53 protein-coding genes (2 of these 53 only partly in view) are annotated in these 57,671 nt (G+C 40.9%); 47 read left to right on the forward strand and 6 right to left on the reverse strand.

The features are described 5' to 3' along the window. The 7 genes from QNH43_RS04025 to ltrA form a co-directional block, all read left to right on the forward strand. Window positions 1-301: the end of a manganese catalase gene (locus QNH43_RS04025; RefSeq protein WP_144528520.1), read on the forward strand. 545 nt of this gene lie to the left of the window's left edge; 301 of the gene's 846 nt are visible here — the last part of the coding sequence; its start codon lies beyond the left edge, outside the window; the stop codon is at window positions 299-301. A 698-nt stretch (window positions 302-999) separates the two neighbouring features. Then, window positions 1,000-1,767 carry an arylamine N-acetyltransferase family protein gene (locus tag QNH43_RS04030; RefSeq protein WP_283916876.1) on the forward strand — a complete coding sequence of 256 codons (768 nt, stop codon included), beginning with the start codon at window positions 1,000-1,002 and terminating at the stop codon, window positions 1,765-1,767. Between the two features lie 153 nt (window positions 1,768-1,920). Beyond that, window positions 1,921-2,538 (forward strand): hypothetical protein, encoded by a 618-nt coding sequence (locus tag QNH43_RS04035; RefSeq protein ID WP_283916877.1) that lies wholly within the window; start codon window positions 1,921-1,923, stop codon window positions 2,536-2,538. A gap of 358 nt (window positions 2,539-2,896) precedes the next feature. Further along, window positions 2,897-3,040: an anti-repressor SinI family protein gene (locus QNH43_RS04040; protein WP_142244568.1), complete on the forward strand. Its 144-nt coding sequence runs from the start codon at window positions 2,897-2,899 to the stop codon at window positions 3,038-3,040. Between the two features lie 219 nt (window positions 3,041-3,259). Beyond that, complete coding sequence (locus tag QNH43_RS04045; RefSeq protein WP_283916878.1) at window positions 3,260-3,823, forward strand: YdhK family protein; 564 nt, start codon at window positions 3,260-3,262, stop codon at window positions 3,821-3,823. A gap of 467 nt (window positions 3,824-4,290) precedes the next feature. Continuing rightward, window positions 4,291-4,689: a GNAT family N-acetyltransferase gene (locus QNH43_RS04050; protein WP_349654814.1), complete on the forward strand. Its 399-nt coding sequence runs from the start codon at window positions 4,291-4,293 to the stop codon at window positions 4,687-4,689. A gap of 934 nt (window positions 4,690-5,623) precedes the next feature. Continuing rightward, window positions 5,624-6,883, forward strand: coding sequence for a group II intron reverse transcriptase/maturase (gene ltrA / locus QNH43_RS04055; protein ID WP_283914588.1), 1,260 nt, complete (start codon window positions 5,624-5,626; stop codon window positions 6,881-6,883). Window positions 6,884-7,033: 150 nt separating this feature from the next. Here ltrA and QNH43_RS04060 read toward each other — a convergent pair whose 3' ends face one another. Continuing rightward, window positions 7,034-7,870, reverse strand: coding sequence for an RMD1 family protein (locus QNH43_RS04060; protein WP_076367827.1), 837 nt, complete (start codon window positions 7,868-7,870; stop codon window positions 7,034-7,036). A 491-nt stretch (window positions 7,871-8,361) separates the two neighbouring features. Here QNH43_RS04060 and QNH43_RS04065 point away from each other — a divergent pair, with 491 nt between their 5' ends. The 6 genes from QNH43_RS04065 to QNH43_RS04090 all read left to right on the forward strand — a co-directional run bounded on the left by QNH43_RS04065 (window position 8,362) and on the right by QNH43_RS04090 (window position 13,588). Next, on the forward strand, window positions 8,362-9,546 hold the full coding sequence (locus QNH43_RS04065; protein ID WP_283916880.1) for a glycosyltransferase family 4 protein: 1,185 nt from the start codon (window positions 8,362-8,364) through the stop codon (window positions 9,544-9,546). A gap of 20 nt (window positions 9,547-9,566) precedes the next feature. Then, a complete protein-coding gene (locus QNH43_RS04070) occupies window positions 9,567-9,890 on the forward strand; it encodes a hypothetical protein (protein WP_076367823.1) in 324 nt (107 codons plus the stop codon). A 37-nt stretch (window positions 9,891-9,927) separates the two neighbouring features. Continuing rightward, a complete protein-coding gene (locus QNH43_RS04075; RefSeq protein ID WP_283916881.1) occupies window positions 9,928-11,718 on the forward strand; it encodes a glycosyltransferase family protein in 1,791 nt (596 codons plus the stop codon). A 310-nt stretch (window positions 11,719-12,028) separates the two neighbouring features. Then, window positions 12,029-12,514 carry a PaaI family thioesterase gene (locus QNH43_RS04080; RefSeq protein WP_283916882.1) on the forward strand — a complete coding sequence of 162 codons (486 nt, stop codon included), beginning with the start codon at window positions 12,029-12,031 and terminating at the stop codon, window positions 12,512-12,514. A 202-nt stretch (window positions 12,515-12,716) separates the two neighbouring features. Further along, window positions 12,717-13,154 carry a LytTR family DNA-binding domain-containing protein gene (locus QNH43_RS04085; protein WP_283916883.1) on the forward strand — a complete coding sequence of 146 codons (438 nt, stop codon included), beginning with the start codon at window positions 12,717-12,719 and terminating at the stop codon, window positions 13,152-13,154. A gap of 17 nt (window positions 13,155-13,171) precedes the next feature. Continuing rightward, window positions 13,172-13,588 (forward strand): DUF3021 domain-containing protein, encoded by a 417-nt coding sequence (locus QNH43_RS04090; protein ID WP_283916884.1) that lies wholly within the window; start codon window positions 13,172-13,174, stop codon window positions 13,586-13,588. Between the two features lie 369 nt (window positions 13,589-13,957). Here the strand turns inward: QNH43_RS04090 and QNH43_RS04095 are convergent, their stop codons facing one another. Then, entirely contained in the window at window positions 13,958-16,027 is a 2,070-nt protein-coding gene (locus QNH43_RS04095; protein WP_283916885.1) for a Na+/H+ antiporter, read from the reverse strand. A gap of 372 nt (window positions 16,028-16,399) precedes the next feature. On the opposite strand from QNH43_RS04095, the gene QNH43_RS04100 reads away from it, so the two are divergent. The 8 genes from QNH43_RS04100 (at window position 16,400) to QNH43_RS04135 (ending at window position 24,779) form a co-directional block, all read left to right on the forward strand. Beyond that, window positions 16,400-17,977, forward strand: a complete 1,578-nt coding sequence (locus tag QNH43_RS04100; RefSeq protein WP_434060150.1) for a spore germination protein — start codon at window positions 16,400-16,402, stop codon at window positions 17,975-17,977. Window positions 17,978-18,030: 53 nt separating this feature from the next. Further along, entirely contained in the window at window positions 18,031-19,218 is a 1,188-nt protein-coding gene (locus QNH43_RS04105) for a Ger(x)C family spore germination protein (RefSeq protein WP_283916886.1), read from the forward strand. Window positions 19,219-19,493: 275 nt separating this feature from the next. Continuing rightward, a complete protein-coding gene (locus QNH43_RS04110) occupies window positions 19,494-20,594 on the forward strand; it encodes a GerAB/ArcD/ProY family transporter (protein WP_283916887.1) in 1,101 nt (366 codons plus the stop codon). 186 nt (window positions 20,595-20,780) lie between these two features. Further along, entirely contained in the window at window positions 20,781-21,887 is a 1,107-nt protein-coding gene (locus QNH43_RS04115; protein WP_283916888.1) for a GerAB/ArcD/ProY family transporter, read from the forward strand. Window positions 21,888-22,157: 270 nt separating this feature from the next. Continuing rightward, the gene (locus QNH43_RS04120; protein ID WP_283916889.1) at window positions 22,158-22,931 is read left to right on the forward strand and encodes an extracellular solute-binding protein; all 774 of its coding nucleotides are present in this window, start codon (window positions 22,158-22,160) and stop codon (window positions 22,929-22,931) included. Window positions 22,932-22,952: 21 nt separating this feature from the next. Continuing rightward, entirely contained in the window at window positions 22,953-23,423 is a 471-nt protein-coding gene (locus tag QNH43_RS04125) for a COG4315 family predicted lipoprotein (protein ID WP_283916890.1), read from the forward strand. 78 nt (window positions 23,424-23,501) lie between these two features. Then, complete coding sequence (locus QNH43_RS04130) at window positions 23,502-24,056, forward strand: RNA polymerase sigma factor (RefSeq protein WP_076368029.1); 555 nt, start codon at window positions 23,502-23,504, stop codon at window positions 24,054-24,056. Beyond that, entirely contained in the window at window positions 24,057-24,779 is a 723-nt protein-coding gene (locus QNH43_RS04135) for an anti-sigma factor (RefSeq protein ID WP_283916891.1), read from the forward strand. Window positions 24,780-24,981: 202 nt separating this feature from the next. Here QNH43_RS04135 and QNH43_RS04140 read toward each other — a convergent pair whose 3' ends face one another. Further along, on the reverse strand, window positions 24,982-25,206 hold the full coding sequence (locus QNH43_RS04140) for a hypothetical protein (protein ID WP_349654801.1): 225 nt from the start codon (window positions 25,204-25,206) through the stop codon (window positions 24,982-24,984). A gap of 89 nt (window positions 25,207-25,295) precedes the next feature. Between QNH43_RS04140 and QNH43_RS04145 the strand changes: the two genes are divergently transcribed. Next, window positions 25,296-25,463 carry a hypothetical protein gene (locus QNH43_RS04145; RefSeq protein WP_283916892.1) on the forward strand — a complete coding sequence of 56 codons (168 nt, stop codon included), beginning with the start codon at window positions 25,296-25,298 and terminating at the stop codon, window positions 25,461-25,463. A gap of 189 nt (window positions 25,464-25,652) precedes the next feature. Further along, window positions 25,653-26,348 carry a YjjG family noncanonical pyrimidine nucleotidase gene (locus QNH43_RS04150; RefSeq protein ID WP_283916893.1) on the forward strand — a complete coding sequence of 232 codons (696 nt, stop codon included), beginning with the start codon at window positions 25,653-25,655 and terminating at the stop codon, window positions 26,346-26,348. 82 nt (window positions 26,349-26,430) lie between these two features. On the opposite strand, the gene QNH43_RS04155 is transcribed toward QNH43_RS04150, so the two are convergent. After that, a complete protein-coding gene (locus QNH43_RS04155) occupies window positions 26,431-27,729 on the reverse strand; it encodes an MFS transporter (protein ID WP_283916894.1) in 1,299 nt (432 codons plus the stop codon). A 450-nt stretch (window positions 27,730-28,179) separates the two neighbouring features. Between QNH43_RS04155 and QNH43_RS04160 the strand changes: the two genes are divergently transcribed. From QNH43_RS04160 to QNH43_RS04230, 15 genes are all read left to right on the forward strand, one after another. Further along, on the forward strand, window positions 28,180-28,359 hold the full coding sequence (locus QNH43_RS04160; protein WP_034315231.1) for an IDEAL domain-containing protein: 180 nt from the start codon (window positions 28,180-28,182) through the stop codon (window positions 28,357-28,359). Between the two features lie 592 nt (window positions 28,360-28,951). Further along, complete coding sequence (locus QNH43_RS04165; protein ID WP_283916895.1) at window positions 28,952-29,272, forward strand: antibiotic biosynthesis monooxygenase family protein; 321 nt, start codon at window positions 28,952-28,954, stop codon at window positions 29,270-29,272. A 973-nt stretch (window positions 29,273-30,245) separates the two neighbouring features. Further along, on the forward strand, window positions 30,246-31,715 hold the full coding sequence (locus QNH43_RS04170; RefSeq protein WP_283916896.1) for a CoA-acylating methylmalonate-semialdehyde dehydrogenase: 1,470 nt from the start codon (window positions 30,246-30,248) through the stop codon (window positions 31,713-31,715). Between the two features lie 74 nt (window positions 31,716-31,789). Then, window positions 31,790-32,605, forward strand: a complete 816-nt coding sequence (gene iolB, locus QNH43_RS04175) for a 5-deoxy-glucuronate isomerase (RefSeq protein ID WP_283916897.1) — start codon at window positions 31,790-31,792, stop codon at window positions 32,603-32,605. Between the two features lie 22 nt (window positions 32,606-32,627). Beyond that, window positions 32,628-33,605, forward strand: a complete 978-nt coding sequence (gene iolC / locus QNH43_RS04180; protein WP_076367773.1) for a 5-dehydro-2-deoxygluconokinase — start codon at window positions 32,628-32,630, stop codon at window positions 33,603-33,605. A 32-nt stretch (window positions 33,606-33,637) separates the two neighbouring features. Then, window positions 33,638-35,548: a 3D-(3,5/4)-trihydroxycyclohexane-1,2-dione acylhydrolase (decyclizing) gene (iolD, locus tag QNH43_RS04185; protein WP_283916898.1), complete on the forward strand. Its 1,911-nt coding sequence runs from the start codon at window positions 33,638-33,640 to the stop codon at window positions 35,546-35,548. Between the two features lie 17 nt (window positions 35,549-35,565). After that, window positions 35,566-36,453 (forward strand): myo-inosose-2 dehydratase, encoded by an 888-nt coding sequence (iolE, locus tag QNH43_RS04190; RefSeq protein WP_283916899.1) that lies wholly within the window; start codon window positions 35,566-35,568, stop codon window positions 36,451-36,453. Window positions 36,454-36,475: 22 nt separating this feature from the next. Next, complete coding sequence (locus tag QNH43_RS04195) at window positions 36,476-37,888, forward strand: sugar porter family MFS transporter (RefSeq protein ID WP_283916900.1); 1,413 nt, start codon at window positions 36,476-36,478, stop codon at window positions 37,886-37,888. Window positions 37,889-37,936: 48 nt separating this feature from the next. Beyond that, window positions 37,937-38,968: a bifunctional inositol 2-dehydrogenase/D-chiro-inositol 1-dehydrogenase gene (locus QNH43_RS04200; protein WP_076367765.1), complete on the forward strand. Its 1,032-nt coding sequence runs from the start codon at window positions 37,937-37,939 to the stop codon at window positions 38,966-38,968. 48 nt (window positions 38,969-39,016) lie between these two features. After that, window positions 39,017-39,895 carry a sugar phosphate isomerase/epimerase family protein gene (locus QNH43_RS04205; protein WP_283916901.1) on the forward strand — a complete coding sequence of 293 codons (879 nt, stop codon included), beginning with the start codon at window positions 39,017-39,019 and terminating at the stop codon, window positions 39,893-39,895. A gap of 4 nt (window positions 39,896-39,899) precedes the next feature. Next, window positions 39,900-40,745 (forward strand): 2-keto-myo-inositol isomerase, encoded by an 846-nt coding sequence (gene iolI, locus QNH43_RS04210; RefSeq protein ID WP_283916902.1) that lies wholly within the window; start codon window positions 39,900-39,902, stop codon window positions 40,743-40,745. A gap of 41 nt (window positions 40,746-40,786) precedes the next feature. Beyond that, window positions 40,787-41,641, forward strand: a complete 855-nt coding sequence (fba, locus tag QNH43_RS04215; RefSeq protein WP_283916903.1) for a class II fructose-1,6-bisphosphate aldolase — start codon at window positions 40,787-40,789, stop codon at window positions 41,639-41,641. A gap of 108 nt (window positions 41,642-41,749) precedes the next feature. Beyond that, window positions 41,750-42,943: an MFS transporter gene (locus QNH43_RS04220; RefSeq protein WP_283916904.1), complete on the forward strand. Its 1,194-nt coding sequence runs from the start codon at window positions 41,750-41,752 to the stop codon at window positions 42,941-42,943. A 41-nt stretch (window positions 42,944-42,984) separates the two neighbouring features. Continuing rightward, entirely contained in the window at window positions 42,985-43,938 is a 954-nt protein-coding gene (locus QNH43_RS04225; RefSeq protein ID WP_283916905.1) for a sugar phosphate isomerase/epimerase family protein, read from the forward strand. 67 nt (window positions 43,939-44,005) lie between these two features. Then, window positions 44,006-45,019 carry a LacI family DNA-binding transcriptional regulator gene (locus QNH43_RS04230; RefSeq protein WP_283916906.1) on the forward strand — a complete coding sequence of 338 codons (1,014 nt, stop codon included), beginning with the start codon at window positions 44,006-44,008 and terminating at the stop codon, window positions 45,017-45,019. A gap of 160 nt (window positions 45,020-45,179) precedes the next feature. Here QNH43_RS04230 and QNH43_RS04235 read toward each other — a convergent pair whose 3' ends face one another. After that, the gene (locus QNH43_RS04235) at window positions 45,180-46,583 is read right to left on the reverse strand and encodes a sigma-54 interaction domain-containing protein (protein WP_283916907.1); all 1,404 of its coding nucleotides are present in this window, start codon (window positions 46,581-46,583) and stop codon (window positions 45,180-45,182) included. 545 nt (window positions 46,584-47,128) lie between these two features. Here QNH43_RS04235 and speB point away from each other — a divergent pair. The 9 genes from speB to QNH43_RS04275 all read left to right on the forward strand — a co-directional run bounded on the left by speB (window position 47,129) and on the right by QNH43_RS04275 (window position 56,156). Next, a complete protein-coding gene (gene speB / locus QNH43_RS04240) occupies window positions 47,129-48,127 on the forward strand; it encodes an agmatinase (RefSeq protein WP_283916908.1) in 999 nt (332 codons plus the stop codon). Window positions 48,128-48,227: 100 nt separating this feature from the next. Continuing rightward, a complete protein-coding gene (locus tag QNH43_RS04245) occupies window positions 48,228-49,667 on the forward strand; it encodes a sodium:solute symporter family protein (protein ID WP_283916909.1) in 1,440 nt (479 codons plus the stop codon). Window positions 49,668-49,708: 41 nt separating this feature from the next. Next, the gene (locus tag QNH43_RS04250; protein WP_283916910.1) at window positions 49,709-50,470 is read left to right on the forward strand and encodes a class II aldolase/adducin family protein; all 762 of its coding nucleotides are present in this window, start codon (window positions 49,709-49,711) and stop codon (window positions 50,468-50,470) included. 89 nt (window positions 50,471-50,559) lie between these two features. Beyond that, window positions 50,560-51,549 (forward strand): D-2-hydroxyacid dehydrogenase, encoded by a 990-nt coding sequence (locus tag QNH43_RS04255; RefSeq protein WP_283916911.1) that lies wholly within the window; start codon window positions 50,560-50,562, stop codon window positions 51,547-51,549. A gap of 169 nt (window positions 51,550-51,718) precedes the next feature. Continuing rightward, window positions 51,719-51,811, forward strand: coding sequence for a putative holin-like toxin (locus QNH43_RS27710; RefSeq protein WP_220126990.1), 93 nt, complete (start codon window positions 51,719-51,721; stop codon window positions 51,809-51,811). Between the two features lie 247 nt (window positions 51,812-52,058). After that, window positions 52,059-52,631 carry a TetR/AcrR family transcriptional regulator gene (locus QNH43_RS04260; protein ID WP_283916912.1) on the forward strand — a complete coding sequence of 191 codons (573 nt, stop codon included), beginning with the start codon at window positions 52,059-52,061 and terminating at the stop codon, window positions 52,629-52,631. Window positions 52,632-52,704: 73 nt separating this feature from the next. Further along, complete coding sequence (locus tag QNH43_RS04265) at window positions 52,705-54,132, forward strand: MDR family MFS transporter (RefSeq protein ID WP_283916913.1); 1,428 nt, start codon at window positions 52,705-52,707, stop codon at window positions 54,130-54,132. A gap of 230 nt (window positions 54,133-54,362) precedes the next feature. Then, complete coding sequence (locus QNH43_RS04270; protein WP_283916914.1) at window positions 54,363-55,421, forward strand: alkene reductase; 1,059 nt, start codon at window positions 54,363-54,365, stop codon at window positions 55,419-55,421. 213 nt (window positions 55,422-55,634) lie between these two features. After that, on the forward strand, window positions 55,635-56,156 hold the full coding sequence (locus QNH43_RS04275) for a P-loop NTPase family protein (RefSeq protein ID WP_283916915.1): 522 nt from the start codon (window positions 55,635-55,637) through the stop codon (window positions 56,154-56,156). A 444-nt stretch (window positions 56,157-56,600) separates the two neighbouring features. Here QNH43_RS04275 and QNH43_RS04280 read toward each other — a convergent pair whose 3' ends face one another. After that, window positions 56,601-57,671 carry the 3' portion of a M20 family metallopeptidase gene (locus tag QNH43_RS04280; RefSeq protein ID WP_283916916.1) on the reverse strand. Its footprint extends 336 nt past the window's final position, so the window shows 1,071 of its 1,407 coding nt (coding positions 337-1,407); its start codon lies off the right edge, out of view — the gene reads right to left on this strand; its stop codon occupies window positions 56,601-56,603.

Below are 57,671 nucleotides of genomic sequence, written 5' to 3' on the forward strand. Positions count from 1 at the left end.
CCAATATCAATGGATGGCGGCCATTGCAGAACTTGAAGAAAAAAATGGCGTTGTCGTTCCCGCGTCATTCCCACCGGAAGCGGAAATGGAATCTCAACCGGAAGCGTACGAATTCTGGAACTTGTCAGAAGGTAATGAATCAGGAGACGGACTTTGGGCAACAGGAAGCGCCCCAGATGGTACAGGAGATTTTGTTTATGTAGCTGAACCAGTTGCAAAAGGGCAGATTCCTAACCCTAAGGTTCCGGCAGCACAATTGCATCATGACCTGGATAGAAGTCAATCGCTTAATAAAAGGTAATAGAAACTTTTCAACAAAAAGCTCGATGGCCCCTAAAGGGACATCGGTTTTTTTATGTTTACAAAATCTGATTATTTGCGTGTGGAAATGTTTTGGGGTAGCATAGTTTCCATCTTCAAGACTCCATTTTAAAGAATGGTCACTATTTTAAAAGTAAGAAGTGGGATAAATGAAAACAGTAGGTGCAGAACAATTGCTATTTAAAGATTTTTCCAAGCCCATGCCGGAAAAGGGCGAATATTAATTAAGGTGAAAGTTTTTACGATAGGCTCTTTTCGTAAAGATCGTTGTTTTTAAAACGAAACGATTTAAGGTTGATTGGAGCGCAAGTGCGAGACTCCTGCGGGAGCAGCGGGACAGGTGAGACCCAGGCGTTTACGCCGAGGAGGCTCACCGCCCGCCCCGCGGAAAGCGAGCATCTGGAGGGGAAATTAACCACACCGCTTTACTTGGTAAATAGCAACAAAGTATGCGAAAACAGCCTTACGATAAATAGAACGGATATTATTTCACGAGAAGGGAAATCCGGTTATATGGCCAATCCAATATAGGGGGTTGAAGTTTCTGTGGAAGTGGTGGAAAGGGAAAAGGTGGAGCTAATGGCAGATTGATTGAAGAATGAAATATGGACAAAGTATAATGAATATATACAAAGTCAAGATACTCTTCGACGGTATCTGTCTAAAGGGGGAATCTTAATGAATGAACTGAATTCATTATTCAGGAAAAGAATAGGGCTCCAGGAAGATGTGAAACTGACATTTGAGAAATTAGATGAAATTCTGGATAAGACAGCGAAAACCATTCCTTTTGAAAACTTATCGATCATGGCATCCCATCTGAGTGATATCAATAAAACAAATATCATGAACAAAGTCCTGGTGAGGAATGAGGGTGGATTATGCTATGAATTGAATGCAGCCCTTTATTTCTTCCTGAAGGAAAATGACTTTGATGTATTCTTGGTACGGGGTGTCATCTATAATCAGGGGTGGATGACCATAGGAAGGACCCATGTCACCATTCTATTGAACCAAGAGGGCCGAACCTATTTGATCGATACGGGTTTTGGCGGGAATCTGCCTTTAAAACCAGTTCCGTTGAACGGAGAAACGGTCGTTTCCCAAAATGGTGAATTCAGGATAAAAAAAGAAAGTACCGACCATGGAGATCATATCCTTGAATTAAAACTGAAACATAAAGATCGTGATTGGAGAATGGGGTATGCTTTCGATTCTTCAAAACCGGTAGGAAATGTAGCGGAACTTAATGAGGTCCAAACGATCATCAGGGAAAATCCCCAATCGCCATTTAATAAGCACCCATTAATCACCCGTTTGACAGACAGCGGGAACATCACTTTAACTGATACATCCATTACACAGTGGGAAGATGGGAAAGTGACGAAAGAAGAAATAGATGGAACACGATTTAAAGAGCTAATGAAACAGCACTTCGATAGATAGTGGAAAAAAGTCCTGAATATCAAAGGCGTCCATACCGAAAGACTGTCCATTCCCGACAGTCTTTTTATGAATAGTCTGCGAGGATGCTGGCGGACAGAAAGCGAATTTCTAAAAAACTTTCAATAGATTCGAATTCAGTGGGGGGAGAAGGATATGGAGAGGAAGAATCGATTGGTTTTTACTAGATCGAATGCAGCTGCTAAACGAAAATTCGATGATGCGATCACCATTTTGGAATATAGCGTAATGCTCGTTGAACTCTTTGGATTAGAAGAGTTCAACAATATAATTGCCGGACAGTTAAGGCTGATTCTATGTGAAACGAAAAATACGCGCATAAAGCGGGAAAAGGTCACGATTGACCACTCATTAATTAAGAAAATCAATCCTAACCCGAAATTGTATCCCATTAAAGACTCCATTCAAATGAGTAATGTTCATATTACGGAAGACCTCTTCGATTATACAAAACAGAGGATTGAGCTTAAGCTTTGGAGAAATCAAATTATCTATAAAACAGATATCGAAGGGAAAATCCAGGAAATAAAAATCATTGATTTTATTAAGGAAACAGCAAATAAGATTGGCGGTGCGCAAGCTGAATCAAGTTTCCCTAATAAGTCCATTATTTCGGATGGACATACCAAAATCATGTTAATAGGCATAGCGAAAGGGTTATTCAAATCCATAGGCAGGGATTATAAAAAACATGCCTCCATGAACCTTTCACATATCATGCAAAAAATCGAACAATCAACTTTGGGAGACTAGACATTAAGAAGGACTTTTGACCAAGTCCTTCTTGCTTGATTTCCAGGCAATATCCGGCAGGATTAATCACCTCAAATAACCTCTTTCAATAAACCATCTCTTTTACCTCGGTTAAACCACGCTGTTCACTTTTATTATTAAAAAATTAAGGTTATTAATATAGAAGAATGGGGAATTCCCGGATTACAAACAAACATGGGGGCCTTATATGTAAATGTAAAGACTTATTAAAATTACACTAAAATGCAGCTATGGATGATTGAGATAATTTATAATGATATTCCGAATATAGTTTTACACATTATTGGAAAAATAGACTGGGAATTTTAACTGAAAATAAAAAGGAAGAGATGATGATATGAAGGATTTTGAAGGAAACCTTCCTGCCGAATGGCTGGACTTAGTAACATTGGCAATGAAATCGGATGTTACAAAAGAGCAATTCAAAAAGTTTCTGCAAGAAAAGTCGAATAGCAAGAAAAGTAGCGATTGTGGTGGCTAAATGGAATCCTGTTCAGCCAAAGAAAGGTGATTTTTCCATCTGCGGAGAAAGGTTCTTCTTTTTTCAGGCCGTTAATATTAACGCTATCAGGTTAAATTCAGGAAGGACTGTTGCATAAAAAAAGTATGAGGCATCATTATTTTTTCGAAGAGTCACTCCATATTTTCTGCATATTTAATTGGTAAGATGGATGAAATCATAAAGGAGGTTTTATTCAATATGAAAAAAAGAACAAAATTGCCTATCATCCTATCATTATTAGCAGCGCTGTTTTTAGGCCTTGGCGCATGTTCCAATAGCGGTGATAAAAACAAAGAAGGTAAAGAAGAAATGGAACATAGTGAAATGGGCCATTCTAGCTCGGGCGATGTTCCTGAAGGATTAAAAGCTGCAGAAAATCCAACATATGAAGTTGGAAGTCAAGCGATTATCGAATCGGGCCATATGGAAGGCATGAAGGGGGCGGAAGCAACAATAGTGGGTGCATTTGATACGACTGCTTATGCAATTTCGTATACGCCTGCAGCTGGCGGAGAAAAAGTGGAAAATCATAAATGGATCATTCACGAAGAGATCAAAGATGCAGGTGAGAAGACGTATGAACCAGGAGCGGAAGTCACAGTGAATGCTTCTCATATGGAAGGGATGAACGGGACAGTCGCTGAAGTTGAATCTGCTGAAAAAACGACTGTTTATATGGTCGATTTCACACCGACTACGGGGGGAGAAAAAGTGAAGAACCATAAATGGGTAACGGAAAGTGAATTATCAGCGTCTGAATGATTTAAAATCATGATTTGCAAAACAGAAGAAGAAAATAAGTCTTGGTTATCCTTCCTGGTTGTTTTTTTAGATGAAACTCTCACTAGTTTGAAGAAATTTGCGACACTCCTGCCGAATAACCGGCTAGCCAAAGGAGCTTGCCTTGAGTAGGCTTGGCAGACAGTAGGCGGAAAGGGAGAGGATTTCTGAAAGCGACAGGGACATTGAAAAAATTTAAACAACTCGCTTTTCTTTGAGTTTGTCTACAGTCTGAAGGAATGGTAACAAAGCCATTCCTTTTTTTGTGAATAAACTTTCTTGAAGATTATTGTTTGTAGTGGATTGTAAAACTTTAGTATCTGCTAATGTGGATTTATCAAAATGCAAAAAATGGGGTGCAAGTATGGTGACTGGGATTAACTATTAGACCTTTTATCGAAAATGACTATGAGGCGCTGAGCAACTATTGTTTACCGATAGAACAAGCAATCTATACTTCTTTACCTTTGAAAGTTATCGAAGACTTCAGGAAGGATAAATATAACCTCCCCATGGTCATTTATTTAGATGAGGATTTGATTGGTTGTTTTGCCTTATATACGGATAAAGCGGGAAATCAATATACAAGTAATGAGAATGCGATTCTTCTTAAATCATTCTCCTTGGATTTGCGCCATCAAAAAAAGGGGCTGGCTTTTAAGACTTTAAAAGTTTTGCCTAAGATGATCAAACTAAGTCATCCAGATAAAAATGAGATTATACTAACAGTGCATCATTCAAACGTTCCAGCGATAAACTTATATAAAAAAGCTGGATTCGTTTACAAAGGATACAGATTTAACGGGGAAGAAGGGGAGGAATTTATTTTCCATTTACCTCTGGATTAAAGGAGCCTTAGATCACTTCCGGAATGCTTTGACCCGATAGGAAAAGAATTTAATTAATCGTCAGTATACAGTCAGCTTAAATATGAAAGAGTGGTTAAACGCAAAATAAGCATCTAAACGATGCTTAAGACTAAGACAAACTCGATGAAAATCAAGTTTGTCTACAGTTTTTATGAGGGTTTGTAAAACCTCGAACGTCGATTTCCACTCCAGGCACTCGCTTTCCGAGGGCGGTCCGGGAGCCTCCTCGGCGCCTGCGCCTGCGGGGTCTCCCCTTGACGCGCTTTTCCCGCAGGAGTCTCGCACCTTCCGTTACAATCAACTTTGTTTTGAAATTTAGATAATTTGTCTTCAAACTCAAGCATCTAAAAGATGCTTATTTTTGTGCGCCCGGCATGGGTGCAATCTATAGGGTGAAAGTCCCGAACCATGAAGGCAGTAGTAGTGGTTAGCTTAATGCAAGGGTGTCCACGGTGACGTGGAATCTGAAGGAAGCAAGCGGCAAACCTCCGGTCTGAGGAACACGAACTTCATATTAGGCTAGGTATCATTGGATGAGTTTGCGAAACAAAACAAAGTCCTTACTGCCGAAGGTGGTACAGAGTAAATGAAGCAGATAGATGGAGGGAAAGATTGCACTCTTACCCGGGGAGGTCTGATGACAGCCAAGTACACTTGGTAACCTGTCCAGTGATGGACAGCTGAATCATCAGAAGTCAGCAGAGGTCATAGTACTTGTCTACTCGAGAAGATAAGGAAGGACCGAACAGATTAAGGAGGATGAATACTGGGCGTTCGTTATCTGCGAAGAAGCAAACAATTCCTAACGGAACTTATTTGAGGGAAGAAGTGGTGAATACACGGGGAACTTCAAAAGGGCGGAGCAGATAAAGGCACAAATAGACCATTTATCCACGTAGAAAGGATATCAACGATGTTAATGGAACAGATACTAGAGAGGGAAAACTTAATACAGGCATTGAAGCGTGTAGAAAGAAATAAGGGAAGCCATGGTGTAGATGGAATGCCGGTTCAAAACCTGAGACCGCACCTCGCAACCGAATGGTACAACATGAAAACTGCCCTTTTACAGGGTACCTATCAACCGCAGCCCGTCCGTCGTATCGAAATCCCGAAACCAAACGGCGGAGTTCGGCTATTGGGTATTCCAACCGTTCTAGACCGTTTCATTCAACAAGCCATTGCCCAAATATTGACCAAGATATATGACTCAACCTTTTCGGAGAATAGCTATGGGTTTCGCCCTAACAAACAAGGGCACCAGGCGGTTCGAAAGGCAAAGTCCTATATAACCGAAGGTTATACATGGGTAGTGGATATGGACTTGGAGAAGTTCTTCGATAAAGTGAATCATGACAAGCTCATGGGAATGTTAGAGCGGAAAATTGAAGATAAACGAGTTCTCAAACTGATTCGTAAATTCCTTCAAGCAGGCATTATGATAGGCGGACTTTTTCATAAAAGTGAGGAGGGAACTCCGCAAGGAGGTCCGTTAAGTCCTATATTATCTAATATCATGTTAGACGATTTAGATAAAGAACTAGAGAAACGTAATCTTCGATTCGTAAGGTATGCGGATGACAGTACTATCTTTGTGAAGACACGAAAAGCCGCTAAACGTGCAATGGGAAATATCTCAAACTTCATTGAAAATAATCTGAAGCTAAAGGTCAACTACGAGAAGTCGAAGTATGATCGCCCTTGGAACAGAACGTTTCTCGGTTTTAGTTTCACGAAGTCAAAGAACCCGAAGGTTCTACTGGCTAAACAAACGGTGAAGAGAGTAAAGAAACGAATCAGGGAAATGACCTCGAGGAAATCACCGATACCCATGAAACTCCGAATAAATAAGTTAAAGCAATACCTTAGAGGTTGGATGGGGTATTTCGCCCTCATTGATACTCCGAACGTATTGAAGAATTTAGATTCATGGATTCGAAGAAGACTCAGGATGTGCCTATGGAAACAATGGAAATTACCAAGAACGAGGGTGAGGAAACTCAAAGGATTAGGCGTCCCACTTGGAAAAGCATATGAATGGGGAAATAGCAGAAAGGGTTATTGGCGCATAGCGCATAGTCCTATTCTAGACAAAATCCTTAATAATGTTTATTGGCTCCACCAAGGGTTAGTAAATCTATATGAACGATATACAAAACTACGTCAGACTTAAACTGAACCGCCGTATACCGAACGGTACGTACGGTGGTGTGAGAGGTCGGAGGCTAGGCGCCTCCTCCTACTCGATTGGAAGGCATTCCATCCAACCTACCATTCAGGAATTTTCACCATAATTCTAATATGGATACGATATATTCAGAATTCATGGTATCCATCCTACAATTTCTAAAATCGTGAGAACGATTTCAAAGACAATGAGAATCACAATGATCCATTCGACGAATAGTCCCCTGATCGAATGGCTGATGTTAGAAAACCCATCCATAATGTTATATAAAATTTCGGTTTTACTTTTCAAGATTTTATACCGATCATTCAATTCAAAAAAATCAAGCATTCTGTCATAAAATTCGCCGGCAATACTGCTTGTCCATGTAATATCAGGTTTATCCAGAATCATGATATACGCTAGGGTATTGTACTCGTGACGTACGATTTTTGCCGTCGTCCTCGCTAGTTCCTTATTGCCGATTCTCAGCTTGCCTTTTTCCAGTCGGTCTATCATGGCTTCGAGCTTGTCGTGGATTTTTCCCAGTTGTTCCTCGGTTTTTTCGAGTGCCACCGATTTTGCGAGAATAGTGGAAATTAATTCAGGGTAGAAAAATTCAAATTTAGGCACAACTACATATTCGTCTGTCAAATTGATGTTTTCAGTTTCACTTAAGTGAAGGCTGTAATCGTCTGTATATCTATCTACATTAACGAGATCAATGTCCGGCTCGAAAGAATGGATAAAGGATGAAAATTCCTTAATCTCATCCGCGTGTGAGTAGTTAATGAAGACAATGCTGCCAAAGGAAAAAACCAGCACCTGTTGCGATTCATCCACATTTTTATTAAGGATGGAACTTAGAATATCTCCTTTAAGGATTAAAGGCTCTTCCCAGGTGAATTTTTTAGGGATGCCGCAATGAATGGCTATTTTGTTCAAATCAATTTCATTAGTGATTGCACATGCTTTAAAGGTAATCGGTCCCATCTATATCACTCTCTTCGGCAAATTGGTCTTTTTTCGATTCTATTCTATTCTTACAAAAACATGCTTGAATAATTCTTGAAGTAGAAAAAGTTAACTGACCGGTGGCTGAACCAATAAATTCCATTAAGGGTATAAAAAATAATCAAGTCTATGCTTTGGGTTTATGCTCTACACTCCCAAGTCTTATTAACGGATAAAAAATACAATAGTTTATATGTAAGAGGGTGATTCCGGTAAATGGATCGCCCTTCTTTTTTTGCTGATCCTCCCGGTTATGTCATTAATGAAACTTAACAAAAACATATAAAAGTTCATGAAAACTTTACTTTTATTTACAGAATTCTCATATTGATGTCAATATTCAGTAATACATGTTTGTTATAATCGATTGACGGTTTTAAATGTGATTGGAAAAGGGTCTTTTAAAAATCCTTCATTTACAGATAAGTAGCAGGCTGATTGAAGATGACTGAATAGTAGGAGTGAACAAAATGAAGGAATCTATAAATCTATATGAGCTTACATTTAGTGAAAAAGATAGATATGTAATCATTACGAATGCTTATCCACATGAAGATCAGTTATATCGGAATGGGTTTATCCACCGAAGAGTCAAGGCTTATCTGGATGAGGGTTTGAAGGTTGATGTCTTTGTTTTGCATCCTGCCTATAAAAATGCAGAAAAGTATACGTATGAAGATGTGCCTGTTTATCGAGGAACTGAACAGCATCTGCGCATTTTCTTAAATCATAAAGTACATAAAAAAGCGCTCATTCATTTTGTTAATCCAAAAATGGTACAAGCGATAAAAGAAACGAACACAGATTTACCGATCATCACCTGGATACATGGATTTGAAACGGAGGCATGGCATAGGAGATGGTTTAATTTTCTTGAAAGTCCTGAAAGCTTGAGGAAGATACTTGAAATGTCGGACGACTATTATGTAGAACAGCTTTCTTTTATGAATTGGTTTTATCAAACGAATGAATTGGATACGACCTTTGTTCATATTTCCAAATGGTTCAAAGAACATATTGCGGAATGTGACGCAAGAGCGGAATCGAAAAATTCAGTAATCATTCCTAATGTAATAGATGACAATCTGTTTACCTTTAAGGAAAAGCCAGTTGAAAAGCGGACAAAAGTCCTTTCAATCAGGCCATACGCTTCACGAAAATACGCCAATGATTTATCGGTGAAAGCAGTGCTGGAACTATCGAAGAGACCATACTTCGATAAGTTGGAATTTGCATTTTATGGTGATGGAAAATTGTTCGATCAAACCGTTGAGCCAATCCGGGATTTTGAGAATGTAACGATTCATAAAGGTTTCCTATCACAGGAGCAAATCGCTGCATTACATAAGGAGTATGGAATTTTCCTTTGCCCGACCCGTTTGGATTCTCAAGGGGTTTCTATGTGTGAGGCTATGTCGAGTGGGCTAGTGCCGATTTCAACAGATATCACGGCAATCCCGGAATTCGTAAAACACGACGTTTCTGGCCTTCTAACAAAACCTGAGTCCCCTATCGAAATTGCCGATGCAATAGAGCGCTTATATTACAACCCGGACGTATTTTCAAGAGTGTCAAAACAAGCTTCTCAGTCGATTCGAGAAAAATGCGCGGTAGATGTTGTTATTAAAAGAGAATTGGAGATTATCCAAGGTTAAATGAGGGGAGTTTTTTCAATATGGACGAACGAAATGAATATTGGAAAACTATGTATGAGGAACTTGAATTACAAATGAAAGACATGATGTCCATGACATTGGAGCTCATAGAGGGAAGTGGCACTGAAAAACAAAAAATAATCGAGAATATTACAAAAGAAAATAGTAGGCTGCGGGAAGAATTAGAAAAAAATAAGATGGCCCAAAAAGAAAATATTCAGCTTAACAAAGAAATACGAAGACTTAAGTTATTAGAACACAAATTCAACGTTACATATGCAGGGAAATTCACGTTAAAATATCTTGCGCTTAAATCATCTATTAAAGAACAAATAAAAAAATAAACATTCATATCAGATTTCAGTCATTGGAGTGAAAACTTTGAATTCACATGAACTAGTTGAAAACAGAAAAATGAAGGTGCTTCTATTTGGCTTTATTGACATGAATTCAATGGATGGATCTGCAGTATTTTTATCTTCCTTAGCATCGACCATTGCGTTAGATTCCAACATCGAAGTTGACTTACTTTTAGCTAGCCCGGTCAAACGTGATATCTTAATTCAGCCTCTTGAGAAATTTGATAATATAACCATTCTCAATCCTTTTATTGATCCTTTTTTTAGAGCCACAGATGATGAGTGGGTAAAAAAAGGTGTCATTGATTTTGATATAGCTGAAATGCTCATTTCAAATTATTGGAGTCAAAAGGAATATGATTGGCTATTTGTAAGAAGCATTGAGACTGTTGAAAAAATAGCAAAGCATGAGCATATCATAAAGAATACATTAGTTTATGCTACAGGCCTGACTCACATAGGTCAGGATGTTAATGAAGAAAAATTTGAGAGCATTAAAAATATATATGATCAGTGTGCGTATTTCTTATGTCAAACAGAAGAGATGTGCGAATTTGTCATTGAGATTCTTAATTTGAATAAAGAAAAAAACAAAGTTTCCTTGCTTACCCCGATGATACCGAACGTTGAATCAGCAGAAGGGCAGCCCCGGTTAAAAAACAAACTTGTATATACAGGGAAATTCGACCCTGATTGGAAGACCATTCCCATCATTACTGCCTTTAAAGAATTAAAGCGCGAGATTCCGAATTTATCACTTGATGTAGCGGGGGATAAATTCAAATGGGTTAAAGATGATTCTCAGTTTAAGGAAGAAGCGGCATACCTCCTTAAAAATACAGATGGGCTTACATGGTACGGGGCATTGACAAGGGAGAATGCCCAACAATTAATCGTGAACAGTGATATTGGGATAACCTGGAGAAGTGAGGAAATGGACAGCAGTCTGGAACTGTCTACAAAGCTATTGGAGTATGGCATCTTAAGGAAGGCTGTAATAATGAATCCAACCGAAATGCATATAAAGCTTTTTGGCGAAGATTACCCGTTATATGCTGTTACAGAGAAGGATTTCCGTGACGCTGTCAAATTAGCGCTATGTAATAAGGATGTATATGAGTTTGCTGCAAAACGAATGTATCAAGTTAGCAGGCAGTTTTTATTTTCGGAAGCAATAAAAAAACTGCAAGGTCTTTTATGGAGCAAACGTATTACAGATTATGTAAATGAAAGTACGGATATGTTTTATATTGATGAAGATGATTTTGATGAACTGAATAAGCATGCACCATCAAAAAAAGTGAAAAAATTGCCTGTGGAGTTTAATGTTGACGAAGTTTTCACCTATATTGTCAAAAACATACCTGAAGAAATAAAACGAGTTGAAAAACTGTTTAAACTGTCTGGGTATGGTCAAATCACTTCAGTAGAAAGATCTGGATGTTATACATTTCTCCACATCCATAAAAGTAATGGAAACTTTGAACAAAATTTTCAAAATAACATGCCATATTTAAAAACCATAGGATTTGAAACCTATGGCAACCCTAAATTAAAACCAAAAGATGTGGGAGTTTCAATGAAAGAACAGGCAATGGTCGATAATAAAAACAATGAAATTAAAGTGAAAAATAAAGAATTGGTTAAAGAAGTAAAGCAATTAAAAAAACTGAACACAGTTCAACTTAAACAAATTACTAAGCTGGAGAAACAAAACCTAGCACTTGGACGTAAATATCATTCACTTTCGAAGTCGAAAATGGGTAAAATGACATTCAAGTATTGGGATTTAAGAAAAAGGCTTAACTTTTAATAAGAAGGTAAGCCTGCAATTAGTCAGACCTTCTTAACTATATATTAGTCAAAGGAAAGCTCCTGAATGCTGCACGCTAACAGGGGCCTTTGTCATTTATATCGAGTAAAGGGGCAGGGGGATTCTTGCAAACCTTTTATTTATGTTGTCAATTTCCGCAGTATGTATAAAGCTGCGTCAGTTTACTTTATTAAAACTTGGACTAATAAAGATTCACGGAATTACAAAAAAACTAATCTTTCACCAATTACCCAAATAGACCGAATAGCCGTTAATGGTGTTATAATATTCTGAAAAAGGGGGAGAGATGATGGAGGAGAATGTTCTAAAAGCGATTCAAGATGATTATCCAGATGAATTTGCATGGTGTTATGGATGTGGCCGCTTAAACAATGATGGTCATCATTTTCGAACGGGTTGGCAAGGCGAGCAAACAAGGACAATTTATACACCACGACCAGAGCATATCGCAATTCCAGGATTTGTTTATGGCGGCTTGATTGCATCTTTAATTGATTGTCATGGAACAGGTTCCGCTGCTATTGCATTGCATCGTAAAAATGGTCATGAAGTTGGAGAGGGAGTGGAGCCTCCAAGGTTCGTGACAGCTTCACTGAAAGTGGATTTCGTAAAGCCAACCCCAAATGATGTGCCATTAATTGCCGTTGGGACGGTTCATGAAATACATCCTAAGAAGTGGAAAATCGAAACAGAGGTTTTTGCCATCGATAAACTTTGCGCCCGTGGAGAGGTAATCGCTGTTGTGATGCCAAGTACTTTTACAAGCAAAGAGTGATCTTAATCAATGTAAACGAAATCAACTAAAGAATTAGATTTTTTTATCAAAGGACCGTCCAATTATTTGGACGGTTCTTTAATGTATCTGAGTATCCATTTCAAGCATGTTATCGCTATAAAGCGGCATGTAGCTGGAAATCACAAGCGAATTGTCAAAAATATCAATATACTTACATTATAAGCAAAGGGAGGTCGCATAGATGAAAATAAACGTAGAGATAGATGAGGAGGTCCAAGCGATAGAGGTGCTTATCCGCAATCATGAATGGAATGAGGAAGTGCAGGAACTGATGGAGCGCTTGAAGGAGAGGAAAAGACCGTATTTTGTCGGCAGGAAAGGAGAAATGCAGCATGTATTCCGGGCAGAAGAAATTATCTGTTTGTTCACAGAGCAAGATTCCATAATGGTGCGGACAAAACAGGGTACTTTCGAAATGAAAGAAAGGTTATATGAACTGGAAATGGACCTTCCCGGTAATCAATTCGTGCGATTGTCCAAGTCAGTGATTGCCAATTTGGATGAGTTAAGCAGATTCGAGGCGTCTTTCAACGGGACCTTATGTGTGTACTTCCGATCAGGGGAAAAAGAATATGTTTCCCGCCACTATGTTCAAGGAATCAAGAAAGCATTTCAATGAAAAAGGAAGGGATTATGATGAAAACACTATTATTCTGCAGCTTTGTTGGGATTTGCTTTGGGGCACTCGTGATGGTGCTGACATGTTTTGGGGTGATCGCTTTTGGGGAGGCTGCTTCATTGGACAGTGGAATATTTTTAAAAAACGCGATGGGCTGCATATTATGCGGCTGGTTCTTCAGCACGGCAACACTCTTCTTTGAAAATGAAAGATGGAGTTTGTTATCTCAAACCATTCTGCACTTCCTGACTGTCAGCATTCTTTACTTCCTATTATCCTTCTTTGTTGGTTGGATTCCATTCAGCTTAAAAGGATTTGCTATAGGAATTGGGATTTTCATACCATTCTATATAATCATTTGGACCATATTCTATCTCTACTTTCGCTTCCAAATGAAAATATTGAATGATGGACTTGATAAGAGAAGGAATTGAGTGTGGATTGATCAGTTAGAGCGGTGTAAAGTGAACCGCGATAAAATACTAAACAGTCAGGAAAGGCATTTTCATATAACACGCCGGTTTCGTGATGCATGCATTAACTGCGGTATGAACAATGGAAACAAAAGTTAAAGCTGCAAAACGATTAACTTTGCATTTAACTGAACATGAATTCCAAAAGGATTATGGGATCAGGTGCCAGGAAGATACCGTACCAACTTAAACTAAAATCCCTTAGACCTGCTCGACCTATAGCAGGTCTATTCATTTCATCTTTCCTGTGGTATTACTCCTTTTGTTTGACCCCCTTAGGATATAAATAAAGAGACACCGCTCGCTGTTGTATCGGTGTCTGTTTGTATTTTATCGGCTTTCTATCATTAACATTTCATCATAGATTAAGTGTTGTCTAAGCTCAGTGGCTGTTTGCATGGATATTTGCTCATCTTCAACCATTTGCTGAATGATATCACGTTCGATTTGCATCGCATTCAACTGAAAATGACTCACCATCTCTTTAAAGCGATTTGCTTCTTTTTCACTTAATGTTCCGAATGGATTCAAATAACGATTATATCTTTGAATGACAAGCATGACTTCATGACGGTTTTCAGGTGCAGTTTGTTGTTTGATCAATGAAATAGCTTCCTTTGAAGCTTCTTTTTGTGCTTTACGGAAATCCCGGATCAGGTCAGCATTTTTAACGATGGAGTCCTCTAATTTCGCTTCCCATTTCTTATCCCATTTGACATTGATCTTTTTCTTGAAAAGAATCGCCTGCAGATTGACCCAAGCCCTTTTCAGCGAAGATTTTTGCATATAATTCAAGGTTCTTGAAATATATACTTTATAAAGTTCAAAGGCTGTTTCCGATATAGTCCCTTTTTCGACTAATCCAGAAACGACCTCCAATTCCTTGTTGGCACCTAGCTCCACTAAATCACGTATTGTCCGATTATCCGGTCTATTCGTTATTCCCCGCTCCAAATCTATCAGTTGTTCATTTAAATCTTCCATCACTTGATGGACTGCTTTCTGATTATCGATGGTTGCTTCTTTGCTCAACTGATCGATCGTTTTATTTAAAACAATTTTATAAGCCTCATCAGGGGTTAGGCGTTCATCTTTGAATTCAATCGGTGTCTTTACCAGTAATGGCAAGAGTACCGTAGCCAATATGACGCTTAACAATATGACGCAAGCTGCGATAAACAAGACTGTATTACGCATCGGGAATAAAGAGTCATCCGGCATGAAATATGGTATGGATAAAGCTGTAGCCAATGTAATGGTGCCATGAATGCCGCTAACGGATGTCAAAAATGCAAATCGTGATCTTGAAACATTCCCATCATCGTTGTCTTCGCCATCTTCTGGATGAACCCTTGACATGATGAATTGCTCTAATGGATTCACTCTGTTTTTCGTAAAAGTATCATGCAAGATGTATACCCAAATAAAACGGATCACCAATAATAAAAGAACGATCAAAACACTTATCCCAAAAAGATTACCCCTATTTAAGTCGGACTCAATCTCCTGATAAACACTCGGCAACATGAATCCTAATAAAGCAAATACAAGTCCATTCAAAACATAACCTAATACAGACCATGTATTAGTTGATACAATTTGCAATTTAGTTGTGGAACTCTGAAGGCGGTCCCGCTCGATGCCATGAATTACACCTGCAGCAACCACTGCCAAGATTCCGGATACATGGAATTCTTCAGCTACCATATATATGGCAAAAGGCGTAATCAGTTCAATGACAGTGGACATGGAGATTTCTTCAAGTCCATGAACCCGTAAAAATAATCGTAATTTAACGATTAAATAGCCCAATAGGATACCTATAAAAATACCGCCCAAAGCTACAAATATAAAATTAAGCGAAGCATCTTTTATAGAAAACACTCCAGTTAAGGCAGCTGCCAGGGCCACTTTAAAAGCAACGATTCCAGCAGCATCATTGAAAAGTGATTCACCTTCAAGGATGGGCATCATATTTCCGGGCAATTTCAACCCTTTTGTAATCGATTGTACTGCTACGGCATCCGTAGGGGTAATCGTGGCTGCTAAAGCAAAAGCGACAGCCATCGGCATATCGGGTATTAACCAGTGGATGAAAAACCCTCCTGCAAAAACGGTCACGAATACTAACCCAAAGGCCAATAACAGAATAGGCTTACGCAATTCAAGCATTTCTTTACGGGACGTATTTTTTCCTTCTGTAAAGAGCAGCGGAGCAATGACACAGATCATGAATAGTTCTGAATGAAAATCCAACGATAATTGAAATGGCAATAATGAAAGCACTGCTCCCATGGATATCTGATATATCGGTAGTGGAATACGAGTCCATATGGCATTTAATATTGTAGCGATTATCGTGGAAACCAATAATCCGAGCAATGTGATTAAAAATGACATAGAATCTCCCTTATCTTCTAATGTTTTAGTCTGTTTGCCCATGAAACTTCTATAAAAAGATAAAAAAGCAGAGGTATTTTAAAGCGAATCATCCTTTAAAAAGTATCCCCTACTTTATGGCCTTGCATATCTTGGTCAAAATCCATACTTAAACAGATACAGTATTTTTCACTAATATGTGGCCTCGTTTTTTGATATACCCCATAGCTATTAAATACAAACAGGATATCACAAATGTTTATGTTTTAATCAACTGCTTAAATGAAAATTAAGTTCATGCTGGAATCAGGATTTTCTGTATAAAATACCCTTAATGAAGAAACATAGAAAAATGGAGTTAGAGCGACCTGCAAAAAAATGGGGGTAACCAGCTTGATTCGTAATGTTGGCAAATTGTTAAGAAAAAAGAAAGAAAAAAAATCCCTGGTACAAAATGATTACCTAGATTCCAAGCCTGCAGATTCACTTGATGCGAATTTCAGTCAAAATGTAGAAACACTTCGTTCTGTTTATGATAATTGCTCGGATGTCATGTTCCGCTCGTTCTTACTTTTCGGAAAGACGCGGGCGGTGCTCATTTACATTGCGGGACTCTCAGACATCGAGGCGATAGAGCAATATGTGCTATCTCCACTCATGCAAGAGTCATCAAAAGAACCACAACCATTAAATGAGTTTATTGAACATAAAATGCCCGTTCCTAAAGTGGTAAAAGTGAATATGTTGGCGGATTGCATTGAATCGATTTCCTCTGGAAACCCGATCCTCCTATATGAAGGGGAAAGCTATGGATTTTCTCTAGGATTGTCCAAGTGGGAAAAGCGGGCGATTGAAGAACCTGTGGCAGAGGGGGGAGTTAGGGGGTCACGAGAGGGATTTATTGAATCTCTAGAAGTAAATACGTCACAATTGCGACGTATTATCAAAAGCCCTGCCCTTAAAATACAATCGATGAAGATTGGAACTCTTACCAGGACGAATGTTTCAATTGCTTATATTGATGGACTTGCGGATAAAACACTGATTGAAGAGATTACAACTCGGTTGGAACGAATTAAAATAGACGGTATTTTAGAAAGCGAGTACATCGAGGAAATGATCGAGGACAATCCGTATTCACCGTTCCCTCAGATCATGTCGACAGAACGGCCGGATGTAGCCTGTGCCAGCTTGCTGGAGGGACGAGCTGTCATTCTTGTAGAAGGAACCCCTTTTACTTTAATTGCACCAATATCCTTCTTTTCTTTGATTCAATCACAAGAGGATTATGCTCAACGTTTTATGGCAGGCACTTTTATCCGTTGGTTACGATATTTTTTTATGGGATTATCCCTTTTGCTTCCTTCCCTTTATGTTGCTATTTTAACGTTCCATCATGAGGCGGTCCCAACCGCACTCCTGCTAAGCGTAGCAGCATCCCGGGAATCGGTCCCTTTTCCTGCAATAGTAGAAGCATTGGCTATGGAAATTACGTTTGAAGCACTAAGAGAGGCAGGGGTTCGCTTGCCGAAGCAGGTAGGTTCTGCCGTCAGCATTGTTGGAGCGCTAGTGATTGGTCAAGCTTCCGTACAAGCGGGCTTGGTTTCAGCGCCAATGGTCATTGTGGTTGCAATTACGGGAATCGCTTCTTTTATGATGCCTCGTTATATTGCCGGAATTGCTTTCCGGATGCTGCGTTTTCCAATGATGCTGCTTGCCGGTACATTAGGACTGCTAGGCATCATGATGGGGATCATTGCCATAGTCATTCACTTATGCAGCTTGCGTTCCTTTGGCGTTCCTTACTTAACGCCACTGGCACCGTTAAAAGGTCAAGAGCTGAAAGATGTGCTGTGGAGGGCTCCTTGGTGGAAGATGGATTCACGTCCGCGTCTCACAGGGGATTCTAATGTATACCGTCAAGCCCCGGAACAGAGACCAAATCCAAAAAGGGGGAGTGAAACGGAGTGAATAATAGCTGGAGGCGAAAAAGGATATTGGAGAAAGGAAAGAGGCGTCATTTCATGAAAAGCGTCCTTCTTTTACTCGTTATTTGTGGAACGACCCCTTTTCTAAGCGGTTGTTGGGATCGAATAGAAATCACTGACTTGGCGATTGTCACAGCAGCCGCCATCGATAAGAAGGGTAATGATCAAATCGAACTATCCGTCCAAGTCTTTATTCCAAGTTCAATAAGCAGTGGAGGAGGTCAAGGAGGGAGCAGTCAAGGGGGGAGTGGGGTTACGACAATGGTGAGACATGCAAAAGGCTCCAATATTTCAGATGCATTGTCTAAGCTTCAAAGCAAGCTTCCGCGAAAAGTATTTTGGGGACATTGTAAAGTATTTGTATTCGGTGAAAAGTTAGCGAAGGAAGGAATTCAAGAGCAGCTGGATTTTTTGCTGCGCCATCCGCAGCCAAGAGAGAAAGCAAATGTGTATGTCAGCAAAGGGGAAGCAAAGCCTATCCTTGAATCTTTGCCACCGTTGGAAAACTATTCAGGGGAAGTGCTTAGAGAACTATCTGATTTACATATTGGGATGCAGGTCACACTACAGGATTTAGATGAAATGTTAACAGGTATGCCTCAAGCTGCCGCACTTCCATTCGTTAAAATATTGCCTCCGGGGAAAGGGCAAGAGAAATTGCAGGGAATTCCTTACATTTTCGGAACAGCCGTGTTCAAAAAAGATAAAATGACTGGAACGATGACTGAAAAGGAAACTAGAGGGCTATTGTGGTTAAGGGATGAAGTGGAATCATATACCGTGACCATAAAACCCAAAGGAGAGAAAGGGGAGATATCTTTAAGTCCAGTGTCAGCCAAAGTCAAGATCATTCCGCAAATCATCAACGGTGAATGGAAAATGTTGGTGAAGATAAATACAGACGGAGCTGTTATACAAAATGGAACGAATTTAAACCTTTCAAATCCTAAGTCTCTAAAAGCTGCAGAACGAGCATATCAAAAAGATATAGAAAAACGCATCGAGATGGCTTTTCTGCATACTCAGCATAAGAAAGCGGACATTTTAGGGTTGGGTAAAGATTTCTATAGGAAATATCCTAAACAGTTTAATAAGGTAGATAACCATTGGGATAAGATATTCGCGGAAATGGAAGTGGAAGTTGATGTTGCGGCCCATATTCGAAGACAGGGCTATATAAACAAACCGGCGGGTTTGTCTGAGAAAGAGGTGAAGGACAAGTGAGATGGTGGGCTTTTATTTGTACTACCGTGATCGTAGCTTTAATCATTTTGTTTGAATGGCCGAAAATGAAACAAAATCCTAAAAAAGATAAAGTGGCATTTCTTACACTGCTCCTCACTTGCTTGGTCCTGTCCATGTTCAATCTCCCACAGATGTCAGGACCCACTCAATGGGTGGAAACTCTTTTCAGGCCATTTGGAGAGTTTATGGAAAAGTGAGTCTATTAGTGGGTGCTGCGGGATTAAATTCATACTATCAAAGAAAGGAGGAAGCAGATGGAGAAAGGGAAAATTTCATCTCTGCAGATGGCATTCATGATGTATCCGACGATTGTGGCAACGGCTATTATCGGGGTTCCCGGCATCACAGCGAAATATGCCAAAACTGATTTATGGCTGTCCCCCATTTTTGCTGCGCTCATAGGGTATTTGACGGTGTATATCGCTTATAAACTGCACCAACTTTATCCAAAACAAACGGTGATCCAATTCACTGAAAAGATCATTGGGCGGACTCCGGGGAAAATCTTCGGTTTTTTACTCTTGTTTTTTTATATCCAGAATACAGGGCTAATCGTTAGAGGTTACGCAGAATTTATTGTCGGCTCTTTTCTGGTACGTACCCCAATTAGTGTGATCATGGCATCGATGGTGCTTCTGTGTGCGTTCATCGTACGCGGGGGAATAGAAGTTTTGGGGCGAGCTGCTGAATTGTTTGTACCTGTTTTCATTTTTCCAATCTTTATCTTAATCATTTTGGTGAGTCCTGATCTTGAATTCAAGAATATATTCCCGGTATTGGCGGATGGAATGATGCCTCCAATTAAGGGTGCGATTGTACCGGGGGGATGGTTCAGCGAGTATTTCCTGATCATTTTTCTTCTTCCTTTTTTGACAAATATGAAAAAAGGGATGAAATCCAGTATGATGTCTGTGTCTGTCGTGATGATGACGTTAATTGTGGTGAATCTGACGGTTCTTTTTGTACTTGGGTCAACAACATCCACAAAGCTTTACCCCTTGATGAATGTATCTCGATACATCAGTTTGGCCGACTTTTTTGAACATGTAGAATCCGCCGCCATGGCGGTATGGATAGTGGGGGCGTTTGTGAAAATTTCCGTTTTTTATTATGTATCTGCTTTAGGTACAGCGCAGTGGCTGAATCTCTCCGACTACCGACCTATTGTATGGCCGATAGGGATTTTGATTGTCATATTCAGTTTTTGGTCGTTGCCAAGCTCTGTGGATGTCAGTCGTAATGATATCAACGTCTTCCCACTACAAGGAATTTTGATGCAAACGATTATTCCCCTGTTATTGTTGGTGATTGCTGTTGTAAGGAAAAGAAATCGTAAAGGAACCGAAACCAGCTGACTGGGCATTTTTTAATGCTGAATATCCTATCAAAAGGTGCTATCTATGTTCGTACTCGCGCAGAGTTCAGCACCAACTGAATGGATTGCATCTCTTTTTGCCGTTTGAAGAGTTTATAAAAAAGTAAATCTATCAGTGGGGTACGTGATTTCAAATTTACATACTATCACAGAAAGGAGGAAGATGATGGAGAAAGGTAAAATTTCATCTTTACAGATGGCATTCATGATGTATCCAACGATTGTGGCAACGGCTGTTCTCGGTGTTCCAAGCATCACAGCGAAATATGCCAAAACTGATTTATGGCTGTCCCCCATTTTGGCGTCTCTCATCGGATATGCGACGGTGTATATCGCTTATAAACTGCACAAACTTTATCCGAAACAAACCGTTATCCAATTCAGTGAACAGATCATCGGTCGGATTCCGGGGAAAATTCTCGGTTTTTTATTCTTGTTTTTTTATATCCCGATCACAGGGCAAATCCTAAGAAGTTACGGAGAATTTATTGTCGACTCTTTTCTGGTCAAAACCCCGCTTAGCGTGATCATGGGATCGATGGTACTCCTCTGTGCCTTTATCGTACGCGGAGGAATAGAGGTGTTGGGGAGAGCTGCCCAATTGTTGGTTCCTGTTTTTATCTTTCCACTCCTCCTTTTAATCGTCCTACTGGGCCCAGATCTTGAATTTAAGAATATATTCCCAATATTGGGGAATGGAATTATGCCTCCAATCAAGGGTGCGATTGTACCTGGTGGATGGTTCAGCGAGTTTTTTCTGATGATTTTTCTCCTCCCTTTTTTAACCGATATGAAAAAAGGGATGAAATCCGGGATGATGTCTGTTTTTGCCGTGATGATGACGTTAATTGTGGTGAATCTTCTGGTTCTTTTTGTACTCGGGTCAACAACAGCCACAAAGAATTATCCCATGATGAATGTATCCCGGTACATCAGTTTGGCCGACTTTTTTGAACATTTGGAGTCCGCCATCATGGCCGTATGGATAGTAGGAGCGTTTGTCAAAATTTCTGTGTTTTATTATGCGGCTGCTTTGGGTACGGCGCAGTGGCTAAATCTCTCCGACTATCGTCCTGTTGTATGGCCGATAGGAATTTTGATTGTAGAATTCGGCTTTTGGTCGTATTCTAGCTCTATGGATGTCAGTCGATATGATATCATCGCCTTCCCTTTTCATGGAGTTTTGATGCAAACGATCATTCCTCTGATATTGTTGGGAATTGCTATGGTTAGTAAAAGAAATAGACAAAGAAAGGGAAAGAAATCAAGCTAACCTTTTCTGCGAACTTTTTGATCTTTTGTTTAAGAGGCTTGAAAAAGTATGGGCATGAAAGTAGGCAAAAGGAGCTCTATCTTAATGTTATAGTCTGCAACCATTCCATTTTCGAATGGTTTTTTTGTTGTGAGGAAAAGTGAAAAACTGGAGATTGTCAGATGTACTTTGCAGCAAGTTAAAATAATTAACAAATTTTTTCAAACCGTTTGGAAGTTTGGCACGTTATCTATAGTACAAAGGTTTTTTTAGAAAGGAGAGAAGGAAGACTTGAAAAAGGTTATTTTTGTCGGGTGGATATCATTGATGGCAGTCTTGTTAGGATTTTCACCAGAAATGGGTTCGAAACAGGGGCAAGCTGTCAACGATGTCGTAAAAGTATATGGACCAGGTGGCCCTCTTGGACCTATCAAGGAAGTGGCGGAACAATTCACCAAAGAAACGGGGATAAAAGTTGAAGTAACAGCGGGACCCGAAGAAAAATGGATTGATCAAGCCAAACAGGATGCGGATATCATTTACGGAGGGTCCGAGTATATGCTAACTGAATTTATGCATAATCATCCGGATGTCCTTGATGAAAAAAACCGTACAGAACTGTATGCACGATCAGCTGGAATTCTGGTTAGAAAAGGAAACCCAAAGAATATACAGTCATTGGAGGATTTAACGAAGAAGGGCGTAAAGATTGTGGATGTTAATGGAGCCGGGCAACTGGGACTATGGGAAGATTTGGCCGGAAGAAAAGGATTGATTCCTGGAATTAGCAGTAATATTGACATTTCAGTGAAGTCCAGTGCAGAAGCTATCGATTTATGGAAGGCAAATTCTAAATTGGACGCCTGGATTACATATGAATCCTGGCATTACCGTCTGTCGGATGTGACGGACCTGGTTCAACTCCCTGAGGAAGACAAACTTTATAGAGGAACCCCGGTAAGCATAACAAATAAGAGTGAAAACAAGAAAAAGGCAAAACAATTCATTGATTATCTTAAAACGGAAGAATCCCATCAAGTATTTCAAAAATGGGGATGGAAGTAAATTGAAGAGGAGTGGGAGTATATGAAAAAGTGGATGGTATTTTCAGTTTTTATGATGGTCCTAGTTTTGGCGGCATGTGGAAATGAAGCTAATGATTCAGCTCAAAAGGATAAAGTGGTTAGTGGTACTGCCGATGAAAAAGCAGTAAGCCTAAAATTATTGGAAAGTGAAACAACAGGCGAATACCTGGCTGATTCCAAGGGAATGACACTTTACTTTTTCAAGAATGATAAATCAGGAAAAAGCAATTGCATGGGGGATTGCCTGAAAAAATGGCCGCCGTTCATGGAAAGGGATTTTGCTGTCCCTAAAGGATTTGACGAAAAAGACTTTGGAACCATTAAAAGGGAAGATACAAGGGAGGAACAGGTAACCTACAAAGGATTTCCACTCTACTATTTTGTGAATGATAAGGCAGCGGGAGATGTCAATGGCGAAGGTGTGAAAAATGTTTGGTATATTGTAAATAACAAGACGGTTTTTCCAAAATAAGAAAAAGGGGACGATCACTGATGGTCGTTCCTGTTATTCGTTTTTTCCAAATTTACTTGTGAGGAGTTGCAGGTGCGATTGAAAGAAAAACTTGATAAGGAATTGATGGCATTAGTAATGAAAAAGCATCGTCCTGCTCTGGAAGAACTTTATGACCGGCATATTAAATTAATCTATGGTTTTATTTTTAAGTTCACAAATGGAAATGCTGAAAAAACTAAAGAGATCGTGCAGTTGGTCTTTCTAAAGCTCTGGACCACAAAAAGCAGTTACAATCCAGAAAAGGGGCACTTTGTAAGCTGGCTTTTGACCGTTACACGAAATGTGTGTGTGGATTATGTCCGTAAAGACAGCGTTCATATCCGGAATAACAAACACATGGACATGAGCCATCCAATTGACATAGAAGATCCTAATAATGATATAGAAAATGGACTATTACACAGTGAAATTGCCAATGCAAAAAGTAAGTTAAGCAAGCCGCAAAAAAGGCTGATTGATTTATTGTATTGGAAAGGGTACTCGTTAACGGAAATTGCCAAAATTGAAAATGAGCCGATTGGTACCATCAAGAGCAGACTTCACCAGTCGCTTAAATTATTGAAAAAGTATTTGGAAGTAGGTGGTTTGTAAATGGATAAAGAGTGCACTAACCTGCTTTCATTTTTATCGGGAGAACTGGGAGAAAAAGAAAAAAAAGCATTCGCGGAACACTTACTTCAATGCACTGAATGCACTAGGGAGTATGAACAAATGACGGAAGCCTGGAATTCATTGAAATGGGATTTCGAAGAAATAGAACCTTCTTCTTCCCTGAAATCAGAGGTTATGAATTTTGTCTTTGAGACTGATGATGAAGTTCCGGTGAGAAGGGAAAAGAATTGGAGTAGTTTTTTCTTTAAGCAGTTTACACCAGTAACTTCAGGTCTCTTGCTGGCCACCCTGGTTTTGGCGTTTGTGCTGTTATATTCCAATATCCAACTGAAAAAAGAACTTGCAGCTGTCGATCTGCCAATGGAGGTTAAAACGTCGCTATCTTTGCAGCCTGCCGATAAGACCGCTGTAAATATGAATACGGACGGTGCTGCTTACATTTTGCAGCAAGGTGAAGAAAGAAGGCTGATCGTTCAGATTCAGAATTTGCCTAGCCTTCAAAAGTCCGAGGTATATCAGGTGTGGTTGCTGAAAGATGGAAAACGGACAAATGCAGGAACTTTCAAGCCTGATGAAGCCGGCACAGGATCATTGACATACAAACTGTCCATTAATGATAAATTCAATCAAATTGGCATCACAAGGGAACCAGATTCAAAAAGTACAAAGCCGAGAGGTGAAAAAATAGTTGGATCTTCTTAAAAATTAAGAGACTTGCCCGCAAAGGGGAAGTTTCTTATTTACTGTTCTTACCTGCATTTAATAGTTAAGTGATTGATTTAAAATGGAAGCCCATATGAATTGGAATATAAGTGTTTACCATTACACTAGCAACGAATAACAAGCATGTCGCTTGGGGGCAAATGGACATGTTGATGGACAAACGTTGTCATTTTCATGGTGCCTATTTATTCATTAAGTCCCCACAGTACTCCCGGATCAACGCTGAGGCTTTCGTTTGGCTGATGGAGAGGTCCTTCGCGACTTTCCTTGATGATTTATAAGTTTGGTAAGATTTCCTGATCAATATCCGTTTCGTTTCATCAAGTGCTTTATCGAGAGAAGTGGGGAGATCAATCTGTGTGACCTGTTCAACGTTCTCGGTTATCATTTCAGGCAAGTCGGACATTAGGATAACGGAGTCACTTATTAAGACCAGCTTTCAATCAAGTTTTCGAGCTGGCGTTGGTCGCTTACTTTACTTTGGCAGAGGCAACAATGGCCACTATATTACCGAAGGCACCACATTTCATCCAGGATCTTGATATAGGAATCGTCGCCATTACCTTTAACCTTATCGTCATGCTGGCTGTCAGTGCTTTTACAAGAAAAGACCAACAAGCGATTCAGGAAGAAGAGCCGGTTAAACGAATCATCACTTCTTGATCATAGGAAGAGCGGTCTATTAGAAACAGTCCTATTCGCCTTATCTTCTATGACTATCGATAAAGAACCATTCAAAAAAGGATAGCCTTTAAAGCTATCCTTTTTGTAGTTTTCAACCATGAATTTGCATAATTGATACGTAACTAAAAGAAATGTGTTAAGTTGAACTAAAATGATTTGGAGGCAGTGATGAAATACGAGATTATCTTATTTGATGTTGATGATACATTGCTAGACTTTGGAATATCGGAAAAAAAAGCACTGCATGAAGTCTTCTTGGAGTTCGGTTTGCCCACAGGGGCGGAGGATTATGCGGGATGCTACCAAGAAATCAGTCAGGTATTATGGAGGGATTTGGAACAGGGACTTATTGATTTAACAAATCTGGGAGTGGAAAGGTTCAAGCGATTGTTCCTGAAGCATGGGCTTGATATCGATGCGGAATCGTTCAGCCGTGCGTACCTTGGACATTTGGGAAAGGAAATACATCTTCTGCCCGGGGCTTTAGAGGTTTGCGAGAAGCTTGGAGGATGCCGGCTGGCTATTATAACAAATGGCTTCACGACAGTGCAGACAGCAAGAATCGGGGGATCACCACTTTGCAATACCTTTGAGACTTTGATAATTTCCCAAGAGGCTGGGTTTCAGAAGCCTGATAAAGGGATTTTTGATTATGCATGTTCCAAGTTAAAGGTCACGGATAAATCGAAAGCGTTGATGGTGGGTGACTCCTTGACATCAGATATACAGGGTGGTTTGAATTATGGAATGGATACATGCTGGTACAATCCCCATCAAAAGGATAATAATCTGGGAATCAAGCCCACCTATGAAATCCGGGCGCTCACTGATCTTTTGGAGATTGTAGGAAGCAAGGAAGTATAGTGAGGTATATAAAAAAACAGAAGCAGCTCGTCCGAGTGATAGGACGTGCAGCCTCTGTTATTAATCATGCCAGAGATTTTATTCAGTTCAAATCCAGCTCATGTGGCTTGATTGTTTGATCCTTTTCAATCTTTCTGCTGAAATGCGGTGATAATATACAAAGCACCAGGGAAATTGCAAGACCTGCCATCATGAATCCGCCAAATACCAAAGGGGATGGGCCATATGATTCCGCCATGCCAGTCCAGATGAGCGGACCGAAACCTGCTATGGCTGCCGCGACCTGATAACCGACAGATAATCCAGTATAACGGACCTTGGCTGGAAAGAGCTCCGAGAATAATGTCCCTTGTGTAGAAAAAATGGCACCCCAGATGACGCCGAGTACAACTGCCTGCATAATGTAGAACCAGCCGACCCCACGCCCAATCATTGTGAAATATGGGATGGCTAAGATGAAAAGGAGAATCAGGCCTCCAAAATAAATGATTTTTCGATCGATGAAATCTGAAATGTAACCAATGACAGGAATGGTAATTAGCATTGTAGCGCAGCCAATCGTTAAACCGGTAAGGGCTGAATCTTGGGAATAACCAAAATACAGTGTAGTGAAGACCAGAACATAGGACATGATGAATACATTGAAGAACCCGTCCCCAATTTTCAGTCCGATCACTTGCAGCACACTTCTCCAATCGTGTTTTAACGTTTCGATAATGGGAACTTTCGCAAGATCACCGCTATCTTTCTGCTGCTTGAATTCCGGCGTTTCTTCAATGCCACTCCTTACCCAGATTGCCAATGCGATCAGTACACCGCTTAAAAGGAATGGTATCCGCCAACCCCAAGCTAAAAATTGGGCATCGGTTGTCAAGGAACTGATAAGAGTTAGGCTGAACGAACCGGCAACCAAACCAATGGGTACCCCTAGTTGGGGAATGGATCCATATAAACCACGGACACCCTTTGGAGCAGACTCCGTTGCCAATAGGATGGCTCCGCCCCATTCACCTCCCAAGGAAATTCCTTGAATCAACCTCAGCACCACCAAGATGGCGGGGGCGGCCAATCCAACCTGGGCATATGTGGGCAGAACACCGATAAGCATTGAACTCCCTCCCATCCCAATAAGGGTGAACATGAGTGCTGCCTTCCGTCCGATGCGATCACCCATATGGCCGAATAGGATACTTCCGATTGGACGGGCAGCGTAACCAGCCCCGAAAGTGACAAAGGCGAGAAGAAGTGAAATCGCAGGATCATGATTGGGAAAGAATAGAGTTGTAAAAACTAGGCCTGTTGCTGTCCCGTATAAATAGAAATCATACCACTCAATAACGGAACCAGCTAAACTAGCGAAAAGAACTCGACTTTTTTTCATGGAAATGCTCCTTTAATGCGTAGTATTTCATCAAAATTGTTTACAGCAATAAATAAAGCTGAAATGAACAAAAATGATGCTTTAGGAATATAAGTAAAAAACTGGATTATTTAGATTATTTTAGAGGGCTTATCCATACTGGTCAATATATTTCTGATTTTTCTGAAAAAATGAAGCGAATAACTTAGCTTTCATCACCTGTATTGGCATATAATTCATTCTAAAGTAATGGGAATAAGGATTTGATCTTACCGGGTAAAATGAAAAAGTTTTAACTAAGGGGGAGAAGTAAACTCGAAACATTTAGAATTTTTTGTGTATAGAAGAGTGGCAAATTGGAAATCATGTGGATAAGGAAATGAAAAAGAAGAAAGGATAAGATTTCAAGAAATAATAATAATATCCAAGTTATTTAGTATAATAGAAAAAAGGTTAAGGAGTTGGTTTCGTATGGAGAAGCAATTGCCAGGAACATCGCTTGAACCTGAAGAGATGGCTGAAATGGTTTTAAAAAAGGCCCTTAGTGATTATCGGAAAGCACAAATCGAAAAAGAAATCGATGACTCATTAAGAAATCGAGATAAGGAAGAGTTCCTTCGTTTAACTGAAATATTGAAGGGCATTTCATGAAATTTCATACACTGTGAAAAAGACAAGTAGTAATGATATTGAAAGTGCACCTAAAAGCCAGCATGGCTTGATAATTTAAATAAGATGAAGATGAAGCTTTATATAACTGGAACATTCTAATTAAATAGCAATCTATAGGATTATAATATTTTACATTGTAAGCGCTTTCTTGTATAATTAAATAAAGAAAACTATGGAGAGTAGATGTAAGTGGTCTAATGCGGGATACACAGGTATTAGTGACTGAAATGTTCATGCACCGGGATAATGACTAAAAGGGGGAAAAGAATATGAAAAAGGATGGAGTGTCGTTGATTGAATTTGTTCAGGAGGATCGATTTGAACTAAGCTCCTACATTACTTCTTTATTTAACAAACTAAATGACTATGTTCCCAAAAGTCTTAAAGATAAAAGGTGAATGACAATAAAAAATGGGTCAGGAAGATCTGCATGACTTCCTGATTCATTTTTTATTTTGTTTTTGGGATTTAGAGTTCTGAGGCACTCAAGTCAAAGGTGTAATAATTGACAATGAGAATCGTTATCGACTAAAATGATTCATTATTAGTATATCGATTGGAGTTGTTCATATTGTTCGTTCAGATGAGAAAAATGGTTGTAAAAGAAGGAAATGCAGAACAAGTAGTAAAACGGTTCAGCGGGGAAGGGATCATTGAAAAGCAGGAGGGGTTCATCGATTTAAGTGTGATGGTGAAAAAAGTGCGACGCGGCGATAAAGAGGTCATCATTATGATCAATTGGGAGTCGGAGGCGCATTGGAAGCAGTGGGAAAAGAGTGAAGCCCATATCGCAGGACATAAAGCAAACCTTGGGAAACCAAAGCCTGAATATATCGTCAGTTCGGAAGGATCATTATATGAAGTGAAGGCTATTAAAAAGGCAGAGAAATAACGGACTGGCCTTTTTTTACACTCTGTACATCAGAAAAGTTAAGTTACTGGGCGGAATATCCCATTTCCAACTATCGCGTCGCATAGGGATGCGGAATGGGTGCCGTTCACATACAATAGTTTACCTTCACTAAAATTCAGGCTCCCATTATGGGTGCCTCTTTTTGTTGATGGGATCATCTCAAAATAGGTTTATGATATTCCTATTCTGTTGATATAGTAAAATATTTTTTTAGAATGGTGTCTGGTGTCTTTGATGGAAAAGTGAAGAGTGGGAGAGAGGAGGTCGTTTAGTATGTTAATATTTATGAACTAATAAGGGGTTTAGTTCTTAGGGTGGCTAGGATTCCTAAGATAAAATCAATTAAGTTTAGAAATATTAATATTTAAAAATACCATTAAGATGTCTTTAAAGTAGTGGTTAGTTTATCTGAAACTAAGACTGGTCCCAGATGGGATTTAGATTACGACGAAGAAGCAAACTCCCTGGAAATGCTTTTAATTAAATATTCAAGCACATTTCCATATCCATCAATGTTTTGAAATGTGGAGAAGATAGAATATTAAAAAAAATCCAAAAAAAGTGTTTACAGGGAAAAAATTTCATTGTAGTATTTCCTTATAAAGTAAATGAAATCGATTTCATCCATGGTCGCGATTATGGTCAAGCTTTAATCAGAACTGGAAGTGGGATAGGCATGAACTAGTTCAAGTTTAAGGATGATTAGATATTATTGCGCCGGGATAGGTGTTCAAATTTTTCTTCAGGGGGAACTCTTAAAAGAAATGAAATCGATTTCATTACCAGATTAACAGGCTTTGATATTTGGATTGAGCTAGAAATCCAATTGATTGATCCTAGAAAGAAACATGGATGGATTTTTTCTATAGTCAAATGAAATCGATTTCATTTGACGACGATACTTATACTGGCTTGAGATCAACAAAACACTTTATTTTAGGGAGGAAAAAACATGTCTTCAGTAACACATGAGGTGAAAAAATTAAAAAACTATATAAATGGTAAGTGGATTGAGTCCACTTCAAAGGAAACGGAAATTGTGTTCAACCCTGCAACTGGTGAGGCGATTGCCGAGGTGCCACTTTCAACTAGGGAAGATGTGGATCGTGCGGTTCAAGTGGCGGATGAGGCATTTAAAAAGTGGTCGCAGGTTGCTGTCCCGAAACGGGCTCGAATATTGTTCAAATATCAGCAGCTCCTTGTGGAAAATTGGGAAGAACTTGCTAAACTGGTCACTATCGAAAATGGTAAAAGCCTATCGGAATCTATTGGTGAAGTACAGCGGGGCATCGAGTGTGTCGAGTTTGCGGCGGGTGCACCTACACTGATGATGGGCAAGCAGCTTCCGGATATCGCGACAAACATTGAATCGGGCATGTACCGTTACCCAATCGGTGTAATCGGCGGCATCACCCCATTTAACTTTCCGATGATGGTCCCTTGCTGGATGTTCCCGCTTGCGATCGCATGTGGCAATACATTCGTGTTAAAGCCATCTGAACGTACACCATTGCTTGCAGCACGCATTGTTGAACTATTTGAGGAAGCAGGTCTTCCTAAAGGAGTACTGAACATTGTTAATGGAGCACATGATGTGGTTAATGGGCTTCTGGACCATAAAGATGTGAAAGCTATCTCCTTCGTCGGTTCACAGCCAGTTGCAGAATATGTGTATAAAACAGGCACGGCTAACTTGAAGCGCGTCCAGGCTCTTGCGGGAGCGAAGAATCACTCGATTGTCTTGAAAGATGCAAATCTTGATATGACAGCCAAGGAAATAACAAGTGCGGCTTTTGGGTCTGCCGGTGAGCGTTGCATGGCCGCTGCGGTTGTTGTCGTAGAAGAAAGTGTAGCGGACGAGCTAGTTGGAAAATTGAAACAGGCAGCAGATGCCATTACGATCGGTAATGGTCTGGATGACGGTGTTTTTCTTGGTCCGGTGATCCGGGAAGGAGCTAAAAAGAGGACCATCGATTACATCGAATCAGGTATAGCTCAAGGTGCGACACTTGTACGTGATGGCCGTAAAGATGAGGCAGCAAGCGGCAATGGATATTACCTAGGGGCTACGATTTTTGATCATGTTACACAGGAAATGAAAATCTGGCAAGATGAAATTTTTGCACCAGTGCTCTCCGTTGTCCGTGCCAAAGATTTAACGGAAGCCGTTGAGATTGCCAATGCTTCACCACTGGCTAACGGGGCTTGCCTTTATACGGACAGTGCTGCTGATGTACGCCAGTTCCGTGAAACGATACATGCCGGGATGTTGGGCATTAACGTGGGGGTTCCTGCGCCTATGGCATTCTTCCCATTCTCTGGATATAAAGATTCATTCTATGGTGATCTTCATGCAAATGGAACCGACGGTGTGGAGTTCTATACACGTAAAAAAATGGTGACTGCACGCTACGTGAAATAAGTGAAACGAAAAAGACTTTGCAAGATGGCCCGTTTGGATACGGGCCGGATTTTTTGAAAACCAAGGAGGTACATATGAGTAAACTGCTTCAAAAACCGGTAAAAAAAGAGGTCGCTGAAGGTGTTACAGTCGTTCAAGCAGTAACGAAAGGAAATTCTCCTTTAGAATTTGTTGAATTCAAAATAGTGGAGTTGGTTCCTGATGCTGAATATTCGGAATCGTTAAATAAAACAGAATGCTGCATTGTTGCTCTTACGGGAAAAATCAATGTGGCTGTAGGCGAAAATGTATACCGTGATTTAGGCACACGCGATAGTGTATTTGATAAAGTGCCAACTGATAGCATTTACGTGTCAAATGATAGAGGCTTTAAAATGGAAGCGATAACCAAGGCCAGAGTGGCGCTGTGTTATTCGCCTTCTGATAAGCAACTTCCGACTAAATGGATTAAAGCGGGGGATATTGACGTGGAACATAGGGGCATTTTGAGCAATAAGCGGATGGTGCATAATATATTACCGGATTCAGCTCCGTATGCGAATAGCCTTCTGGTGGTTGAAGTATACACAGAAAGCGGAAACTGGTCGAGCTATCCTCCGCATAAACATGATCAGGATAACTTACCAAATGAGTCGTTATTGGAAGAGTCCTATTATCATGAAATGAACCCGCCTCAAGGATTCGTTTTTCAGCGAGTATATACAGATGACCGTTCGATTGATGAGACCATGTCGGTTGAAAACGGCGATGTCGTACTTGTACCCGCCGGTTATCATCCGGTAGGCGTACCTGATGGTTATGAATCCTATTATTTGAATGTTATGGCCGGTCCGACAAGGACATGGAAATTTTTCAATGATCCCGATCACGAGTGGATCCTGAATCGTTAAAGGAAAAGGAGCTGTTAACCGGATGAACTATACTTTTAATATCGATAGGGAAATTGACTTGATTGCCATAGGCCGTGCCTGCATCGACTTGAATGCCAATGAATATAACCGTCCGATGGAAGATACCATGACATTCACAAAATACGTGGGCGGTTCACCTGCCAATGTTGCCATCGGAAGTGCAAAATTAGGCTTGAAAGTCGGATTCATCGGTAAGCTTGCAGATGATCAGCACGGCCGTTTCATCGAGAGTTATATGCGTGAGGCAGGTGTTGATACATCGAATATGGTAATCGATCAAGAAGGGCATAAAACGGGACTGGCCTTCACGGAAATTAAAAGTCCTGAAGAATGCAGTATCCTGATGTATCGGGATGATGTAGCCGACCTTCATTTAGCACCTTCGGAAGTGCATGAAGAATATATCAAAAAATCAAAGATTTTATTGGTTTCAGGAACTGCTTTAGCAAAAAGCCCATCACGTGAGGCGGTTTTAAAAGCCGTCAGCCTTGCAAAAAGAAATGATGTAAAAGTCATATTTGAATTGGATTACCGTCCATATACATGGAATTCCATTGAAGAAACCTCCGTTTACTATTCGTTAGTCGCAGAACAATCAGACATTTTGATTGGCACTCGTGATGAATATGATGTAATGGAAAATATCGAAAAAGGTACGAATGAAAGGACCGTCCGTTACTTGTTTGAACATTCCGCAGACCTGGTCGTCATCAAACATGGCGTCGAGGGTTCATATGCCTATGCCAAATCAGGAGAAGTATTTAAAGCGAAATCCTATAAAACGAAAGTATTGAAAACATTCGGCGCAGGGGATTCATATGCTTCAGCTTTCTTATATGCGTTAGTGCGCGGCAAAGGGATTGAAAGCGCTTTGAAGTTTGGCAGTGCTTCCGCTTCCATAGTTGTAAGCAAGCACAGTTCATCTGAGGCGATGCCTGTTGCAGAAGAAATCGAGGATTTAATTGCCGAACGCGTGTAAGGAATTTATCTACATAGAGGGGTGAACAGAAGATGGGAACAGTGAGGTTGACTACAGCCCAGGCTCTGATCAAGTTTTTAAATCAGCAGTACATTCATGTTGATGGTGAAGAGTCTCCGTTTGTAGAAGGGATATTTAATGTATTCGGCCATGGGAATGTCGTTGGAATTGGTCAGGCACTCGAACAGGACGCTGGCCACTTGAAAGTGATTCAAGGAAAGAATGAGCAAGGGATGGCACACGCAGCAATCGCCTACAGCCGGGAAATGCTACGAAGGAAAATTTATGCCGTCACTACATCTGCCGGGCCAGGCTCTGCAAACTTGATAGCTGCGGCGGGGACGGCACTTGCCAACAATATTCCTGTCCTCTTACTTCCTGCTGATACATTTGCGACACGCCAGCCGGATCCGGTTCTTCAGCAACTTGAGCATGAGCATAGTACGGCCATCACAACTAATGACGCTTTTCTGGCAGTATCAAGATATTGGGATCGCGTCACTCGCCCTGAGCAGCTCATGTCCAGTCTGATCCGGGCCTTCGAGGTGATGACCGATCCCGGGAAAGCCGGGCCAGCGACGATATGCATCTCACAGGACGTAGAAGGGGAAGCATTCGATTTCGATGAACATTTTTTTGGAAAACGAGTCCATTATTTAGATCGGAAAATTCCGGTAGAACGGGAACTGCAAGGAGCTGCCGAGAGAATTAGAGCAAGTAAGAAGCCGATCATCATCGTCGGTGGCGGAGCAAGATATTCCGGAGCTCGGGATATTTTGATGAAGCTGGCAGAAAAGCATAACATTCCACTTGTGGAAACACAGGCAGGTAAATCGACGGTGGAATCATCTTTTCCTAAGAATTTGGGCGGTGTCGGCATTCTCGGTACGATGGCTGCCAATAAGGCTGCACGCCAGGCAGATCTCGTAATTGGTGTCGGGACCCGCTATACGGACTTTACGACGTCTTCCAAAACTGCATTTGATTTTGAAAGGACAAAGTTTTTGAACATTAACGTCAGCCGCCTTCAAACCTATAAATTAGATGGATTTCAGGTCGTCGCTGATGCAAAAGTGGCGCTCGAGAACCTTGAAGCGTTACTAGTAGGCTATGAAACCGAATATGGGGAAATGGTTGGAAATTGGAAGGAGGAGTGGCTTTCCGAACGGACCCGTTTAGGTCAAGTCACTTTCAGCCGTGAAAATTTCAAGCCTGAAATCAAAAGCCAGTTTTCACAGCAAGTCTTGAATGAATACTCGGATGCATTAAAAACTGAATTGGCCCAATCCACTGCGATGATTGCAATAAACGATACGGTCGATCAGGAAAGTGTGGTGGTCGGTTCAGCCGGATCACTTCCGGGTGACTTGCAGCGCCTCTGGCATTCAAGCGTGCCAAACACGTACCATCTTGAATATGGATTCTCCTGCATGGGTTACGAAATTGCAGGAACTTTAGGAGCTAAGCTTGCCCATCCAGACCGGGAAGTCTATGCAATGGTAGGGGACGGAAGTTTTCTGATGCTGCATTCGGAATTGATCACAGCCATCCAATATAATCATAAAATCAATATTTTATTGTTTGATAATTCTGGCTTTGGCTGCATCAACAATCTGCAAATGGAGAATGGCAGCGGAACATATTGCTGTGAGTTCAGAACACATGATAATCAAATCATGAATATTGATTACGCAAAAGTGGCGGAAGGGTACGGAGCCAAAACTTATCGGGCCAATACAGTCGATGAGCTGAAAGCTGCATTGGAGGATGCAAAGAAACAGTCGGTATCTACATTAATAGAAATGAAGGTTCTGCCGAAAACGATGACGGATGGTTATGACTCCTGGTGGAACGTTGGCGTGGCAGAGGTATCTGAACGAGAAAGTATACAAAGGGCATATGAAGCGAGACAAGAGAAATTAAAAATGGCCAAACAATATTAAAAGGGGGAAGTCAGAAAATGCAGGAGATTTCGTGGGGGATTGCCCCAATTGGCTGGCGTAATGATGACATACCGGAAATCGGAGCTGAAAACACTTTATCCCACCTTTTAAGCGATATTGTCGTGGCAGGATTTCAGGGGACCGAAGTAGGAGGTTTCTTTCCGGAACCGGCGGTCCTGAATAAAGAGCTGCAGCTTCGGAACTTAAAAATAGCCGGTCAGTGGTTCAGCAGTTTCATCATCCGTGATGGCATCGAAATAGCAGAAAGGGATTTCCATGAACATTGCAAATATTTACAGGCTGTCGATGGAGATGTAGCGGTAGTATCCGAACAGACCTACAGTATCCAAGGCGGAAGGTACGATGTATTTAAGGAAAAGCCGCACTTTACTGAAGAAGAATGGGGAATGTTGTGTACGGGCCTGAATCGGCTCGGGGCTATTGCTGGACTTTACAACTTAAAACTGGTGTATCACCACCACATGGGGACAGGGGTCCAGACACTGAGTGAAATTGACCGCCTTATGGAAAATACCGAAAAGAAGGTGCATCTGTTATATGATACTGGACATATTTATGTATCGGATGGAGATTGCATGTCCCTTCTGCAAAAGCATATTGACCGCATTAGGCACGTTCATTTCAAGGATGTGAGGAATAACGTGCTGGAGCAGTGCCGGAAAAAGGGGAAATCATTTCAAGAATCTTTTTTAAATGGCATGTTCACGGTGCCTGGTGACGGCTGCATTGACTTTGTGGAAGCTTACCATATATTACTGGAAAATCATTATAAAGGCTGGATTGTAGTTGAGGCGGAACAAGATCCGTCCGTTGCCCATCCATTGGAATACGCATTAATCGCTCGTAAGTATATAAATGACAGGCTGCTCCTAGTTCAAGATTAAAAACTAGAAAGAAGTGATTAATTTGAGTAATGATGGAAATCAAATGGCATTCTTACGCAAGATTATTATTATCTCGACGTTAGGCGGTCTTTTGTTCGGATATGATACAGGTGTCATTAACGGTGCCTTGCCGTTCATGTCCGAAGCGGATCAACTTAATCTCAATTCACTTACGCAAGGACTTGTTGCCAGTTCACTTCTTTTAGGCGCGGCACTTGGAGCGTTTCTGGGAGGCAGGCTTTCCGATTATGCGGGCCGCCGAAAAAACATTCTTTTTCTTTCGGTACTTTTTTTCCTTTCCACCATTGGATGCACGTTTGCACCGAATGTTACGGTCATGATTGTCTGCCGTTTTCTACTCGGCCTTGCGGTAGGCGGGGCGTCAGTAACCGTTCCTACTTATTTGGCGGAAATGTCTCCTGCTGAACGACGAGGCAGGATCGTCACCCAAAATGAATTAATGATTGTTAGCGGACAGCTGCTTGCATTCATCTTCAACGCCATTCTTGGGACAACGATGGGTGACAGTTCACATGTTTGGCGTTACATGCTGGCAATAGCATCACTTCCAGCCATACTTCTTTTCTTTGGCATGATCAGGTTGCCTGAAAGTCCAAGGTGGCTTGTGTCCAAGAACAAAAATGAAGAGGCCCTGAAAGTTTTGAAAAGAATACGTAAAATGGATGAGGCAGAATCGGAATATCAGGGAATCAAAGCGACATTCGATGAGGAGAACCATGTTAAAAAAGCAACATATAAAGATTTGACAGTCCCATGGATACGGAGAATTGTCTTTATTGGAATAGGGATTGCCATCGTTCAGCAAATAACGGGTGTAAATTCCATCATGTACTATGGTACCCAAATTTTAAAAGATGCAGGGTTTGAGACAAAAGCTGCTTTGATCGGGAATATTGCAAACGGTATCATTTCTGTTTTGGCAACGTTTTTAGGTATTTGGCTGCTTGGTAAAATCGGGCGCCGTCCAATGCTCTTAACCGGTTTGATCGGGACTACGACCACATTGCTATTGATTGGCGTCTTATCTTCCCTTCTTGAAGGGACGGCTGCCCTTCCCTATATCATTTTGTCCTTGACTGTCACTTTCCTTGCCTTTCAGCAGGGGGCCATTTCACCGGTTACCTGGTTGATGCTTTCAGAGATTTTCCCGCTTCAAGTACGTGGGCTCGGTATGGGTGTCACCGTATTTTTCCTTTGGGTCGTGAACTTTCTAATCGGCTTAACATTCCCGGTTTTACTAGATAAAGTCGGATTGTCTATCACATTCTATATCTTTTTCGCTTTAGGCATCATGGCTATCACCTTCGTGAAAAAATGTTTACCGGAAACGAGAGGACTTACACTTGAACAGCTTGAACAAAACTTCCGCAATCATGGAAAAGAACCTGCAAAGGAAATGACAAAAATAATTTAAGAGTTTTAGAGTAATGAACCAGATATGTATAAAAGGAGGAAAATGATCATGACATTAAATTTTGGTGTAATAGGAACGGGTGCCATCGGCCGGGAGCATATTAAAAGAATTACAGACAAATTATCCGGAGGGAAAATTGTGGCTGTAACCGATGTGAATGAAGAGGCGGCAAAGCAGGTCGTGAAACAATATGGACTTGAGGCACTTGTATATCCGGATGACAAATCACTGGTAAACTCGGAAAATGTTGATGCTGTGCTTGTTACGAGTTGGGGCCCTGCACATGAGCAAAACGTATTGAATGCGATTGAAGCAGGCAAATATGTATTCTGTGAAAAGCCACTGGCAACAACCGCGGAAGGCTGCAGGAGAATTGCCGAAGCGGAAATGAAACACGGTAAGCGTTTGGTGCAAGTTGGCTTTATGCGACGTTATGATAGCGGTTACGTACAACTGAAAGAAGCCATTGATAGAAATGAAATTGGCGAGCCGCTCATGGTTCGCTGTGTACATCGCAACCCAGAAGTGGATGAAAAATATACGACGGAAATGGCGGTCGTTGATACATTGATTCATGAGATTGATGTATTGCATTGGTTAATCAGCGATGATTACAAATCAGTTCAAGTCATTTACCCGAAAAAAGCAAGCCGCGCGCATGCTAACTTAAAAGATCCCCAACTCATCATAATGGAAACGAAGAGCGGGATTGTCATTCAAGCCGAAGTATTCGTGAATTGTAAATATGGATATGATATCCAATGTGAAGTCATTGGTGAGGAAGGTGTTGCATATCTTCCTGAACCAGCGAGCATCGTGACAAGGAAAGGCGCAAAACGGAGCACGAATATCTTGGTAGATTGGAAAGATCGTTTTGTGGAAGCATATGACATAGAAATACAGGATTTCATAGATTCCATTATAAAGACAGGTCAGCCGAATGGTCCGACTTCATGGGACGGATACATTGCTGCCGTAACAGCTGATGCTTGTGTAAAAGCACAAGAATCCGGACAGAAAGAATCTGTTGACCTTGAAGAGAAGCCGGCCTTTTATACGGGAAAAATCACTGTACAGTGAACGTAGCCATGCATTGAAACGAAAAATAATTTATAGGGGGAAAGACCAATGAAACTAGCTTTGGATCCTACGATGTATGCCAATTTATCATTAAAAGAAATGGTCGATAAAACAGCCGAACTAGGCTATGAATATATCGAACTGTCACCGAGGGAAGATTTTTGTCCATTCTATAAATATCCTAAAGTGGATAAGGAACAGATTAAGAACTTGAAACGCTGGTGTAGCGACGCAGGTGTGAAGATATCATCCTTGCTTCCGCTTTACTACTGGGCCGGTCCTGATGAGGAACGACGCCAGGCCGCAGTCCGAAATTGGAAACGTGCCATTGAAGTTGCAGTGGAATTGGATGTTGACCTGATGAATAGTGAATTTAACGGATCTAAATTCAATGAAGTTATCTGTGAAGAGAAATTCATTAAATCGATGGATGAGCTCCTTCCGGTATTTGAAAGGGAAGGCGTTAAATTGAATTTGCAGGCACACCCATTCGATTTCATCGAAACGCATGAGAGAGCGATGGATATGATCCGTGCCCTTGACCGTCCGTGGATCAACCTTGTGTATTCAACCGCACATACATTTTTCTATGATGATGGCAAAGGCGATATCGCCCCTATGTTCGATTCTGCCGGGGATCGCCTGCAACATGTCTTGTTTGCTGATACATTCAATCATAAAGCATCCAACGGACTCCGTTATATCGTCAATCCTCCAGGTGTCGAGGCAACCGTCCACCAGCATTTGAACATCGGCGAAGCGGAAGTTGACTTTGATACGATCTTCAAAAAACTGAAAGAAATGAATTTTGACGGCATCGCGACAAATGCAGTATTTGCTTGGATCGACAAAGCAGACTGGTCAAGTAAGCTTATGCTTGAAAAAATGAGAGACGGATTGGGTTTAGCAGAAAGAATTGGAGGATGACAGAATGAAACTTTGTTTCAACCAAGCGACAACACTTGAAAATTCCAACTTGGTCAAAGATCTCAAACACTGTGAAAAACATGGTTACGATTATATCGAAATCCGTACCATGGATAAATTGCCTGAGTATTTGGAAGAGCACTCTATTGAAGACCTAGCTGAATTTTTTAACGCAAATCATATTAAACCGCTTGCCTTCAACGCGCTCGTATTCTTTAATAACCGAGATGAAGACGGCCATAAGGCGATAATAGACGAATTTAAAAACATGATGATCATGGCTGAGAAATTGGGTGTGAAATATGTGGTGGCGGTTCCGCTTGTAACGGAAGCGAAAATATTGAAAGAAGATATTAAAAACAGCTGTGTGGAAGTATTGACTGAGCTTTCCGATATCGCTGAACCGTTTGCCGTCAAAATTGCAGTGGAATTTGTCGGGCATCCGCAATGTACTGTGAATACATTCGGTCAGGCATACGATATCGTTGAAACGGTCAACCGTGATAATGTTGGGTTGGTGCTGGACTGTTTTCACTTCCATGCCATGGGTTCCAGTTTGGATGACTTGAAGAAAGCGGATGGGGCGAAAATCTTCATTTTACACATTGATGATACAGAGGATTTTCCGATCGGCTTTTTGACGGATGAAGACCGGGTATGGCCTGGGCATGGTGCCATAGATTTAGACAGCATATTATCCATCTTGAAGGGAATTGGTTATTCTGGCGTTGCCTCTGTGGAATTGTTCCGTCCGGAATATTATGAACTCGATGCTGAAGAAGCCATTATGACAGCAAAAGAAACGGCAATTCAAGTTATTTCGAAACATTTTGCACTGCAGAACTCATAAAGTGGATCATGCAATCTCGGGAATAAGGGGGTGAAGGAATAATGCCTTTAGTATCAATGAGAGAGATGCTTTTAAAAGCAAAAGCAGAAAGGTATGCTGTGGGTCAATATAATATTAATGGTTTGGCATTCGCCCAGTCGTTTTTACAAGCTGCCAATGAGGAACAAGCGCCGATCATACTTGCGGCATCGGACAGGCTTGTTGATTATCTTGGCGGATTTAAAACGATTGCGGCCATGGTAAAAAGCCTTATGGAAGAAATGGACATTACGGTTCCGGTTGCCCTTCATCTTGATCATGGAATGGATGTGGAACGATGCAAGAAAGCGATCGATGCGGGTTTTACATCGGTCATGATCGATGGCTCCCGTCATCCAATAGATGTAAATATTGAAATCACCAAAATGGTTGTCGACTATGCCCAAAAGAACGGTGTTTCCGTTGAGGCGGAAGTGGGGACAGTCGGTGGGACGGAAGATGGCCTCGTTGGAGGTATTCAATATGCAGATCCCCATGAATGCAGGAGGATTGTAAAAGAAACGGAAATTGATGCTCTAGCGGCTGCTTTGGGTTCGGTTCATGGCCCGTATCAAGGAGAACCTAAACTCGGTTTTGAGGAGATGGAATCAATTTCGAACATGACGAATATACCTCTCGTCTTACATGGAGGCTCAGGTATTCCGCTGCACCAAATTAAAAAAGCAATTGAACTTGGACACGCTAAAATAAATGTCAATACCGAAAGCATACAAGTGTGGGCAAAAACGATTCGGGAAGTATTCGCCGTTGAAGGAAAAGTATATGAGCCGCGAGCCATCATCACACCAGCGAAAGAAGCTATCATCTCCGTCGTGAAGAGAAAAATGGCAGAGTTCAATACAAGTGGAAAGGCTTAAGAATGAAAAGGTGTTCCCGATTACGCTGCGGGCACCTTTTTGTACATCCAATTTTTGCATGAGATGCCATAGCTGAAAAATAGTTCGCTGGTCAGGGGAAGTGTTGCAATGACTTTGTTACATAACGCACGCAATAGATTTTTATTTTTAGTGCTCTCATTTATTTTTTGGTTTTCAAATTTCATTTATATTCCCATTTTGTCTCCTTACCTTGAGACGATTGGAGGGGATTATGCATTTATCGGCATGGTACTAGGCAGTTATGGGCTGATGCAATTTCTCTTCAGGCTTCCGATCGGGATTTTTTCCGACCTCATAAAAGCAAGAAAACCTTTTATTATATTTGGAATGGTCGTGAGTACGTTGAGTTGCGTGACATTTGCATGGGCCGATAGTTTAGGCTGGATCCTTTTGGCCCGCTCGTTAGCTGGAATTGCCGCTGCAACTTGGGTAGCCTTCACCATTTTATTTTCCAGCTATTTTTCAGAACGTGATCTTCACCGAGCGATGGGCAGTATCTCGTTAGCTGTGGTTCTGGCACAGCTGCTTGGAATGGTGGTCAGCGGATACATTGTCGATCAATGGGGATGGCAAGCACCTTTTTGGATGGGAGGATTTATTGGTTTCGTTGGTATCGTCCTTTCACTTTTTATTTACGAATCGAACGAAGATTTTCCGCAAGAGCCTATTCAATTGAAAGAACTCGTATCAGTCATGCTTGAACCGGCACTTTTAAAAGTATCATTTCTATCCATTCTCGCACATGGCATCATCTTCACGACAATGTTCGGCTTCACCCCGACATTTGCTTTAAAGCTTGGTCTCCAGACTGAAGAGATCAGCATGGTCATCTTTTCATTCATGATTCCTCATGCCATTGCCACCATGTTTAGCGGAAAAATATTCGTACCATTATTCGGACAATGGAGGTTACTGAAACTAGCATTCGGACTAACGGCCATTTTTACACTATGTACGCCATTAATAGATACAAAAGGGATGCTTTTTATGATCCAAGGATTGAATGGATTCTCATTAGGCACTCTTTTTCCCTTGTTTTTAGGAATGGCAGTGGAGTCGATTCCCCTAGAAAAAAGGGCAACGGCAATGGGGGCATATCAAGCAATCTATGCGATTGGTATGTTTGCGGGACCTTTCATTGCAGGAGTATTGATTTCACATTTAGGTATTTCTGCAGGATTTTATTTCGCTGGATCATTAGGTGCAACCGCTGTGTTCTTTATGATTGTATGGAGTCGCCTTGAAATGAAAGCAACAAAACATAATTTGAAATTGAACTAAGCGATGAAATGGATGCTAGTTTAAATAGAGGAGGAGAACTTATGAAGGTTGGATTAGTTACGGACATTTTAGGTTACATGCCATTTGAAGAGATGCTGGATACGTGTGTGGATCAGGGGATAGAGACACTGGAGCTTGGATGCGGTAATTGGTCGGATGCTCCACATCTCGATCTCGATGGGCTTCTTGGCAGCACCGCAAAACGAAAGCAATTTTTAAATGAATTAAATGTAAGGGGGATAAGCATTGCAGCGTTGAATTGTTCTGGCAATCAGCTTGATCCATCAGATGAAGGAACCATGCATAAAGCCGTTGTTAATAAGACCTTTCAGCTAGCTGGGCTTTTAGGAGTCGAAACGGTTGTCATGATGTCGGGGTGTCCTGGCGGCGGACCAAGTGACAGGACGCCCAATTGGCTGACACATCCCATTTTGCCCTCACATTTTGAGATGCTTGATTGGCAGTGGAATGAGGTGGCGTTCCCTTATTGGGAAAAAGCTGTGACAACGGCTAAAGAAAATGGAGTTAGAAAGGTTGCCATCGAAAATCTAGGCTGCAATTTAGTTTACAATTCCGAGACACTCTTTAAATTGAGGGATGAAGTCGGTGATACGGTCGGCATGAATTTTGATCCGAGTCATTTATTTTGGATGGGCGGTGACCCCATCGCAGCTTTAAGGAATTTAGGAAGCGCAGTTTATCATATACATGCAAAAGATGTTCGCTTAGAAAGAGGGATATATGATGTCCAGGGATTGATTGATGTGAAACCGATGAACCAATATTCAGATAGATCATGGAATTATGTTGCACTCGGTTATGGACACGACAGTGGCTGGTGGAAGGAGTTTTTTACTATCGTTAAAATGATAGGTTATGAAGGGCCCATCGTTCTCGAAATGGAAGATTTGACAATGGAACCAATAACGGGCGTGAAAAAATCCATGAATATTTTGAAAGAAACGTTGCCTAGAGAATTCGATGTTTTAACATGAAGTCTAAATTACTTTATAATGGACTTAATGAAAATGAAAAAAGAAATTGGCAGGTGGAGATAATAGTATGAAAATGAGCGATGTGGCGAAATTGGCAAACGTATCTCCTGCAACCGTTTCAAGAGTGCTCAGACAGCCGGATTTAGTCAGCGAGGATACTAAACAAAAGGTGCTGCAGGTGATTGAAGAGATGAATTACAAGCCTCACATGATTGCCAGTCAGTTCAGGACGAAAGAGACAAAGATCATTCTGGTCGTCGTTCCGGATATAACAAGGCCCTTTTTTTCCGAAGTGCTTCGGGGCATTGAGCATACAGCTGTAGAAAATGGCTATCAGGTTATATTGGGAGATACGGAGAACGACATTGAACGGGAAAAGGAATATATCGATTTGCTATACAAAAAGCAGGCAGATGGAGCGTTACTCCTTACCGCTAGAATGAACAGGGAAAGCCTGGAAAAACTATCAAATCAATTTCCGATTGTACTGGCATGTGAATACGTGGACGGACTGGACATTCCAACTGTATCGATCGACAATGTAAGCAGTGCCAGAAAAGTTACGGAACACTTAATCAAGCTTGGACATAGACGGATTGCCCATATAACAGGGCCTATGAATATCATTCTCAGCCGGGATCGCCTAGGGGGGTTCCAGCAGGCGATGAATAGCCATCACTTGAAGGTCAACCCGGAATTCATCCAGGAAGGGGATTATGGCATTGACTCGGGTTATGACCAGATGGTGAAATTATTATCGCTGGAAAACAAGCCTGAAGCAGTCTTTGTTTTTAATGATGAAATGGCGCTGGGAGCTGTAAAGGCGATCCAGGATCAAGGCTTGAGTGTTCCCGAGGATATTGCTGTCGTAGGTTTTGATAATTTGAAAATAGCATCGATTTTTAATCCTCATATAACGACCATTGACCAACCTAAGTACGAAATAGGGAAAAAGGCAACGAACTTATTGCTGACCTTAATGAAAGGCGGAACCATTGAACAGAAAAAATTCGTTCTGGAAGATGAGTTGATCATCCGCGAATCCTGCGGTTCTAAATTGGAAAAAAGCTTGAATGCATAAAAAATGTTTGGCAAAATTGCTATGTTAGTAATTGAATGGCTTCCTTTTATGGAAGCCTTATTCGTTTGAAAGTAACCATTAGATTGAATGTTAGGGCTTTTAATTGGCCTTATTTTTGATTCAAAAATTTCACTTTTAGTGGATTCCAGTCCTGATGAATTTACAAATACTTTTTGTATTTCTTTAATTTATAGATGACTGTTGGCTGGCTGATGCCCAAATGTTCTGCCATTTCGTATGTGGTTTTACATTTTTTCCATGCTTTTGCAATCAGTTGCCTTTCAACCTTTTCCAGCGTCTTCTTTAAATCGAAATTCTCTTCACAATCCTGTTCGATTGCGAGGAAGGTGGAGTCTTCAGGCTGTTCAATTTGCCCTGTGATGGATTGCGGAAGGTGTTCGGGAAATATAATTGGTTCTTCGATGGTCAGGATTAACCGTTCAATTAAGTTTTCTAATTCCCGAATATTTCCTGGCCAATGATAATGGGTCAAAACTTCATAAGTTGATGGATGGATTTTTTTGAATTTCTGGTATTTATCACTGGTTTTCTGTAAGTAATGCTGAATTAAGAGAGGGATATCTTCTTTACGTTCATGTAATGCCGGAATTTGGATGGGAATCACATTCAAACGATAAAATAAGTCCAATCTAAACTTACCTTCACTTACCATCTCCTTCAAATCTTGATTAGTTGCTGCAACCAGGCGGAAGTTAATATGGTTTTCCTTTTTTCCACCTATGCGCTTTATCTTTTTTTCCTGTAATACTTTCAGTAATTTAGCTTGCATGGCAAGTGGGAGTTCCCCGATTTCATCCAAGAAAAGGGTTCCGCTGTCAGCCTGCTCAATCAGGCCTTGCCTCCCTTGTTTATTTGCCCCTGTAAATGATCCCGGCTCATAGCCGAATATTTCCGATTCAAACAAGCTATCAGGTATCGTACTGCAATTCACTTCGATAAAAGGTTCTTTCTTTCGGTTACTTTGGTCATGAACAGCACGGGCAAAAGTGCTTTTCCCTACCCCGGAAGGACCTAATAAAAGAATCGTGGCATCGGTTTTTGCAACATTATGGATCGTTTTTAAAATATGCTTCGTTTCATTACTTCTAGCAATCAAATAATGATAATCCAGTTCCTTTTCTCTTAAATCCTCGACTTCCGTTTGATAGCCTTTTACTTTTCGTTGTAATTGTTCAAATTGATCCTGCAATTGCAGGATCTCGGTTTGATCCTGCCCATAGCTGATTACCCTGACGAGAAGTCCTTTCTTATTAAAAATGGGATAGCCAGTCGACATGACAACATGACCCGTTTTCGTTTCCTGCATTATGCGCTTCGCTTTCTTTTCTTTTAAAACAATTGCATTGATGGAAGGTGTGAGAAGGCCCTCGCTTTCTAATTGATAGACGGAGGTACCGATATAAGAGTCACTTTCCATACCATAAATCTCCCAAAGCTTTGGGTTGGAATATAAAATGATTCCATCTTGATCGGTAATGAGAATGTTATTATTCGATGTTTCAATAATCTTATTTAGTTCTTCCTCCAGCATATCGTCGTACATACATTCCGCTCCTTTCGGTTCTGGGATGCTGTTTAATTAAAATATAAATCAAAAAGTCTAAATAATCAAAAATTAAATTAAAAAACAAGAAAATGATTAAGTTTTTAATCATTTGATGAAACAAAATAATGAAAAGCCTTATATACCGCAGCGAAATAGTTGGCCTGAATCTTGCTTATGTAAAAGGTAAGAAGTGAATTTCCAAACAAGGTGTTATATATGTCCATTCTATTTGAAAGGCTCTTTTCGTAAAGATTGTTCTTTTTAAAACGAAACGATTTAAGATTGATTGGAGCGGAAGTGCGAGACTCCTGCGGGAGCAGCGGGACAGGTGAGACCCCACAGGCGTTCACGCCGAGGAGGCTCACCCCCCGCCCCGCGGAAAGCGAGCATTGGAGGGGAAATCAACCACACCGCATTACTTGGTGAATAGCAACAAAGTATTCGAAAACAGCCATTTGAATAGATGGAAGTTTGTATGACATCTGCCATTGCAGTGGAGTGAAAAATAATAATAGCAGAATTAGAATTTAGGAGGATGTTACATGATGAAGTATCAACCGAAAGACTCATTCAAATCACCCCGTTTTTGTGGAGTGCGTACGTTTATGAGACTACCATTTGTTGAACAGGTAGATGAACATATGGATTTTGTCATTACGGGAATTCCTTTTGATTCCGGGCAATCATTTAGAACGGGTGCTAGATTCGGACCAGAAGCCATTCGCGATTTTTCAATCCTTTTACGTCCTTATAATCCAGAACAAGATATTAATATTTTTGACTATATATCAGGAATTGATTATGGGGATATTCCGATCATTCCGGGGTATATTTCTGAAACATATAACAAGATCGAAGAAGAGCTTACCCCCGTCATTGAAAAAGGGATCATTCCCATTTCATTGGGAGGCGATCATTCCATTACGCTAGGGGAGTTACGTGCAATCGTAAAAAAACATGGTCCAGTTGCCCTGCTTCAATTCGATGCTCACTCTGATACTTGGGATAGTTATTTTGATCAAAAGTATAATCACGGAACCGTTTTTCGCCGCGCGATAGAAGAGGGTCTCATTGATGTATCCCGATCTCTTCAAATTGGTATGAGGGGTGGTCTATATGGACCGGAAGATCTTCAGGATGCCCGGGATTTAGGTTTGGGCGTTTATACGACAAACGATTATAAACGTATCGGGGTCGAAAAGATGCTAAGGGTCATTCATGAGCGTGTTGGGGATGGTCCGGTGTTTTTATCTTTTGACATTGATTTTTTAGATCCGGTCTATGCTCCAGGAACGGGTACCCCTGAAGTTTCCGGAGCCAGCATTGATGATGCTTTAGCCTTGGTGAGAGGATTGACGAATATAGATTTTGTTGGATTCGACCTTGTTGAGGTTTTACCATCATATGATCACGGACAAATCACCGCAGCCGCAGCCGCTAATATCGTCTATGAATTCATCACACTCATCGCTCTCGCAAAAAAAGGGAAACTGGAGAAAAAAGAGAGTGCCGGAGATTTGGAAACACAGCTTAACAATTAATTCCTCATTTTTACTGGAAAGAAGGAAGGTATCGGTGAAATCCCTTCCTTTCTTCTTTACTAAGCGATAGAACATAACAAGCCCAAAAGGAGATGTATAAATGCATATTTTGGATATATCGATCATGATTCTATATTTTTCTGTTTTAATCATTGTGGGAGTAATCGGATCCAAACGGGCAAAAACGGCAGATGATTTCATTGTGGCAGGACGTAATCTTGGTCATTTTATGTATTTATCCTGTTTAGCTGCTGTGATATTAGGGGGTGCTTCTACTCTAGGAACAGCAAAGTTAGGTTATCAGTTTGGGATATCCGGTATTTGGCTAGTGGTGATGATCGGGCTCGGCATTATCGCTATCGGGTTGTTTTTAACAAATAAGATATTTAATTTAAAAGTATTGACGATCAGTGAAATGCTTGAGAAGCGCTACAACTCTCAGACAAGATTGATCAGTGCCCTTGTCTCTGTTATCTATACATTCATGCTGACTGTAACGCAAGTGATTGGGATGGGGACGATTTTACATGTTTTGGCTGGCTGGAATTTAACGGTTTCCATGATAGTCGGGGGTGGGATCGTTTTATTTTATACGATATTAGGAGGTATGTGGTCAGTCACCATGACTGATGTCGTGCAATTCGTCATCATGACGATCGGTATTTTCTTTATCATGCTTCCGATGAGCATCTCAAAGGCAGGAGGGTGGGGCTCGCTTAAAGAAAATCTCCCTGCATCACATTTCGAGCTAGGAAACATTGGCGGAGAGACAATTTTTCAATATTTCCTACTATTTACCCTAGGGGTAGTTGTTGGCCAAGATATTTGGCAGCGTCTTTTTACCGCACGAACCAAAGCTGTTTCTCGTGGCGGAACGGTTGGAGCGGGACTATATAGTGTTTTTTATGCGATTGCAATCAGTATCATTGGAATGTGCGCTTTTATTATCCTTCCCGATTTAGGAGATCCACAAAATGCATTTACCAGCATAGCGATGGTAACTTTACCTGCCGGTCTATTGGGGGTTGTCATTGCGAGTGTGGTATCTGCGCTAATGTCCACAGCGTCAGGAACTTTGCTTGCTTCGTCCACTTTAGTTGTTAATGACATCATTAAAAAATATATTGGTCCAAAAATGAGTGAACGACAATTTTTAAAAACATCCCGAATTACAACTTTAACGATCGGTGTATTGACCATAATCGTTTCGATATGGATTCAAGATATTTTAGTTGCATTAGATGTAGCTTACGCAATTTTATCCGGTGCTGTGTTCTTTCCGATCATCCTTGGTTTCTTTTGGAAGAGGGTCACGGCCACTGCAGCATTTTACTCCATTCTGGCCAGCATGATCGTTATTATTGTGGGATTGGTGATTAATGGACCTTCCTCCACTCAACCAATTCTGTACGGGCTCGCTACTAGTTTTGTCGTCATCACTACGATTACTTTCCTAAGTTCCAATAATGATCACAAGAACGAAAGTAAAGTAAAGCAAGATGTAAATGGTAAAGCTGACATGGACACTATGGTTAATTGAAGGCTCGGCAAAAAACGGAAAAATAGAGGAGGAAAGTAAAAATGACAAAGACAATTTCCCTGCAACCCGCAACATTCAATACAATGGAAGAGGAACGCAATCACCGGAAGGAACGTTTGGCAGCTTCATTCCGCCTTTTTTCAAAGTTCGGTTTCGATGAAGGGATAGCTGGCCATATTACGGTCCGTGATCCAAAATATACAGACCATTTCTGGGTCAATCCGTTTGGGATGCATTTTAGTCAGATTTCCGTTTCTGATCTTATATTGGTTAATCATAAAGGTGATATTGTAGAGGGGGAACATTCCGTGAATGGTGCTGCATTTGCCATTCATTCTGAAATTCATAAAGCGCGACCGGATGCGATTGCAGCGGCACATGCTCATTCGGTCTATGGAAAGACATGGTCTTCCTTAGGGAGACTGTTAGATCCGATTACGCAAGATGCCTGCCAATTTTACAATGACCATGCATTATTTGATGATTTTACTGGTGTGGTTTATGCATCCGAAGAGGGAAAAAGCATTGCTAAGGCTTTAGGTCAAAACAAAGCTGTCATCCTCCGCAATCATGGATTGTTAACGGTCGGCCAATCTGTAGATTCAGCTGCTTGGTGGTTCATAACGATGGAACGTTCATGTCAAGCACAGATAATGGCTGAATCTGTAGGTAAGCCGATTTTTATAGAAGAAGAGTATGCAAAGTTAACGGCAGAACAAACGGGAACGGAATATGAGGGATGGCTGAGTTTTCAGCCTCTTTGGGACAGAATCAGAAAAGAGCAACCAGATTTCTTGAAGTAATCATAAAGCGCGGCATGGTATAATCGCAACGGATTGCCTTCCCATAAAAGAGGGAAAAGGGAATCGGAGGTTCTTGAGGAGGTTTTATGATGTCTGGTTCTAAGAAAATGGCACCTTCACTTTATATCAGGGTCGATATACCGGAAAAATACATCAATGAGTTTAAGGAGATTTGTTCAGAAGTTGTTGTCGAGCCATGGGAATTCGGCCAACCTGAACCACAGCCAACAGTTGATTTATCAAAGTTTGATGTCCTTTATACGCTGGGGCTTCATGATAATCTTAACATTATAAAAAAAGCTCCAAGGATTAAATGGGTCCATTCAGACAGTGCTGGAGTGGAGGCCATGCTGAATGAAGATATACAAAACAGCGATGTTATCATCACGAATGTCAAAGGCTGCACATCTGTCCCGATAGCCGAGCATACAATTGCGATGCTATCTTCGTTAGCAAGAGGCATACCGACAATGATCCGAAATCAAATGAACAAAACCTGGGTTGAAATTCCTGTGAAAGACCTTGAAAATGCGACAGTGGGGATAATAGGGTATGGGGATATTGGCTATGAGATAGCAAAGAGATGTAAAGCACTAGGTATGACCGTTATCGGGTGCCGCCGGAATCCCTCAAAAAGGAACAAAGAATATGAACCTGCTGATTTGATAATGGGTATGGATCAAGTGGATGATGTCCTTTCCAGGTCCGATTTTGTCGTCTTGGCACTTCCATATACAAAAGATACCTCATATTTTTTTAATAAGGAACGTTTAAATAAAATGAAAAAAGGCAGCTATGTAATTAATGTCGGCCGAGGTAATACGATTGTGGATGAAGATTTAATCGATTACTTAAGCAATGGGCACATAGCAGGAGCGGCTCTAGATGTGTTTGAAGTAGAACCTTTACCTAAGGATCACCCTTTCTGGCAGCTGGGAAATGTCATGATTTCCCCGCATAATGCTTACAACTCTTCCAGACACCTAGATCGTGTGATGGAATTATTCCTGAAAAATTTAAAGCTTTTTTCTGACGGTAAACCCCTAATGAACGTTGTGGAAAAAAAACTTGGTTATTAACAGGAATCGGTCTTTTGAAAGAAAGTTCAACGATCAATCATAAAAATGAAGTACGAGGGCAGACCCAGATTGGGTTTGCTTTTTTTGTTTAAAAGCCACCGCTTCATCTTTTTCTTGTATAGGACAATCTCTGATCAGGAAAAGCTGGATATAAGGAGGCGATGTATGAATGGGTACTTTCGAAGTTATTTCCCTAATGCTAAGCTTTGGCATGTTTGTAATTGCTATTCTTGATTTCAAAAATCATGACAAGAATCCTTGAAGATTATGATGGCCGGCCGATTATTTGGATCATTAATGGAAGCGTTTTAAAAAAATAGCGGATTAGAAGTATTGATTCCTTGATTTTTTAAACTTGCAGAGAACACCATTATGAGGTGTTCTTTTTGTTTACAATCAAATTCAATAGCATATTCCATTCATAGGCTTTGTCATTTTTGACAAAACAATGATATACAAGTATAGTCTCTAATAGACCGGTTGATATAATTTCAAGGAGTGATCCAGCTATGGCAGAAAAACGAAACTCGAAAGACATTCTTATTGAAGCTGCTTCCCGACTTTTTCGGATACGTGGATATTACGGTGTAGGGCTCAAGGACATTATTGAGGAAAGTGGTATCCCAAAAGGTTCGCTGTATCATTATTTTCCGAAAGGCAAGGAAGAATTGGCGATCGAGGCGATTATCCATACAAAAGAATTCGTGATAGATGAAATTAAACGGGGATTTGATGAAATTGAAGACCCTATAAAAGCCATTCAGTCTCATATTTTTCATTTATCCGAGGTATTTGGTGATAGTGATAATCTATTAGGACTGCCAATCGGGACGATTGCAGCGGAAACATATACGACGAGTGAGCAGATAAGAACGGCCTGTCAAGAAGCGATAGAAGATTGGCAATCCATATATGTGAAAAAATTACTCGAGGCGGAATTCAGTGAGAAACGGGCAAAAGAATTGAGTATCGTAATCAATGCTTTAATCGAAGGCGGTATCCTTTTATCCTTAACGGCGAAAAACGGGGAACCTCTCCAAGCCATTGCGGAACAGATACCATTATTGCTAATAAATAAATAAATAAATAAATAAGTCATGCGGAAAAATTATCTTAAGCTTAGGTCGAACAGTTAGTAATTGGAGGAATTATTTTATGTCTGCAAATGCAACACAGCAACAAAACCCAGTCATTAGAACGACCCCTATATTAATTGCATTTTTAATTGCTGGGTTCATTGGGTTATTCAGCGAGACGGCATTAAACATGGCGCTGGGGGATTTAATACAAGAATTCAATGCCAGTCCTGCCACTGTGCAATGGCTGACAACGGGTTACCTATTAACATTGGGGATATTGGTTCCCGTTTCGGGACTCTTGATTCAGTGGTTCAATACTCGTCAATTATTCATTGCCTCAATGGTGTTCTCCATCATTGGGACACTCATTGCAGCAATTGCACCTGGGTTTGGCATCTTGATGCTAGCCCGTGTCATCCAGGCTATCGGAACGGGTCTCTTATTACCTCTCATGTTCAATACCATTTTATTGATTTTCCCTATTCATAAAAGGGGAGCAACGATGGGATTGATGGGGCTGGTGATCATGTTTGCCCCAGCTATCGGACCGACAGCTTCAGGTTTGATTATCGAAAACCTAAAGTGGAATTACATTTTCTGGGTGTCTTTGCCGTTCTTTGTGATCGCTTTACTATTCGGTCTTAAGTATATGCAAAACGTTTCAACGATCACCAAACCTAAAATCGATGTACCATCCATTCTTTTATCGACCATCGGTTTTGGGGGAATTGTTTATGGCTTTAGTATTGTCGGGGAGCAAGGATGGAGCAATGCGATAGTTCTATCTTCGATCATTGTTGGACTTATAGCGCTATTCCTGTTTGCTGTGAGGCAATTCAACATGGATAAACCGATGATTGATTTGCGCGTTTTTAAATACCCGATGTTCACGTTAGGGTTAATAACCGTCTTCATCACATTCATGATCATCATGTCATCCATGATTCTCTTACCGTTATACCTGCAAACCGGTCTTGCATTAGCTGCGTTTTCTGCTGGGCTTGTACTATTACCGGGTGGAGTGCTTAATGGTATCATGTCTCCGGTTACTGGGCGCATTTTTGATAAGTTCGGGCCAAAAGGGTTAGTGATCCCAGGCTTCATTATCATGATTGCCATGTTATGGACTTTGACGAACGTAACGACTGAAACGACGATCATTATGGTAATCGTCATGCATACTCTCCTTATGATTGGTGTTTCGATGGTCATGATGCCGGCCCAGACAAATGGTCTGAATCAACTGCCGAAAAATCTTTATCCGGATGGAACGGCTTTAATGAATACATTGCAGCAAGTATCGGGGGCCATCGGTACAACCGTTGCCATTACAATCATGTCAGCATCCCAAAAAAATTATATGGCAAATGCAGAAGATCCGTTCGATCCATCGGCCATCAGCGGTTCATTGACTGCAGGTGTTCAAGATGCCTTTATATTCGGTCTTGTCCTTGCAATCATTGGTTTGATCGTGTCACTTTTTATCAGGACAGCACGAGACTAATAAGATATTAATGAAAAAAGTTAAATAGCCAGCAGGGGAAAGATTTTCTCTGTCTGGCTTTTTGTTTGGAAAAAAGCAATAACGTTCTTATTGGACTTTATTCCCATATTTTATCAAAAGCTTTAAAGACAGAGTGAAATATTTGAAAACCAACCACTTATCGGATAATCTTACACAGTAATAGTTACTAAAATTTAGCTCAGGTAAAGCGGTTAACAGGAGGAATTCAAATGAATGCAAAGAAAACCAAAATGTTTGAACCCGTAACAATAGGTGCTTGGAATTTAAAAACAAGAACGGCAATGGCTCCTATGACACGGGCGTTTGCCGATAACGAAACGGGTGTTGTGAATGACCTGACCGTAGAATATTACCGAAAACGGGCACAAGATGGAATCGGGCTTATCATTACTGAAGGTGTAGTGATTTCACCAAGAGCAAAGGGCAATCCTGGGGTTCCCGGAATATATACTCAAGAGCAAATCAATGGGTGGAAAAAAGTAACCGAAGCAGTGCACGCAGAAGGTGGAACGATTATTGCGCAAATCTGGCATGTGGGCCGTGCAAGCCACCGTGAAATTGCAGGAGGACTTCCTCCGCAGGCCCCGTCACCTATCGGTGCAGAAGGTAAGGTTTCACGATTCGGTAAACCTTTTGACATTCCTGAAGAAATGACAGAGACGGATATTGCAGAAGTTGTGAACCAATATAAACAAGCTGCAAAGAATGCAATGGATGCTGGCTTTGACGGTGTTGAAATCCATGGTGCACACGGCTACTTAATAGACCAGTTCAATTCTGACACCTCCAATAAAAGGAGCGATCGGTACGGTGGTGATTTAAAACAGCGTCTAACTTTTATGAAGGAAGTGCTAAAAGCAGTTATTGATGCTGTTGGAGTGGAGCGCACCCTCATTCGTTTCTCGGCTTTGAAAATTGACCAGCCTTCTTATATGTGGGAAGACCCTGAAAAAGCGATCCAAACATTTATTGAAGCGTTCAATGAAACAGGAGTCAAAATGATTCACCCATCCACGATGGAATTTACCAAACCGATTGCAAGAGGATTGACGATGCATGAATTGGTACGCAGCCACTGGGGTGGAATCATAATTGGTGTAGGGGGGCTAGATCCTGAAACCGCAGAAGCCGCACTGGAAAAAGGCATTATTGACGTTGCGGCGATTGGACGTCCGCTTATAGCCAACCCGGATTATCTGGCACGAATTAAGCAGGATGAAAAACTTGTTGATTACGAGGCGAAGCAACATTTAGGGCAACTGATTTAATAGATAAAATATAAGTCAGGCTTGTTCATTGACAGGACCTAGCATTAACCATACTACCTTTTCCATAACTGATGCGATTCTTCATTCAAGAAGGGTCGCCTTTTCTATGGAACTAAAGGGAAGTGCAAAGGAAGGAGGTAGTTAAAAAGGTTATATATATTTGGTAGACTTACTGGTTATTTCAATTAATAAAGTGAGGAAGCTGGTATATAAATGGAACGTATCATGGTTATCGGAGTGTCCGCGGGTGTCGGAAAATCTACTTTTGCAAGAAGACTTGGAGATAATTTGGATATCGAAGTACATCATTTGGATACATTCTACTGGAGGCCAGGCTGGGTGGAAGCTCCTTTAGAGGATTTTATTTCTGCTCAGAAGGAAGTATTGAGTCATGACAGGTGGATAATGGAAGGCAATTATAGTAATTCTTTTAATTTACGTTCGGAGCTAGCCGATACGATCATTTATTTAGAACTTCCTCTCCGTGTTTGCCTTTACCGTGTTATAAAACGTTGGTTATCTTATCTAGGTAAAACAAGACCTGATATGGGTAAAGGCTGCAATGAAAAATTAGACTGGCAGTTTGTTAAATTTATCATGACCACCTACTTTCCTCGCAAGAAAGAAATGAAAATGAGATTTGCAGATCTTCAAAAGAGCCACCCTGAAAAGCTAATAGTTATATTAAAAAGCAAGCACGATATTGAAGGATATCTGTTGAATATGAAGGGATAAGCTTTTTCCCCATTAATTTTTATGACACTTAGATATTTCCGAGAGTTAATATAAAGCCAAAATGGAAAAGGGACCTTTCAATCGAAGATCCCTGAGATTGTAGACAAATTCGAAGAAGCCGAGTTTGCCACAGTTTTTTTATGGCTTGTACAATTTGGAAGTTGATTTCCACTCAAGAAACTCGCTTTCCGCGGGCGGTCGGGGAGCCTCCTCGGCATGTGCCTGTGGGGTCTCCCCTAGACGCGCTCGCACCTTTCTCTCCAATCAACTTTGTTCTAACATATAGATAGAAACCATGCCTGAGGAGTTGAAGGTGCTGGTTTGGGAACGTCATTTGCTGAAAGATAAGTTTCCCGAGCCCTTTTTATACATCATAAGTTTCCATGAACTAAATTACCATATAGCTACGGACAATTGACGATTACAGCAACACACCAATCTAGTCTATCTTTTAACTAAAGGCTTTACATCTTGAGGAATAGGTGAGGTATAGCTTTTCCCTTTTAATCGTTCTTTTAGCTCCGTTTTTGCCTTTTCAATTAATTCAGGATTTTGAAGTACTTCTACTGCAGTTGCCGCAATAACCTTTCCAGCATGAAGCATTCCTTTATGGGCAATGGATGTTGATCCCAGTGTAACCCACTGCCAGCTATGCAAAGGTGACCCAAGAACAAAACAAGCTGTCGTGCATTGGGCAGTAGGAACGATCCAACTAACATCCCCCACATCCGAGGACCCTGTTAATGGCGCTTGGAAGCCCTCAATGGGTTCTAACCAATTTGCCAAAGCATCATCTTGATTATCTTTAAAAGGATTGACTGTACTGTTCCTTTCTTGTTCGGTTAAGGTGGCGCGGACTTCTTTGGCAAGCTGTTTTTCCTTATCATCGTGTTGTGGGATGCCTAATTCTTCAAAATTCTTGTACATGACGGATTCCAGCACATTGTTTTGGATAACATTGGAACAGGCCTTATCGAAAACGATTTCCACTTCAGTTCCTGTCATAAGGGCAGCTCCTTTAGCAATATTACAAACTCTCAAGTAAATATCTTGAACTTGCGAAACTTCCGGAGCTCGTAATAAATAAAGAACTTCTGCATCTTGCTGGACAACATTAGGCGATAATCCACCTGAATTCGTTATTGCATAATGGACTCTTGCTTCTTGAATAATATGCTCTCTTAAATAGTTCACGCCAACATTCATAAGTTCTACGGCATCTAAAGCGCTCCGTCCTAAATGTGGTGATGCTGCTGCATGAGAGCTCTTGCCTTTAAACTTATAATACACTTGGAAATTGGAAAGCGAATCCATCGACATAACGCCGTTAACATCCAATGGGTGCCAACAAAAAGCAAAATCAACGTCATCGAACAAACCTTCTCTGACCATGAAGGTTTTGCCTGATCCGCCTTCTTCTCCTGGACATCCATAATAACGAACTGTCCCATTTATATGATTCTCTTCCATATAATCCTTCACTGCAACAGCTGCAGCTAAGGATCCCGTACCAAG

Origin of the sequence: Peribacillus simplex, from assembly GCF_030123325.1 — a bacterium.
Taxonomy (GTDB): Bacteria; Bacillota; Bacilli; order Bacillales; family DSM-1321; genus Peribacillus; species Peribacillus simplex_D.

What these genes read in the sequence shown, in the direction of transcription:
- QNH43_RS04030 (WP_283916876.1), top strand. Translation starts at nt 1,000, where the DNA reads ATGAATGAACTGAATTCATTATTCAGGAAAAGAATAGGGCTCCAGGAA.
- QNH43_RS04035 (WP_283916877.1), top strand. Translation starts at nt 1,921, where the DNA reads ATGGAGAGGAAGAATCGATTGGTTTTTACTAGATCGAATGCAGCTGCT.
- QNH43_RS04040 (WP_142244568.1), top strand. Translation starts at nt 2,897, where the DNA reads ATGAAGGATTTTGAAGGAAACCTTCCTGCCGAATGGCTGGACTTAGTA.
- QNH43_RS04045 (WP_283916878.1), top strand. Translation starts at nt 3,260, where the DNA reads ATGAAAAAAAGAACAAAATTGCCTATCATCCTATCATTATTAGCAGCG.
- ltrA (WP_283914588.1), top strand. Translation starts at nt 5,624, where the DNA reads ATGTTAATGGAACAGATACTAGAGAGGGAAAACTTAATACAGGCATTG.
- QNH43_RS04060 (WP_076367827.1), bottom strand. Translation starts at nt 7,870, where the DNA reads ATGGGACCGATTACCTTTAAAGCATGTGCAATCACTAATGAAATTGAT.
- QNH43_RS04065 (WP_283916880.1), top strand. Translation starts at nt 8,362, where the DNA reads ATGAAGGAATCTATAAATCTATATGAGCTTACATTTAGTGAAAAAGAT.
- QNH43_RS04070 (WP_076367823.1), top strand. Translation starts at nt 9,567, where the DNA reads ATGGACGAACGAAATGAATATTGGAAAACTATGTATGAGGAACTTGAA.
- QNH43_RS04080 (WP_283916882.1), top strand. Translation starts at nt 12,029, where the DNA reads ATGGAGGAGAATGTTCTAAAAGCGATTCAAGATGATTATCCAGATGAA.
- QNH43_RS04085 (WP_283916883.1), top strand. Translation starts at nt 12,717, where the DNA reads ATGAAAATAAACGTAGAGATAGATGAGGAGGTCCAAGCGATAGAGGTG.
- QNH43_RS04090 (WP_283916884.1), top strand. Translation starts at nt 13,172, where the DNA reads ATGAAAACACTATTATTCTGCAGCTTTGTTGGGATTTGCTTTGGGGCA.
- QNH43_RS04095 (WP_283916885.1), bottom strand. Translation starts at nt 16,027, where the DNA reads ATGTCATTTTTAATCACATTGCTCGGATTATTGGTTTCCACGATAATC.
- QNH43_RS04105 (WP_283916886.1), top strand. Translation starts at nt 18,031, where the DNA reads ATGAAAAGCGTCCTTCTTTTACTCGTTATTTGTGGAACGACCCCTTTT.
- QNH43_RS04110 (WP_283916887.1), top strand. Translation starts at nt 19,494, where the DNA reads ATGGAGAAAGGGAAAATTTCATCTCTGCAGATGGCATTCATGATGTAT.
- QNH43_RS04115 (WP_283916888.1), top strand. Translation starts at nt 20,781, where the DNA reads ATGGAGAAAGGTAAAATTTCATCTTTACAGATGGCATTCATGATGTAT.
- QNH43_RS04125 (WP_283916890.1), top strand. Translation starts at nt 22,953, where the DNA reads ATGAAAAAGTGGATGGTATTTTCAGTTTTTATGATGGTCCTAGTTTTG.
- QNH43_RS04135 (WP_283916891.1), top strand. Translation starts at nt 24,057, where the DNA reads ATGGATAAAGAGTGCACTAACCTGCTTTCATTTTTATCGGGAGAACTG.
- QNH43_RS04140 (WP_349654801.1), bottom strand. Translation starts at nt 25,206, where the DNA reads ATGTCCGACTTGCCTGAAATGATAACCGAGAACGTTGAACAGGTCACA.
- QNH43_RS04145 (WP_283916892.1), top strand. Translation starts at nt 25,296, where the DNA reads ATGGCCACTATATTACCGAAGGCACCACATTTCATCCAGGATCTTGAT.
- QNH43_RS04150 (WP_283916893.1), top strand. Translation starts at nt 25,653, where the DNA reads ATGAAATACGAGATTATCTTATTTGATGTTGATGATACATTGCTAGAC.
- QNH43_RS04155 (WP_283916894.1), bottom strand. Translation starts at nt 27,729, where the DNA reads ATGAAAAAAAGTCGAGTTCTTTTCGCTAGTTTAGCTGGTTCCGTTATT.
- QNH43_RS04160 (WP_034315231.1), top strand. Translation starts at nt 28,180, where the DNA reads ATGGAGAAGCAATTGCCAGGAACATCGCTTGAACCTGAAGAGATGGCT.
- QNH43_RS04170 (WP_283916896.1), top strand. Translation starts at nt 30,246, where the DNA reads ATGTCTTCAGTAACACATGAGGTGAAAAAATTAAAAAACTATATAAAT.
- iolB (WP_283916897.1), top strand. Translation starts at nt 31,790, where the DNA reads ATGAGTAAACTGCTTCAAAAACCGGTAAAAAAAGAGGTCGCTGAAGGT.
- iolC (WP_076367773.1), top strand. Translation starts at nt 32,628, where the DNA reads ATGAACTATACTTTTAATATCGATAGGGAAATTGACTTGATTGCCATA.
- iolD (WP_283916898.1), top strand. Translation starts at nt 33,638, where the DNA reads ATGGGAACAGTGAGGTTGACTACAGCCCAGGCTCTGATCAAGTTTTTA.
- iolE (WP_283916899.1), top strand. Translation starts at nt 35,566, where the DNA reads ATGCAGGAGATTTCGTGGGGGATTGCCCCAATTGGCTGGCGTAATGAT.
- QNH43_RS04200 (WP_076367765.1), top strand. Translation starts at nt 37,937, where the DNA reads ATGACATTAAATTTTGGTGTAATAGGAACGGGTGCCATCGGCCGGGAG.
- QNH43_RS04205 (WP_283916901.1), top strand. Translation starts at nt 39,017, where the DNA reads ATGAAACTAGCTTTGGATCCTACGATGTATGCCAATTTATCATTAAAA.
- iolI (WP_283916902.1), top strand. Translation starts at nt 39,900, where the DNA reads ATGAAACTTTGTTTCAACCAAGCGACAACACTTGAAAATTCCAACTTG.
- fba (WP_283916903.1), top strand. Translation starts at nt 40,787, where the DNA reads ATGCCTTTAGTATCAATGAGAGAGATGCTTTTAAAAGCAAAAGCAGAA.
- QNH43_RS04220 (WP_283916904.1), top strand. Translation starts at nt 41,750, where the DNA reads ATGACTTTGTTACATAACGCACGCAATAGATTTTTATTTTTAGTGCTC.
- QNH43_RS04225 (WP_283916905.1), top strand. Translation starts at nt 42,985, where the DNA reads ATGAAGGTTGGATTAGTTACGGACATTTTAGGTTACATGCCATTTGAA.
- QNH43_RS04230 (WP_283916906.1), top strand. Translation starts at nt 44,006, where the DNA reads ATGAAAATGAGCGATGTGGCGAAATTGGCAAACGTATCTCCTGCAACC.
- QNH43_RS04235 (WP_283916907.1), bottom strand. Translation starts at nt 46,583, where the DNA reads ATGTACGACGATATGCTGGAGGAAGAACTAAATAAGATTATTGAAACA.
- speB (WP_283916908.1), top strand. Translation starts at nt 47,129, where the DNA reads ATGATGAAGTATCAACCGAAAGACTCATTCAAATCACCCCGTTTTTGT.
- QNH43_RS04245 (WP_283916909.1), top strand. Translation starts at nt 48,228, where the DNA reads ATGCATATTTTGGATATATCGATCATGATTCTATATTTTTCTGTTTTA.
- QNH43_RS04250 (WP_283916910.1), top strand. Translation starts at nt 49,709, where the DNA reads ATGACAAAGACAATTTCCCTGCAACCCGCAACATTCAATACAATGGAA.
- QNH43_RS04255 (WP_283916911.1), top strand. Translation starts at nt 50,560, where the DNA reads ATGTCTGGTTCTAAGAAAATGGCACCTTCACTTTATATCAGGGTCGAT.
- QNH43_RS27710 (WP_220126990.1), top strand. Translation starts at nt 51,719, where the DNA reads ATGGGTACTTTCGAAGTTATTTCCCTAATGCTAAGCTTTGGCATGTTT.
- QNH43_RS04260 (WP_283916912.1), top strand. Translation starts at nt 52,059, where the DNA reads ATGGCAGAAAAACGAAACTCGAAAGACATTCTTATTGAAGCTGCTTCC.
- QNH43_RS04265 (WP_283916913.1), top strand. Translation starts at nt 52,705, where the DNA reads ATGTCTGCAAATGCAACACAGCAACAAAACCCAGTCATTAGAACGACC.
- QNH43_RS04270 (WP_283916914.1), top strand. Translation starts at nt 54,363, where the DNA reads ATGAATGCAAAGAAAACCAAAATGTTTGAACCCGTAACAATAGGTGCT.
- QNH43_RS04275 (WP_283916915.1), top strand. Translation starts at nt 55,635, where the DNA reads ATGGAACGTATCATGGTTATCGGAGTGTCCGCGGGTGTCGGAAAATCT.